Genomic DNA, 40,902 nt, shown 5'->3' with positions numbered 1-40,902 from the left:
ACCTCGGCATCGCTCGCCTCGGGTTTGCCGAAGCGGATGTTCTCGGCAATGGTGCCGGCAAAGATGATGGGCTCCTGCTCGACATAGGCGAAGCGCTGCCGCAAATCGCTGAGGCGGAGATCGCGGATATCGAGGCCATCAACCAGGATGGCGCCGGCGCTGGCGTCGTAGAAGCGCTGCAGCAGCGACAGCGTCGTCGACTTGCCGGAACCCGAGGGCCCCACCAGCGCAACCGTCTCGCCCCGCCCCACGGTGAAATTGAGCCCGCTCAGCACGGGCTCGGACCCGTCATAGGAAAAATCGACATTGTCGAAGGAAACCGTCCCCAGCGCCGGCACCGGCAGCGCCTTGGGGTAGGCGGCCTCGCGGATCGTCGGCTCGGTATCGAGAATTTCGGTCAGGCGCTCGGTCGCGCCGGCCACCGATTGCAGCGTGCCCAGCACTTCGCTGACATTGGTCAGCGCCCCGGAGGCCATCAGCGCATAGACGAGGAACTGCGCCAACTGGCCCGCCGTCACGGTGCCCTCGAACACCGAACGCGCGCCCCACCAGACCAGGAATACCAGCGCCGCCGTGCCGAGGAAAATCACCATGCCCACGAGCACCGAGCGGGCCAGCAGGCGCTTGACCTCAGCGCGATAGCTCGCCTCGCTGCGCTCGTCGTAGTGGGCGGCCTGCATCGGCTCCTGGGTGAAGGATTTGACCGTGCGGGTGGCGCCCAGCATTTCGGTGGCCATGGCGCTGAGATCGGCCAGCGCATCCTGGGTCTTGCGCGACATGCCGCGCAGGCGGCGCGCGAAGGTGATGACCGGGAACAGGATGGCCGGCGCCGCGATGACCACGGCCAGCGTCAGCACCGGGCTGGTCAGCAGCATCATGGTCAGTGCACCGATAATGGTGACCATGGAGCGCAGCGCCAGCGAGAAACTCGACCCCACCGCGCCGCGGATCATCGCCACGTCGCCGTTGAGTCGGCTGGTGAGCTCGCCCACCCGATGGGTATCGAAATAGCGAGCATCGAGTCCCAGCAGATGCGCGAACACCGCCTGGCGCAGATCGGCCAGCACCCGCTCGCCCACCACCGAGATGAAATAGAACCGCGCCCCGCTCGCCACCGCCATGACCGCGGCGACTGCGATGATGATCCAGCCATAGCGGCCGACATTTTCCAGATTCTGCGCGACGAAACCCTGGTCGATGGCACCACCCAGCAGCGCCGGAATGGCCAGCGACGACACGGTCGAGATCAGCATGAAGGCCACGGTGAGCCCCAGCCGCCACGGATAGCGCAGCATGAAGGGCACCAGCTTGCGCAGGGGCTGCAGCTTGCGAGGATTGACCACCGGGGTCAGTGCGATTGTTTCGGGGTCAGCCTCAACCGGGACGGCCTGGTCTGTCATCGCTCGGTTACGCCATTGTGCTTGGGGTCCGCGACGGGGCTGGACCGCGTTGAGGCTTCGATATAGGCACTAGCCGTTGGAGCGGCAACCGCTTTGTCCGGCGTGAAATTGCCGCGCCCTCGCCCTTGCGGAATGGCCGGCCTTTCTGTATGAAGCCGCCAACACCAGTTTAGATGCTCTCCGGGCGCCACGGCGCCCGTTTGATTTGAGGCGACACCGATGAAGGCAGATATCCATCCGGACTACCACATGATCACCGTGGTAATGACCGACGGCACCAAGTACGAGACCCGTTCGACCTACGGCAAGGCCGGCGATACGCTGCAGCTCGACATCGATCCCAACACGCACCCGGCCTGGACCGGCGGCACGGGCCAGCTGCTCGATCGCGGCGGCCGCGTCTCGCGCTTCAAGGAGCGCTTCAAGGGCCTTGGCCTCTAAGCCATTCCCGATCAGAATTCGAAAAACCCGGCCATTGTGCTGGGTTTTTTCTTGTCCGGAGATCGCCATGCTCATCCTGCTGCTGACTTATATCGCCCCGCTCGACCAGGTCGACCAGCATGTCGAGGCGCATATGATCTGGGTGAAGCAAGGTTATGAACGCGGCTGGTTCCTGGCTTCCGGCCGTAAGGATCCGCGCACCGGCGGCGTGATCCTGGCACGGGGCGACCGCTCAGAGATCGAGGCCTATATTGCGACCGATCCATTCATGATCAGCGGCGTGACCCGCTATGACGTCACCGAAGTTGTGTTGAGCCGCGCCGCTCCGGGCCTTGAAGGCCTTTTGCCCTAGGCCCGCCCGAAGGCCGCCTTGAGCCGCGCCAGCTGGTCGGCAATGCCATTGGCCGTGCCCGGATCAAGCTCGGGCATCTTGCCGCGTTCGAGGGTATCGAACTGCATTACCCGCTCGAACAGCCGGTCGCCCTTGTCGATATAGAGGCGCAGTGCCTCGGGGAGTTGGTCATAACCCGGTCCGCCGCGTTCCGACGGCGTGGCCGAGAACTTGACCTTCTCCTTTTCGGAGCGGGCGTTTTCCTTGGTGATCTCGCCTTCATTGACCGCCCGCTGCAGCAGCAGCCAGGAGGCCAGCTGCATCAACCGCGTAGTCAGGCGCATGGATTCGGTCGCGTAGAGAAATGACGCCTCGCGCGACAGGATGCGGCTGTCGGCGCGACCCTCCGCATCGAGATAGGTCGCGACCTCCTCGATCAGCCCCATGCCCTCGCGATAAAGCGTGTCGAAGCCACCCGAGGCCACAATGCGCGGCCCGATGGCGATCGCCGGTCCCGTTTCTTTCACATTGGTCAAGCCACGGCTCCTTTATGCACACCATGGTAGGCGCAAACCGGCAAGGCGTCATCCCTTGGGGTCAATCAAGCTGAAAAGAGCTTTAAGATCAGGGCCATACGATGGCAAGCAGACGCCCAAAAAGAAAAAAGAGCGGTGCGAAACCGCTCTCGAAGTTAACAGGGAGGCGTCAAACAGAGGGAGAAACCACTCTGCAAAATCCAGAACAATCTGAATAATTCAAGGTTACCGCACAGAGATTAATTGCACGTTAACAGGAGGCGATTTCTTAACCCTGCCGGTTGCCGATCCGTTGACTGCATTTGCCGCCAGGTCCACCGCACCGCCTGCGTGAATAGTCCATCGGCGCCTGGTGAATGAAAAATGAATGCCCCGTTCCAATGCCGTGCAGATGCCATGGTGTCTCATCCCTCCATGGCACCATGCCAATCTGGAGAGGGAACGATGACCACACTTTCTGCTGGAGCCGCGGCCGGCCTGCTCGTCGCGCTCATGGTGATATCCACCAGCGACGGCCACGAAGCCGATCCCTTGCCCGTCCCCAAAAAGGCCGCCGGCTTTGTCCATCCGGGCGAGGCCCGCGGCTTCAATCCCCAGCCCGACCCGCCGGTCGAGGCGTCTCAGCTCACTGCCGCGCCGCGCTCCTAGAGCTTGAACGCCGATTCGGCGGCCTTGCGCGTGGCGTCCCGCACTTCGATCGCTGCCTTGAGGCGCGCGATCTCTGCTTCCAGCAAGCCGATGCGCTCGGCCAGTTCCTCCACCGACATGGCGTCGATGGACATGCCCACTTCATGGCCTTTGGGCTTTTTGATTTCCTCGTCAAACATCGAAAGCCTCCTTCGCCAACTTTATGCGGCAGCTTAGCGCCAAAGGCTTGCGGAGCAAATCGGCATCGGCCAGCATGAAGGCATGACCCTGCCCAAAGAGATGAACGCCGTTGTCATCGCCCGCCCCGGCGGCCCCGATGGGCTTGAGCTGCAGCGCCATCCCTTGCCCGCCTGCCGCGACGGCGAAGTGCTGATCCGCATTGCCGCTGCCGGCGTCAATGGACCTGATCTGGCGCAGCGCCGCGGTCACTACGATCCCCCGCCCGATGCCTCGCCCCTGCCCGGGCTGGAAGTGGCCGGTGAAATTGCCGCGCTTGGCCACGGCGTATCCGGCAGGCAGCTGGGCGACCGGGTCATGGCGCTCACCAATGGCGGCGGCTATGCCGAATACGTGGCGGTGCCGGCCGGCCAGGTGCTGCCGGTTCCTGCCAACTGGACGCTCGAGGAAGCGGCCGCCCTGCCGGAAACCTGGTTCACCATCACCCAGACCCTGGTAATGCGCGCCGGGCTCGAACCGGGCATGACGGTGCTGGTGCATGGTGCGGCCGGCGGCATCGGCGGCGCGGCCATCCAGATCGCGACCATCCTGGGCGCCCGGGCCATCGGCGTCGTCTCCTCCCCCGCCAAGGCCGACTACGCCCGTCGCCTCGGCGCCATCGCCACCATCGACTATACCAGCGAGGACATTGCCGTCCGGGCCCTCGAGCTGACTGGCGGCAAAGGCGTGGACCGCGTCGTCGACATCATCGGCGGACCCATGGCCGAGCGCAATATCGCCGCGTGCGCGCGGGGCGGCCACATCGTTCAGGTCTCAACGCTCGACGGCGCTACGGCCAGCATCTCGCTCCGCGCCATCATGGCCAAGCAGCTGACGCTGTCAGGCTCGACCCTGCGGCCACAGACGCCGGCCGTCAAGGCCGCCATCGCCGGGCGCATCCGCGCCGAACTGCTGCCCGGTCTGTCGCAGCCGGGCTTTGTCAAACCGGCCATCACATTCTTTCCGATGGCGGCAGCCGCCGATGCCCATCGAGCCATGGAAGCCCGCAGCCACCTCGGCAAGATCGTGCTGGTGACTGCATTCGGGGCGGCACGATGACGCCTTCTTCACCTCTCCCTTCGGGGGAGAGGTCGGCGCGCAGCGCCGGGTGAGGGGGCCTTTACTGGGTGCAGCGCGCGGGAAAGGCCCCCTCACCCGACCGAAGACGGTCGACCTCTCCCCCAGGGGGAGAGGTAAAGAGCCCCATATTGCCATTGCGGAGCGGCCCTCAAAGCCATATATTACAGACTGTTCCCCCTCAGCATGAAGCAAAGAGGCGGAGCGGCCCGGTGGAAAACCGGCCGCGCCTGCAGGAGAGATTTACCATGACCCAGCCCCTGTTGATGCCCAAGGCGACCGCTGTCTGGCTCGTCGACAACACTGCGCTGTCGTTCGAGCAGATCGCCGCCTTCTGCACGCTGCACCCCCTTGAAGTCCAGGGTATTGCCGACGGCGACGTCGCCGGCGGTATCATGGGCGCCAACCCGATCCAGAACGGGCAATTGACCCGCGAAGAGATCGAAAGGGCCGAGGCCGACCCCGAATACCGCATGAAGCTGAGCGAGCCCAAGGTTCGCGTCGCGGCGGCCAAGCGCAAGGGTCCGCGCTACACCCCCATTTCGCGCCGCAACGAACGCCCCAACGCCATCAAGTGGCTGGTGCGCAACCATCCCGAGCTGAAGGACGCCCAGATCATGCGTCTGGTCGGTACAACCAAGTCGACCATCGATTCGGTGCGAGAATCGACCCATTGGAATTCGGCGAACCTGGCCGCCATGGACCCGGTAACGCTGGGCCTCTGCAGCCAGATCGACCTCGACCTTGAGGTCAAGCGCGCCTCCAAGGGCTCGACCGGCCCCGATGAGGCCGAAGAAGGCACGATGCTGATGACGGCGGCGGAGGCACTGGCCCGCTCTGGTGGTCGTGGCCATGCCGAGGGCGAAGAAAACGAATTCGCCGCCAATGACCACCGCCCCGAGCAGGCGCAGGACGATTTCGACGCCGACTCGGTCTTCGCCAAGCTCAAGTCAGTCAAAAGCGACACCGACAACTAAACACAGCGCCAGCAGGAGCAATCGTTGGAAAACAACCTCCTGCTGGCGATTTTCGTTCTGCTGGCAGCCAGCGTCGCGCTGGTGCCGCTTGCCAAGGCCGCGGGCCTTGGCACCGTGCTGGGCTATCTCGCCGCCGGCGTGCTGATCGGCCCCTATGGGCTGGGCCTGGTTTCCGATAGCGACCTCATCCACCAGATCGCTGATTTCGGCATTGTCATGATGCTGTTTCTCATCGGCCTCGACCTGCAGCCCACCGAACTCTGGCGCATGCGCCACAAGGTGCTGGGTCTGGGCGTAACCCAGATGCTGGCGACCTCGGCCATCATCGCGCTGGCCCTGCTGGCCTCGGGGTTCGCACCTGGAATTGCCGTCATTATCGGCCTGGCCCTGTCCATGTCGTCCACCGCCATCGCCATGCAGTCGGCCCAGCAGCGCGACATCACCCGCACCGATGCGGGGCGCGCCAGCCTGGCGGTGCTGCTGGTGCAGGATGTATCGGTCATCCCGATCCTGGCGGCAGTGCCCCTGCTCGCCATGTCGATCATCGCGCTCGATCTTGAAGTCACCGAGGCCGTCGAGGCCATGGCCAACCCGCTCGACTGGATCACCCCGCTCATCATCATCGGCGCCTTCATCGCGGCCGTCGTCGCGGGCCGTTACCTGGTCCGGCCGTTGCTGAGCTACGTTGCCCGCACCGGCGTGCGCGAGGCCTTTACCGCACTGGGCCTGGCCATGGTCGCCGGGGCCGCCCTGCTGGCCCAGGCGCAAGGCTTCTCGCCCGCTTTGGGCGCCTTCATCGGCGGCGTGCTGCTGGCCGACAGCGAGTACCGGCACGAGATTGAAAGCAATCTGGAGCCTTTCAAGGGCCTGTTGCTGGGGCTGTTCTTCATTTCGGTGGGCATGTCGATCGCCTTCGACGTCCTGTGGTCCGACCCGGTTCGGCTCGTGGCGCTGGTCATTGGCTTCGTCGGCATCAAGATCGCAGTGCTCTTCACCCTGACCAGCTTCTTCCGCATGCATCTTGCCGACCGGCTGCTGGTCGCCATCCTGCTCAGCCAGGCCGGCGAGTTCGCCTTCGTCATCTTCCAGTTCGCCGAGCGCGCCGGCGCCATGACCAGCGAGGATCACGCCCTGCTGGCCGTGGCAGTGGCGCTATCGATGGCGACGACACCACTGCTGCTGCTGGCCTTCGACCGGCTGGTCGCGCCGCGCATCGATGCCCGCAAGCAGGCCGGCCCGCATGACCCCATCGATGAACACCGCAATATCGTGGTGCTCGGCTATGGCCGCTTCGGCCAGATCATCACGCGTATGCTGCGCAGCCAGGGCTTCGAGATGACGCTGATCGACGATGATCCGGCCCAGATCGAACTGGTGCGCAAGTTTGGCGTCAAGGTCTTCTACGGCGACGCATCCCGGTTGGGCCTGCTGCACGCTGCCGGCGTAGCGCGGGCCGACCTGGTGGTCATTGCCGTGGGCGGCCACACCCGCATTCTCGACATTGCCCGCACGCTGCGCCGGCATTTCCCCAATGTCCCGGTTGCCTCTCGCGCCATCGACCGCGGCCATGCCCATGAACTGATGGCGCTGGGCGTCGAGATCTTCGAGCGTGAAACCTTCCTGTCAGCGGTGAGCCTCGGCGCCAAGGTGCTGACCCAGCTCGGCATTGCTCCGATCGACGCCATGCATATGGCCCAGGCCTTCGAGCGCCACGACAACAAGCTGCTCGAGGAGAGTTTTGCCGTGCGCCATGACGACGCGGCCTATCTGGGCATGGTTCGCGAGTCCATGGGGCTGCTCGACGACGCCATGCGGGGCGACCAGCCTACCATTCCAGTTGACATTACAGTCCCGAAGCGTACCGAGTAGTACGACCCTCCGGACTGCCTCATGCCCATTCTCGATCCCTACTTCATCACGGTTGCCGTGATCGCTGTGCTTATCGTCGGCCTCAGCAAGGCCGGCCTGCTCGGCAGCCTCGGCATGGTCGGCGTACCGCTGCTGACCTTGGTCATGCCAGCCCGCGACGCCGCCGGCATGATGCTGCCGGTGCTGCTGGCGATGGATGCCATCGCCATCTATGCCTATCGCAAGGAGGTGAACTGGAAGGTCCTGCGGATCATGCTGCCGGGCGCCGCCATCGGCACCCTTATCGGCTGGGTGCTCTGGGCCTTTGTCTCCGACGATGCCGTGCTGCTGTTCGTCGGCGTGGTGACCCTGCTGTTCATACTCGATGCCCTGCTTCCGCTGCGCAAGAAGCTCGAGGGCCTGCCGCCGTCACGGCCATGGGGCGTGTTCTGGGGCGGTTTTGCCGGTTTCACCAGTTTCATCAGCCACACTGGCGGCCCGCCCTTCCAGATCTATGTGCTGCCCCGGCGATTGCCGCCCGCCATCTATTCGGGCACCTCGGCCTTCTTCTTCGCCATCGTCAACTCGGCCAAGCTGATCCCCTATTTTTTCCTGGGTCAGCTGAGCGTCGCCAATCTGACACTGTCGGCCGCGCTGATCCCGGTCGGCATGCTCGGCGTGCTGATCGGCATCTTCCTCGTCCGCCGCATCTCGATGGCGCTGTTCTACCGCATCGCTTACTGGCTGGTATTCCTGCTGGCTCTCAAGCTGATCTGGGACGGAGCAAGGGGCGTGTTCTGGGGCATCTAGACAATAAAAAAGGGCCGCAGCTCATGCTGTGACCCTTCAATCCCGTTTGGGGAATTCTGCGCCGCTTTTACTGGGTCGTTGTCGTAAATTTGTAGATTTCGTCCTTCACTTCGAGCTTCTTGCGCTTGAGCGCCGCAACCGTAAGATCGTCGTACCGGGAATTCTGCATCTCGGACTGGATCTGGCGGTCCAGCTCCTGATGGCGCCGTTCGAGCGCCGCGATATGCCCTTCAGTCGTCATGACAACTCCTTGAAAGCCTGTGTGGACGACTCTGATCGTCACAAATAATTCACGACTTGTCGACTGCCTTTCCCGACCCTCTGGAAATCGGGTGCAAAACTCCCCGTGATCGGCTAACCAAGGATGACGGCCGGAGCGTGAAAGGTACGCGGGAATAGATGCTTTCGCTCACCAAGGAACAGGAAGCCAGCCTGGGTCTGGAACTGGCCACAAAACGCCAGGAACACAGCGATCTCAACGCCGCGATCGATACGCTGACCGAGTCCCATGTCGCTGACCGCATGCTGATCCAGCGCCTCAAGAAGCGCAAGCTGGCGCTCAAGGATCGCATTGTTCAACTCGAGAATATTCTGCTGCCCGATATCATCGCCTGATGGGGCACGCCACCTTGAGTTGTGGCGAAATCTGGGCTAAATGCGCGCTTTGTGGAGCTTGAGGGAACAAGGCTCTATGCTGACCAAACCGCAAGTCGCCATCGTCATGGGCAGCCAGTCGGACTGGCCCACCATGCGCCTCGCCGCCGAGACGCTCGAAGCGCTCGAAGTCGAATATGAGGCGCGCATCGTCTCCGCCCATCGCACGCCCGAGCGCCTCGTCGAATTCGCCACCAGCGCCCGCGCCGACGGCTTCAAGGTTATTATCGCCGGGGCCGGCGGCGCCGCCCATTTGCCCGGCATGATTGCCGCCATGACCCCGCTGCCGGTCTTCGGCGTGCCGGTCAAATCCAAGGCCCTCAACGGCCAGGACAGCCTGCTCTCCATCGTGCAGATGCCCGGCGGCATTCCCGTCGGCACGCTAGCCATCGGCGAGCCGGGCGCCATCAATGCCGCTCTGATCGCCGCGGCGGTGCTGGCCCTCTCCGACGACGACCTGGCCGACCGGCTCGACGCCTATCGCGCCCGCCAGACCGCCTCCGTCCCGCTTTTTCCCGCAGACACCGAGTAGACCTTGGCTGACGATATCTCTCCGCTGCCTGCCGGCAGCATGATCGGCATTCTCGGTGGTGGCCAGTTGGGCCGCATGCTGTCTCTGGCGGCCAGCAAGCTGGGCATGCGCACCCACATTTACTGTCCCGACCCCGATAGCCCCGCCTTCGAGGTCACCCCGCACAAGACCGTCGCCGCATATGACGATGAAACGACCCTGGCCGCCTTTGCCGCTGCGGTCGACGTCGTCACCTATGAGTTCGAGAACGTGCCGGCCGCCACTGCCGAATTCCTGGCCACCCGCAAGCCGCTGCGCCCCGGCGCCAATGCACTTGCCATCTCGCAGGACCGGCTGGCGGAGAAAAGCTTCCTCGCCTCCAAGAACGTCCCGGTAGCCCCCTACCACGCCGTCGAGACCCTTGCCGATCTCGATGCCGCTATGGACGCGCTCGGCCTGCCCGCCGTGCTCAAGACCACCCGGTTGGGTTATGACGGCAAGGGCCAGCGTGTCATCCGCGAGCGCGCGGACGCGGCCGCTGCCTTTGCCGAGCTATCGCCCAGGCCGCTGGTCCTCGAAGCCTTCATACCCTTCGACAAGGAGATCTCGGTCGTCGTCGCCCGCAATGCCGCCGGCGAGGTACGCGCCTTCGACGCCGCCGAAAACGTACATCGCCACCACATCCTCTTCACCAGCACCGTACCGGCCGATATCGCGCCGGGTTTGGAAAAGCACGCCGCCATGCTGGCCAAGGTCATCGTCGTGGCGCTCGACTATGTCGGCGTGCTCGGCGTCGAATTCTTCGTGGTGCCCGGCGAGCGCCCGACCCTCTTGGTCAACGAGATCGCCCCTCGCGTACATAATTCCGGCCACTGGACGGAAGCGGTCTGCCTCACCGACCAGTTCGAGCAGCACATCCGCGCCGTCCTCGGCTGGCCGCTTGGAGACCCCGCCCGCATGGCCGACGTGGTGATGGAAAATCTCGTGGGCGACGAAATGCTCACGGTCCCGTCCAGCATCGACGGCAACGCCCAGCCCCACCTCTACGGCAAGACGGAAATCCGCGCCGGCCGCAAGATGGGGCATGTTAACCGGATCGTGCGGCGCTAGGGCTGCTCTGGGGGAGAGGTGAAGAGGCTAGCGTCCCAGCCATCCCCGCATCGCCTCAATCACCGCAGACGGATTCTCCATCGTCGGCAGATGCGCGCTGTCGGCAAACTGCACCAGTTCCGCACCCGTTATCCCCGCCGCCAACTCCTCGGCCAACTCTATCGGGGTCAGCTTGTCGCTTTCGCCTATGCCCACTAGGGTCGGCACCTTGATGTCTCCCAGCGTCGGCCGCGAATCGACGCGATTCATGATTGCCGTCTGCTGGCGCATATAGGCCGCCTGCCCCACCCGCTCGGACATGGCTTGCACATCCTCTGCCATCGGCGTTCCCAGATGTTGTGGGGCAATGAGACTGGCCAGCAGCCCGCGCGACACGCCGATGAAGCGCCCCTGCCGCACCATCTCGATGCCCTTGCGCCTTGTTTCCTTGCGCGCCTCATCGTCGGGCCGCGCCGAGGTATCGAACAGCGCCAGATGCGTTACCCGCTCGGGCGCCTGCCGCATGATCTCGAGCGCCACATAGCCTCCCATGGAGAGCCCCGCCAGGCCGAATCGGGCCGGCGCGGCTACCAGCGCACGCTGCGCCATGGCCGCAATCGAGTCGTCCTGCGTCAGATCGGCGACGATCGAGCGGGCATCAAGCCCCGCAATGACGTCGCGCCACAACCGTTCGTCACAGATCAATCCCGGCAGCAGCAGCAGATCGCTTGCCATTTTGGCCCTCCATTGGCAAAATCACTGCGCTCGACTGTTTCGCCTGAGTGCTCGCGCAGCAAGCCCGGACACACCCAATCCGCGGTTTTTCTCGTTGGCACAGTGGACAAGCCCGGATAGCTGGGCTATAGAGCGGCCCACGGTGACTGGCTCTGCTGGTCGGCGATGGGGTCTTTTGGCTCCAGAGCTTGTATCCAAACCCACATGTCTAAGCTTCGAAAGGGCGGTTGACCTTTGCAAGTAGTCGTTCGCGATAATAACGTTGATCAGGCGCTGCGCGCGCTCAAGAAGAAGTTGCAGCGCGAAGGCGTCTTCCGCGAGATGAAGCTGCGCAACTACTACGAGAAGCCCTCTGAGAAGAAGGCTCGTCAGAAGGCCGAGGCCGTTCGTCGTGCCCGCAAGCTGGCCCGCAAGCGCCTGCAGCGCGAAGGCGGCCTGCCCGCCCCAGTCGCTACGGCACGTCCCGGCCAGCCCGGTCGTCCGCCCGCAGCAATGCCGCGCACCTAAGCGCTGGCGCATCAGTTTTGAAAACGCCGTCCTTCGGGGCGGCGTTTTTGTTTGTCGAAGGCTCGCTGGCCGCGCTACTCCGCCATCGCCCGCTCGAAGAACGGCCTGGCATGGCCCCAGATGCCGCGATTCCACAGATCACCATGGCCCGCGCCCGGCTCGATCCATAGCTCATCCTTGTTGGGCGCAATTGCGTGGACTCGCTCGCCATTGCTGACGCCGATGGTCACGTCGCCCGTGCCATGCGCCACCAGTACCGGCTCAGCGACATCAGCGATCCATTCATTGACCGGAAACTGGTCCTGCATCACCCAATAGACCGGCAGATAGGGATAGCGCTCGGCCGCCACCGTCACGGCGGAGAGAAAGGGCGTTTCCAGCAGCAGCGCATTGGCGTCGCGCGTGCTCGCCACATAGGTCGAAGGACCCGACCCCAGCGAACGCCCCCAGATCACCATGGGAAAGCCCTTGGCCGCCGCCCAGTCATAAACGGCGATCGCGTCTTCAAGCATGCCCTGCTGGCTGATCGTGCCTGGCGAGGTCGGAAAGCCGCGATAGTCGAAGGCCACGAAGCCATAGCCATCGGCCACGAACTGCTCGTAGCGGATATGCTCCTCGCTGAAGCTGCCCGAATTGCCCTTGTAGTAGACGATGAGCGGCCTGCCCGCCCGCGGCGCTCGGTACCAGCCATGGACCGCGCCATCCCCCACCGGAACGGCAATCTCTTCGGCGCCGCCCAACACCGTGTCGGCCAGTGCCGTAATTGGCCCCTCGGCGTCATACTGCAAGCCGCGCTGGTTGACATACATGTAGCCCACCACGCCGGCATAGCCGACGGCGAGCAGGAGGACGACACTGACAAGGACGCGGCGCAGCAGCTTCACGGCAAAGACCTCAGGAAAGATTCGGCCCGAAGCCTACACCAGTCCGCGGGCTGAGGCAGCGTCACTTCTCCCTTAGGGGACACTACAACTCGCCGATGGTCTGCCGCAGCGCCCGCTCGAACACTTCGTCGGGCTGCGCACCGGACAGCGCATATTTCTCGCCGAACACGAAGAAGGGCACGCCGCGAATGCCCTGCGTCGCCGCGTCGTTGGCCAGCTGCTCGGTGATAGCCAGCTCGTTCTCGTCATTCATGGCGTCGAGTGCATCGCCGCGATCGAAGCCATATTCGACCGCGATGTCCGCCAGCACATTGTCATCGTTGATCTGCCGCTGCTGGAGGAAATAGGCATTGGCGATGGCATTGGCCAGCTCATGCTGGACGCCCATCGGCTTGGCCAGCCGGGTAATGGTGTGGACCTTCTTGGTGGGAAACATGCGCGGCTGCTGGCTGAGATCGAGATCGATGCCGGCCTTTTTGGCCTCGCTCTCGACCCGCTCCCACATCTCCTTGGGCTCCCTGCCATACTTCTCGCGCAGCATGTCGGCGACCACCACGCCTTCGGCGGGCGTATTGGGATCGAGATAGAAGGGGTGGTTTTCGACGACGACGTCGACATTGTCCGGCAGCGCTGCGATTGCCTTGTCCAGACGCGCCGAGCCGACCAGGCACCAGGGGCACACCACGTCGGTGAACACGTCGATCTTGAGCAGTTTGGTCATGGGACAAATCCTCTTTGTCCCCCCACATGGCTTGGATAGGCTCACTCTGCAAGAACGCACCCGCAGGTAACTAAGCCGCAGCCTGACTATTGGTTACCGCGAAAGGCGGCGACCAGCCGGCGGCAAAGCTCAGGCCGACAAAGGCGCTGAACCCCATCCAGGCGAGGCCCGGCACCATCACCAGGGCCGCCCTGGCATCCACCGCGGCGACACGCACCATGGTGCCCAGGCCGACAGCCAGCAGCCCGAACGCAACCAGCGCCAAGATCAGCGAATCCAGCGGCGTAGCCAGGAAAGGAAACGCGATGGTGCCGGCTATCAGGCCTACCACCCACCAGCCGGCGCGCCGTCCGGCCGGGCCGTGCGCCGCAACCATCCACCGAGCAATGCCGAACAGCGGCAGCGCGCCCAGATGCAAAGCCGCACCGAACCAGCCCGGCAGACCCAGCGGCGAGAAGAACAGGGGCAGGAAGCCGTTGAGTTCGGCAATGCCATTGGCAATGACGAACACCGCAAGTGGCAGAGCAGCGCTCAGGACCAGACCAAGAGCATTGTGCCGGTCCGCATCGAGAACCGAAAGATATCGCTTCGAAACTGTATTGCTGGTCGCCATTTTCGGCTCCCGCTATTGCCATCGACTGACAAATCAATGGCGTGGGCGGCAAAGGGTTCCGTTAACGTCAAGGGCCGGCATCTGGGCGAAGCCGTCATACTGCGCTAGAACCGCGCCAACTCGCCGGAGCGCGCCCATGACCGACCTTGCCGAACGCCTCGAAGCCCTGGAGATGCGCATCGCCTTTCAGGACCAGACCATCGAGGAATTGAACGCCACCATCACCGCGCAATGGCGGCAGATCGACCTGCTCACCCGCAAGCTCGAAACGGTGGAGCAGCAGGTGCGCAGCGGTGTGCATATCGCGGACCCGAGCACGGAACCACCACCGCCGCACTACTGAAACAAAAAAGGCCCGCCGAGGCGGGCCTTTCCAATTCTTGCGGAGCGTTAGTGGCCCAGCGCCTTGACGATTTCCTCGGTCATCTTCTTGGCGTCGCCGAACAGCATCATGGTGTTGTCGCGGTAGAACAGTTCGTTCTGCACCCCGGCATAACCGGCGGCCATGCCGCGCTTGATGAACAGCACCGTACCTGCATCTTCGACATTGAGCACCGGCATGCCGTAGATCGGCGATGTCTTGTCGGTCTTAGCCGAGGGGTTGGTCACGTCATTGGCGCCGATGACGAAGGCAACGTCGGACTGGGCAAACTCGGAATTGATGTCTTCCAGTTCGAACACTTCGTCATAGGGCACACTGGCTTCCGCCAAGAGCACATTCATGTGCCCCGGCATACGACCCGCCACGGGATGAATGGCGTATTTGACAGTGACACCTTCGGCCTTGAGCAGGTCGGCCATTTCGCGCAAGGCGTGCTGGGCCTGTGCCACCGCCATGCCGTAACCCGGCACAATGATGACCTTGCTCGCATTCTTCATGAGGAAAGCCGCATCGTCCGCCGCACCCTGCTTGACCGGACGCTCGTCCTCGCCTGCCCCGGCGGCAGCGGCGCTATCGCCGCCAAAGCCGCCCAGGATCACCGAGATGAAGCTGCGATTCATCGCCCTGCACATGATGTAGGAGAGGATCGCACCCGACGAGCCCACCAGCGCGCCGGTGATGATCAGCGCCGTATTGCCCAGCGTGAAGCCGATGCCTGCCGCCGCCCAGCCCGAATAGGAGTTGAGCATGGAAACGACCACCGGCATGTCGGCGCCGCCGATCGGGATGATCATCAGCCCGCCCAGCGCCAGCGCCAGCAGGGTTATGGCCCAGAACAGCCAAGGATCGGCGGAGACGGTGAAAGCCCAGACCAGCAGCACGATGGCCACGCCCATCACGATATGGATGGCATGCCGCGCCGGCAGCAGGATCGGCTTGCCGCTCATATTGCCGTTGAGCTTTGCAAAGGCGATGACCGAGCCGGTGAAGGTGAAGGCCCCGATGGCCGCGCCGATCGACATTTCGATCAGTGCCTGTGCATGGATGTGGCCTGGCGTGCCGATATGGAAAGCCTCAGGCGCATACAGCGCAGCCGCAGCCACGAACACCGCCGCCAGACCCACCAGCGAGTGGAACGCCGCAACGAGCTGGGGCATGTCGGTCATCTTGACCGTGCGGGCCATATAGGCGCCGATGCCGCCACCAATGCCGATGCCGCCGATGATCAGCACCCAGCTGACCCAGTCCGATGGCGCCGCCACGGCCAGCGTGGTGACGATGGCAATGCCCATGCCCACCATGCCGAACGTATTGCCCTGGCGGGAGGATTTGGGGCTGGAAAGGCCGCGCAGGGCGAGGATGAACAGTACGCCCGAGACGAGATAGAGAAGGGCTGCAATATCTGCAGAGATCATCGGCTCAACCCTTCTTCTTGTACATTGCCAGCATGCGCTGGGTGACGAGGAACCCGCCAAAGATGTTCACGCTGGCAAAGACCAATGCGATGAAACCGAAGGCCTTGGAAACCCAGTTGCCATCAGCGGCCAGTTGCACGCCCACGGCCAGCAGCGCACCCACCACGATCACCGAAGAGATCGCATTGGTGACGCTCATCAGCGGGGTATGCAGCGCCGGGGTCACCGACCACACCACGAAATAGCCCACAAAGATCGCCAGCACGAAAATGGCGAGACGGAAGGTGAAGGGGTCGATCGCTTCCATTTACTTGGCTCCCTTGGGTGCTGCGGGCCTTTTGGCGGCCGCAGGCTTCTTGGCTGCTGCCGGTTTGCTGGCGGCAGGCTTGGCTTCTGCCGCTGTCTTGGTCTTGGCAGGCTTGGGCTTGGCCGTTGCTGCCGGCTTGGAGGCAGCGGGCTTCTTCGCCGCCGCAGGCTTCTTGGCCGGGGTGGATGCGGCCTTGGCCGCCGTGTCGATCACGGCTGCTGCCTTCTTGGTCGCGGCGCGCTTGGCTGGCGTCGCCGGGGGCTCGGCGGCAACCGGAATGGATTGCTCGACGCCGGGTGCTGCCTTGTGGGGCGTATCGGCCATGGCGGCAACCACGGCCTTCTTTGCAGCGGGCTTCTTGACGGGTACGGGCACTGCGGTGCTCGCGCCGGTCTTGACTGGAGCCGCCATGGCGACAACGGTTTTTGCTGGTGGCTTGGGTGCAGGCTTGGCGACGGCCGCGGGCTTGGTGTCCGCCGGAGCCGGTGCAGGAGCGGCAAAGCTCGGATGCACGACCTTGCCGTCACGCGTCAGCACGGTCGCCTTGACCAGCTCGTCATCCCAGTTGATGGCGAGCTTTTTTTCCTTGGCATCGATCAGCGTCGTCACGAAGGCGAGCAGGTTGCGCGCATAGAGCTGGCTGGCCGTGGTCGGGATGCGACCCTGCACATTGGTGTAGCCGACGATCTTGACCCCGTTGTGCTCGATCACCTTGCCGGGCACCGTCAGCTCGACATTGCCGCCGCGTTCGGCGGCCAGATCGACGATCACCGAACCGGGCGCCATCGACTCGACCATCGCCTTGGTGATCAGGCGGGGCGCCGGGCGACCCGGGATCAGCGCGGTGGTGATGACGATATCCTGCTTGGCAATGTGCGTCGCGGTGAGCGCGGCCTGCTTGGCCTGGTATTCGGCGCTCATCTGCTTGGCATAGCCGCCGGCGGTTTCCGCCTGCTTGAACTCGTCGTCCTCGACGGCGATGAACTTGCCGCCCAGCGACTCGACCTGCTCCTTGGCGGCGGGCCGCACGTCGGTCGCCGACACCACTGCGCCGAGACGCTTGGCCGTGGCAATGGCCTGCAGGCCCGCAACGCCCGCACCCATGACGAAGGCCTTGGCCGGACGAACCGTGCCGGCCGCCGTCATCATCATCGGAAGTGCGCGGTCGAATTCAGCCGCCGCCTCGATGACGCCCTGATAGCCGGCGAGATTGGCCTGCGAGGACAGGATATCCATCACCTGCGCACGAGTGATGCGCGGCATGAATTCCATGCTGACTGCGGTGACGCCGGCCTTGGCCAGGGCCGCCACATCCTTGTCATTGCCATAGGGATCCAGCGCACCGATCACCAGCGCGCCCTTGGCGACGCCGCCGAGCGAAGCCGCCGTCGGCCGCCGCACGGTCAGCACCACCTCGGCGCCCTTGAGCGCCGCATCGGCGCTGGCCGCGATGGTGGCGCCGGCCGCCGTATATTCCTTGTCGAGGATGCGCGAGCCGAGCCCTGCGCCTTTTTCCACCGAAACGCTGGCGCCAAGCGCAATCAGCTTGCCGACCGTTTCGGGGGTAGCCGCGACGCGGTTTTCTCCCTCGAGGCGTTCGCGGACGATCGCAATTTTCATGAATGTCTCCTGCCCGCCTGCCCGACGGACAGGCTCGGTTCAAATGCCTGTATGCGCTGGATGATCAGGGATTGACGACGAAATAGAGGATTATCGCGGTAACGGCCAATCCCAGAACGCTCCACTTCAGAAAGGTCAGGAAGCCGTTATAGGTGGCTTCGTGCTGGGCATAATCCATCGGTGATTCAACCTGCAGCTCGGCGTGGTGTTCGGGGCGGTGCTTAGTGGCCATGTCGTCCTCTTTAGTCCAGTCGTCACAAAGTCTGAGAGCCGAAAGTCGCCCCTCAGGGTGAAGTCGCTTCCAGCTCGTCGATCAGCCCCTCGATCATGGAAAGGCCAAGCGACCAGAATTGGGGGTCCTTGGCGTCCAGTCCGAACGGCGCCAACAGCTCGGAATGATGCTTGCTACCCCCAGCCTTGAGCAGCTCGAAATAGCGCTCCGCAAAGCCCTCATTGGCTTTCTCATACTGTGCGTAGAGCGAGTTCACAAGACAGTCGCCGAAGGCATAGGCATAGACGTAGAACGGCGAGTGGATGAAGTGCGGGATATAGGCCCAGAAGATGTCGTAGCCTTCATTGGCGATGATCGCGTCGCCGAGCGATTCCTGCTGCACACCGAGCCAGATCTGGTTGATCTCTTCGGTCTTGAGTTCGCCCTGCCGCCGCGCCGTGTGGACCCGCCGCTCGAAGGTGTAGAAGGCGATCTGCCGCACTACGGTATTGAGCATGTCCTCGACCTTGCTCGACAGCAAGGCGAAGCGCTGCTTGGGGTCGGTCGTGTTGTTGAGCAGGTGCCGGAAGGTCAGCATCTCGCCGAAAACCGATGCCGTCTCGGCCAGGGTCAGCGGCGTATTGCTGAGGATCGGCCCCTGCGCCGCCGCCAGCCGCTGATGCACGCCATGGCCAAGTTCATGGGCCAGCGTCATGATATCGCGCGAGCGCCCGAGATAGTTGAGCATCAGATAGGGATGCGCGCTCGGCACCGTGGGATGCGCGAAGGCGCCTGACAACTTGCCGTCGCCGGTCGGCGCGTCGATCCAGCCGCCGTCGAAGAAGGGCGCGGCCACTTCCGCCAGCTGCGGCGAGAATTTGCCATAGGCCTCCATCACTGTCGACTTGGCGCTCTCCCAGTCCCAGGTCCGCTCGTCGCTGGTGGGCAGCGGGGCATTGCGGTCCCAGGCATTCAGCTTGTCCTTGCCGAACCACTTGGCCTTCATCTTGTAGTAGCGATGGCTGAGCCGCGGATAGGCTTCCTGCACCGCCTCCTGCAGCGCATCGACCACTTCCCGCTCGACCGAATTGGCCATGTGGCGGCTATCGGCAATGTCCTCGTAACCGCGCCAGCGGTCCGAGATTTCCTTGTCCTTGGCCAGCACGTTGGTGATGTGGGTGAAGAGGCGACTATTGGCCTTCAGCGTCTTGCCCAGCGCCTTGAACGCGGCCTCGCGCTTCGTCTCGTCCTTCTCGGACAGCAGATGCAGCGTCGATTCCATGTTGAGCATCTCGCCATCAACCTCGAATTCGAGGCTGGACAGCGTCTCATCGAACAGCCGGTTCCAGGCCGAATAGGCCGTGGTCGACTTGTCGTGGAACAGCTCTTCGAGCTTGTCGTCGAGCTGGTAGGGCTTGGCCTTGCGCAGCTCGGCAAACCAGGTGCGGTATCGTGCCAGTTCCGCATCCGCGGCGAAGGCCGCTTCGAGATCGGCATCCTCGATCCGGTTCAGTTCCAGTTCGAAGAACAGCGTCTTGGTCGAGAGATTGGTCAGCGCCTCATTGGTGTCGCCCATGAACTTGGCGCGATCAGGATCGGTCGATTTCTGCGCATATTGCAGGAAGGCGAACGAGCCGATCCTGCCGCTGAGGTCGCCCAGGGCTTCACTGTCCTTGATCGCCGCAATGAGCTTGCCGACCTTGGTCAGCTCGACCAGCTTGCCCTTGTAGGTGGCCTCGAACGTCACTGCGTCCGCCTTGGCCTTCTCGAGGTCCGCCTTGAATTCGGCACTGTCGCGTCCCGGATAAAGGTCGGAGAGGTCCCAGACCGGCAGGGCGCCGAGCTGGTTGTGGCCTTTCTGGGCGGCGGCGGTCATGGCTGTTCTCCGGGCTGGTCCAATTGCGGGCGGACCTTAGCCAGCGGGACCCGCGCTGTGAAGGGCGGGTCCGTCCAAAATCAGCAGTGCTCCTGCAGATCAGCGCGCAGTCCTCGCTACTGTGTCGGCATTTCTGCCACCGGCGTCTGGTTTGCCGCCGGCGTGACCGATCCCACGCGCGCGCTGCCCATCATCACCAGCGCGCCCAGGGTCAAGGCGCCGATGATCCACAGGGCGCCCGCCAGCAGCGAAAAGCCCTCCATGAAGTCCAGCCCCGTATAACCGCGATGTTCCATAGCGTCCTCCTGCCACAGCAACACCAGACCGGACACTTCGGTTGCCTGAGCACCGCGGCTGCCGGCAAGTTCCTCATGATTAATCCCCTCTTAAGGCCCCCGGCCCATCTTGTTCCCAAAACGGCACACGATTCGATGCCGCATCAAGAAGACCGGAGTTCGGATGACGCGTGTTCTCGTAGTTGATGATGATCCTGTTCAGCTGCGCCTCACCGCCGAGGTCGCCAACCGGGCCGGCTTCAAGCCGCTGACCGCGACCGGCGGCGAGCAGGCGCTCGCCATCCTGCGCGACGACCGCAATATCGGCGCCATGATTCTCGACCTCGTTATGCCCGACCTCGACGGCATGGGCGTCATGGATGCGATGCGCCGCGAGGGGCTGACCACGCCCGTCATCATCCAGACGGCCAATGCCTCGCTCGAAACCGTCATCTCCGCCATGCGCAATGGCGCCGCCGACTATTTCGTCAAGCCAGTGGCGCCCGAGCGGCTGATCATCTCGCTGCGCAACGCCATGAAGCTAGACGCCCTCGAGGCCGCCATCCGCTCCGAACGTGCCCGCAAGGCCGGCACCTTCACCAGCGCCAACATGATCGCCAAGGCACCGCCCATGGCGCGCGTCCTGACCCTCTGCGCCAAGGCCGGCAAGTCCAACATCCCCGTGCTGATCGAAGGGGAGACCGGCGTCGGCAAGGAGCTGATCGCCCGCATCATCCAGGGCAGCGGCGACCGTGCCGGCAAGCCCTTCGTCACCATCAATTGTGGCGCCATTCCACCCAATCTGGTCGAGTCGGTGCTGTTCGGTCACAAGAAGGGTGCCTTTACCGGCGCCGTGACCGACCAACAGGGCAAGTTCGCCGATGCCCATGGCGGCACGCTCTTTCTCGACGAGGTCGGCGAGCTGCCGCTCGACACCCAGGTCAAGCTGCTGCGCGTGCTGCAGGAAGGCGAGATCGAGCCCATCGGCGCGACCCGTCCGGAGCGCGTCAATGTCCGCGTCATTTCCGCGACCAACCGGCGTCTGCTGAACCTGGCCAAATCCGGCGAGTTCCGCGAAGACCTCTACTATCGCCTCAACGTCTTCCCCATCTATGTACCGCCCTTACGGGAGCGCATGGAGGATGTCACGGCGCTGGTCGCCATGTTCATTGCCCGTTTCAGCGCCGAAGCCGGCAAGCGGGTATTGGGCATTTCCCCACCCGCCCTTGACCTGCTGCTGTCCTATGATTGGCCGGGCAATATCCGCCAGCTGGAAAACGCGGTCTATCGCGCCATCGTGCTGACCGACGGCGCCTTCCTCGAAACCGTCGATTTCCCGCAGATCTTCTCCCAGACTTCCGGCCGCGACCTGGCCGTCAAGGCCATCGAAGCCGTTCCGGTTCCTGCGACCCCGACCCATATCGACATCGCCTCCGCCCGCCAGCGCGCCATCTTCGACATGCCGGCCCCGGCGCCCGATCGCTTCCTCGCGCCGACCGGGGAAATCGCGGCCCTGTCCGAAATCGAACGCGCCGCCATCGTCTTTGCCATCGAGCATCATGGCGGCCGCATGTCGCGCGTTGCCCGTGCGCTCAAGATCGGCCGCTCCACCCTCTACCGCAAGCTGCACGAATATGGCCTCGCCGAAGAACTGATCAACGACGCCGCCTGACACAGCGTCATCCATCCGACGGCGCCGGAGAATCGGTTAGTGTTCCCCTCCAGGGGGACGCGACATGACAGCGCTGATCGAGGCACGGGGCGTTGGCAAACGCTTCCGGCAGCACAAGAGATTTCCCGGTCTGCTGGGCGCCTTCAAGACGCTGGTGACCACCGAATATACCGAAATCGCCGCCGTCTCCGATGTCAGCTTCGACATCGCGGCCGGTGAGGCGGTTGGCTATCTCGGCCCCAACGGCGCCGGCAAATCCACCATGATCAAGATGATGACCGGCATCCTGGTGCCCAGCGCCGGGACACTCTCGGTACTGGGTCGCACGCCTCATCTCGAGCGCATGGACAATGCCCGCCAGATCGGCGTTGTCTTCGGCCAGCGCAGCCAGCTCTGGTGGGACCTGCCGGTGATCGACAGCTTCACCCTGCACCAGCGCATCTACGACATTCCCGAGGCGCGCTACGGCGATAACCTCAAGCGCTTCAGCGACCTGCTCGACCTGACGCCGTTTCTGGATCGCGCCGTGCGCCAGCTCAGCCTGGGCCAGCGCATGCGCGCCGAAATCGTCATGTCGCTGCTGCACGATCCGAAAATTCTGTTTCTCGACGAACCCACCATCGGGCTGGACGTGGTCGCCAAGGATGCGGTGCGGCGCTTCCTCGCGGAGATCAACCGCGAACGCGGCGTCACCATCATCCTCACCACCCATGACCTGCAGGACATCGAGACCATCTGTCCGCGCCTCATCATGGTCGATCACAGCAAGCTGATCTTCGATGGCGAACTGAAAAGGCTGCGCGCCGCGCTCGGCTCGGCCCGCCGCCTGACACTGGAATTCGGCACCGACCCCGGCCCCTTGCCGCTCGCCTCGGCCACGCTGACCAGCGACGAGGGCATGCGCAAGCACTACCTGCTGGAAAGCGAGGAAATCTCGCTGGTGCGCATCCTGGCCGAAGTCGGCAGCGACCGCGACCTCACGGATGTCGCGCTGCACGAACCCGACATCGAAGAGGTCATCCGCACCTTCTACCAGGGCCGCAATGCCGCGGCGCTCGCCTCATGAGTGCCTATGCCGCCTTCGCCCGCAGTTCGTTCCAGACCCAGCTCGCCTATCGCAATGAGGTCTGGGCCAACATCTTCGGCAAGCTGGTACAGGTCTTCGCCCGCGTCGCCATCTGGCTGGCCGTCTATGCCAGCGTCGGCGCCACCATCGTCGATGGCGTATCGCTGGAGCAGATGGTGACCTATGCCCTGCTCGGCGGCGCCGTGATGGGCGCCACTCGGCCCGAGCAGATCATTGGCGCCATCGGCCGCTCGCTCAAGACCGGCGATGTCGCCGTCTGGCTGCTCAAGCCCCTGTCCTACCCGCTCTATCTCTTCGCCAATGAATGCGGCAGCTTCTCCTATCGCCTGCTCACCCAGGTCATCCCCACCGTCGCCTTCACCGCGCTGTTCTACGGCATGCTGCCCCCCGCCAGCCTGTTTCACGCCATGATGTTCGTCGCCTTCTGGGCCATGTCCTTCGGGCTGCTGTTCCTGATGTCGGCACTATTCGGCCTCGTCGCCTTCTGGCTGATGACCAGTTTTTCGCTCGACTGGATCCTGGGCGCCTTCCTGCATCTGTTCTCGGGCATCATGGTGCCGTTCTGGTTTTTCCCCGAACCGCTGGCCACCCTTGCCCGTCACCTGCCGTTTGCCTGGATCGTCTATTATCCAAACGCCGTCTATCTCGGCCGCCTTTCGGTACCCGAGACCTGGCTCTATCTGGGCATCGGCCTGATCTGGACCGCGCTGTTCCTCGCCGGTGTGCTTTGGCTCTGGCGCCGCGCCTCCACTCGCATCACCGTGCAGGGAGGCTGAACCATGCTCCGCCACCTGCGCATCATCCCGCTGCTGGTCCAGATGCATATCCGCTCGCAGATGGAATATCGCGGCGCCTTCTGGCTCGACCGCTTTGCCCAGATCCTGTCCTATGGCAGCGTCTTTGCCAGCATCGGCATCCTGCTCGCCCGCTTCGACACGCTGGGCGGCTGGACCTGGCCGGAACTGGCCTTGCTGTTCAGTTTTCAGCTGCTGGCCTATTCGCTCGGCGCCGCCATGAGCTTCGTGCAGCTGCGCGACCTCGAGGAACTGGTGCGCCTGGGCACCTTTGATACGCTGCTGGTCAAGCCGTTCAGCCCCTGGACCTATCTGGTCTTTTCAGGCCTCAATATCGGCTATGCCGGCCATGTCATCCTGGCGGTGGCCCTGATGGGCTGGGCCGTGCTCGCCGTCGGCTTTGACTGGAGCCTCTGGTCGGTGCTGTTCTTCCTGGGCACGCTGGTCAGCTCGACCCTGCTCACCGCCGCCCTCATCACCATGATCGGGGCCACGGCGCTGATCTGGGTGCGCTCCAACCACCTCTTCGCCATCTTTTTCGGCTTCTGGGAATTGACGCGCTACCCGCTCAACATCTTCCCGGGCGGCATACAGATCATCCTCATCACCGCCGTACCGCTGGCGCTGACCAGCTCCGTGCCCGTCGGTGCCCTGCTCGGCAAGGACATCCCCATGCTCGGCGACTTTGCCGGCCCCGTGGCGCTGCTGGCAGGGCCCCTTTGGGTGCTGATCGCCATTGCCCATTGGCGCTACGCCACCGGCAAATACCAGGGCGCCGGCGGCTGACCGACAAATCCACGGAGACTTCCGGTTTCCTAAGATTTCATATCCGCCACTTGCCCGCCTCCGGGCCGCCAACTAGCCTTCCCGTTGGAGGAGACGACGCATGACCCGACAATCCCATTTCGTGGTCGTCGGCGGGGGCACCGCTGGCTGGATCGCGGCTTTCATCATTCAGGATTCGGCGCGCCGCAAGGGCATCAACGCCCGCATCAGCGTCATCGAGCCCTCCAGCATCCCCACGGTCGGCGTCGGCGAGGCCACCACCGCCGCCTTTCGCGTGCTGCTCAAGCATTTCGGCATCGATGAGTTCGAATTCTTCCGCAAGACCGGCGCCACCTTCAAGCTCGGCATCCGCCACGAGGACTGGCGCCGCAAGGGCTATACCTATTACGGCCCGATCGATGATCCGCATCAGGTCATCCAGCCGCCGCCCGGCGCGCCGTCGGATTATCTCAACGTCTATGCCGTCGCCGCCGGCCGGCCGATCACCGACATGCACCTGTTCGGGCCGCTGCTCGAACAGAAAAAGGCGCCCTATGCCCGCAAAGCCGACGGCTCGCTGATCCCGCTCGGCCCCTTCCACCATGCCTACCATTTCGATCAGGCGCTGGTCGGCAAGTTCTTCGCTAGCAAGTCCCGCGGCGTCGATATTATCGACGCCGTCGTCTCAGGCGTGCATCGCAGCCCCGAAACCGGCGACATCACCGCGCTCGAGCTCGACAACGGCCAGCAGCTGCAAGCCGATTTTTTCATCGACGCTACCGGCTTTCGCAAGCAGCTCATCGTCAAGGAAATGCAGGCGCCCTGGATTTCCTATGCCCATGAACTGCCGGTCAACCGCGCTCTGCCCTTCTGGCTCGATATCAAGCCGGGCGAGGAAATCGCCAACTACACCCGCGCCTGGGCCCAGGATGCCGGCTGGATGTGGCAGATCCCGACCCAGACCCGCTATGGCTGCGGCTATGTCTATTCAGACGAATTCAGCACACCCGAACAGGCCAAGGCCGAGGTCGAGCGCGTGCTCGGCCGCGAGATCGAAGTCCGCGGCGACATCCGCTTCCAGATCGGCCGGCTGGAAAATGCCTGGGTTGGCAATGTGCTGGCGGTAGGCCTGAGCTCAAGCTTCCTCGAACCGCTGGAATCCACATCAATCCATGGCACCATCGTACAGATGATGCTGTTCGCCGACCGCCATCTCAAGCACCCCGCCGACATGACGCCCGCCGACCGCGACGATTACAACACCCGCGTCGGCCGCCAGGTCGACGACTTCCGCACCTTCGTCAACACCCATTATATGGTCGAACGCGACGACACCCCGTTCTGGCGCGAGGTCCGCACCAACCGCATCCATCACGAGACCAGAGAACGCCTGGCTCACTGGAAAGCCCACATGCCCCGGCACGAGCATTTCCCCGATACGCTCTTCGGCCTGCCGCATATCCAGACCCAGCTGCACTACCCCGTGCTGGCCGGCCTCGGCCTGCTCGACCCGGCTCTAGCCCGCAAGGAAATGGACGCCGACCCCAAACTGCGCCAATTCGCCCGCGAGGCCTATGACAGCCTCGTCCGCGAATATCGGGCAGCGGCCCAGCAGGCCCTGGGCCACGCGGAGTTCCTGGAGACGGTCCGCGCCATGGCTTGACGCTGGCGAGGCCGCCAAGGCCGAAGGCGAAGCTGGCGGCCGCAATGCACTGTTCAGCTCGGCGGCAATTGATAGCCGGGTGTCGAGCGCGACAGCGCCAGCTCCTCGGCATCCATCTCCGCCTCGATCGCCTCGAATAGTGGCGTCGTCATGTAGCGCTCCCCGGTATCGGGCAGCATGCAGAGGATAACTGAACCTGGCGCGGCACGCTCCGCCACCTGATGGGCCGCCGCGAAAGTGGCGCCACCGGAAATGCCGGTGAGTATTCCCTCCTTCTGCGCCAGCAACCGCGCCCATTGTATGCCATCCGGCCCTGCAACCGGTAGCAGTTCGTCATAACCCTTGGTGTCGACTGCCTCCTGCAGCACCAGCGGAATGAAGTCCGGCGTCCAGCCCTGGATGGGGTGTGGCGTGAAGGCGGGATGGGAGACTGCCGGCGCGCCGCGATCCCCGCGCTGCTGGGGCTGTCCGCTCCCCAGCAATGGCGCATTGGCCGGCTCGCTCAACACGATACGCGTTTCCGGACGTTCCTTGCGCAATATGCGCGCCAGGCCAGTCACGGTTCCCCCGGTGCCATAGCCCGTGACCACATAATCAAGCCGCGAGCCGGCAAAGTCGTTGATGATTTCGCGTGCCGTGGTGGCCTCGTGGATATCGGCATTTGCGCTGGTCTCGAACTGGCTGGCCAGAAACCAGCCATTGGCCTCCGCCAACTCGACGGCCTTCCTGTACATGCCCAACCCCTTTTCAGCACGGGGCGTCAGCACCACCTTGGCGCCAAACAAGCGCATCAGCCTGCGGCGCTCGATGGAAAAACTGTCCGCCATGGTAACGACCAGTGGATAGCCCTTTTGCGCACAGACCATCGCCAGCCCGATGCCGGTATTGCCGCTGGTGGCTTCCACCACGGTCTGGCCCGGCTTGAGCGTACCGTCGCGTTCGGCCGCCTCGATGATATTGAGGGCCAGCCGATCCTTCACCGATCCCGCCGGATTGAAGAACTCGGCCTTCACATAGAGCGTGACGCCGGACACGCCCAGATTGTTGATGTGGATCGCCGGCGTGTCGCCGACCGTCTCCAATATGCTGTCGAACAGCCTGCCGCGTCCATTGGTGGTTCGTGTCGTTGAGCCTTGCATGACCTGTCTCCCGTTCCTGCGGCCGGGCTGGCCTGCAGCACCTCGCCGATCCAATCCTATAGCAAAATTGAACCGACCAGCATGGGAGAAAAACCGCAATCAGCTCGGCCGCGGGGAAGTGAGGGGCAGGAAGATCTCGAACAGGGCGCCGCCCCCAGGGGCATCGCCGACGGTGATCTGGCCATTGTGCCGGACCACGATATCCCTGACCAGGTTCAGTCCCAGGCCGGCGCCCTGATCGAGCGGCACGATGCGGTTGAAGGGCTCGAAGATCGCCTGGCGATTCTGCTCGGCAATTCCAGGCCCGGTATCGGCCACACGGAGCGAACCATCGCGCCCGACGGCGACATGGATCGCGGTCTTGCGGCCGCCGTGAATCACCGCGTTCTGAATGAGGTTGACGATGGCGCGCGAGAGCGAGGCGGGGTCGCCGGCGACGGTAACGGTGTCCACCTCGGCATCGAACGATATTTCATCGCCGGCCGAGATCGCCAGAGGCGCCATGTCGGCGGTGACCTGGGCTGCCAGATCGACAAGGTTGACCGGCTGAAACACCGTCAGGTCCGCATCAAGGCGTTGCAGGTCGAGCAACTGGTTCGCCAGATTGGCCAGCCGGGCCACGTCGAGCATCAGCCGGCTGCGCTGCTCGTCGTCAGGCAGCAGCTCGATGCGGGTCTGGAGAATGGCGATGGGGGTGCGTAACTCGTGCGCAGCGTCGGCGAGAAAGCGCTGTCGCCGCTCGATGCCATCGTCGAGCCGCTGCAGTGCGGCGTTAACGGCCGCCACCAGGGAATGCAGTTCATCGGGCACATGCTCGGATGACAGGCGAATTCCGCGCTTGTCGACGTCGATCGTATCCGCCTCGGCCGCAACATGGTCGACGCCCCGCAACTGGTGCCTGACGATCAGCGGAATGACCAGAAAGGAGACGATGGTCAGCAGGGACAACAGGCCAAGAAAGATCGGATTGGCGATGGCGCCAAAGATGGCCTTGAAGCGTATCTCGGGACCGCCGCCGGTGATGATCCAGAGCTGCCCGGCAGCGCTGTCGTGGCGCCGCGCGAGAGCGGCAGGCGCCTCGGCCGGCCCGATATCGGCGATGTTGGCCGAGTTCAGCCGCGGCAGATAGTCGAGCAGGTCATCGGCGCGCTCGGGTATATTGCCCATCTGCACCCCATTGCCGTCGATATCCGTGGCGTAGAACCACAGGTCCGGATATTCCGCCGCTTTCTCGAGCATGTCGTCGTCGGGCACAAGCGCCAGCCCGCCAGCGGGGTCGCGCTGGATCGATTCGGCGATGTCCTCGATGACCCCGTCATCGAGCCCCTGCTCCTCGCTGATCAGCTTGAGGATGGGGATGGCGGCCACGCTGGTGAACGCCAACAGTACCAGCGCCTGCATCACCACCATGCGCCAGGTCAGCCTTGTCCGCAGCGATGTCGCGAGCCACGGCCTCATGATGCGGTCCGCAGCAGATAGCCCAGGCCACGAATGGCATGGATCTCGACGCCCGCCGCACTGAGCTTGCGCCGCAGCCGCGAGATGTGCGCATCCAGCGAATTGGACGCGATCTCGTCGTCATAGCCATAGACCGCCTCTTCCAGCGCACTGCGCGACACAGTCCGGCCGGCGCGGCGCACCAGGATTTCCAGTGCCAGCAATTCGCGGCGCGTCAGATCCAGCGGTTCGCCAGCCACGTCGGCCTGGCGCTCGGTCAGGTTGAACCGCAATTGGCCGACATTGACCGTGCTCTCGCCAATCTGTGCCGGGCGGCGCATGACCGCGCGCAACCGCGCCAGCAGTTCGTCTGTCGAAAATGGCTTGGCCAGATAGTCGTCGGCGCCATGGTCGAGCCCGGCGACACGATGGTCGGGGGATCCGAGCGCCGACAGCACGATGATGGGCAGGCCAGGCTGCTCCCGCCGCAGGAGCGGGATCAGCGACAGTCCCTCGCCGTCCGGCAACTTGCGATCGAGCAGCACGGCGTCATGCACCCCACTGCGGCAGGCCTCCTCCGCAATCTCGAGCGTGCGGGCATGATCCACCACGATGTCGTGGCGGCTGAGTGCGGCGGTCAGGGCCGCGGCCATGTTCATCTCGTCTTCGACCAGCAAAATACGCATGCACTAATCCTATCCGACTTTCTGCCAGTCTAGCGACAGACATTGCGGCTGCATTGCGCGGCGCAACGTTGGCGCAATCCAGAACGGTCATTGGATGGGTTCACAGGCCGGTGCTCGGCCCCCTCAGCCATGCGAGGCCGCAATGAACCCGTCCGATCAACCCGCCAACACTGCCACCCGCGCTCCTGCCCGCCGCGGCGGGCGATGGTTCTGGCCGGCCGTCATCCTGACCCTGGCAACCGGTGGCGCCACAGTGCTGCTGGCCAATCAGCTGCCGGCTACGCCGGTCGCCGCGACGATCACCGCACCGGCAACGCCTCGCGTCATGCAACTGCATCCCTTGGAAATCGTAACAGTGCAGCCGCAGCGCATCGAGGACCTTGTGAAGGTGACGGGCACGATCCATCCGGTGCAGGAAGCCGCCATCGCCGCCCAGGTCAGCGGCCTGGCCGAAACGGTAGCGGTGCGCCCGGGCGATCATGTCGAGGCCGGCCAGTTGCTGGTCGAGGTCGGCACCACCGACCTGCGCCTGCAACTGGACCAGCAGCGCAGCACGATGGCGTCAACCATGGTGCAACTGCGTGCCGCCGAGACGACGCTGGAGCGCACCATGCTCTTGTCCGACAAGGGGCTGGCGGCGCAAACCACGCTCGACACGGCGCAGGCGCAGGTCGATCAACTGACGGCAGCGATCGCTACCCAACAGAGCCAGGTCGCCCTGGCAGAGGCCAACCTGCTGCGGGCCCGCGTCGTCGCGCCCTTTGCCGGCACTGTCGCCACCCGTGCCATCGAGCCCGGCCAGATCGTCAGCCCCGGCACCACCATGCTGACCATCGTCGACCTGTCCACGGTCCGCGTCGAAGTCGTGGCATCGCTCGGCCATTCGGCGCGTATTCAGGCCGGTCAATCGGTGCGGCTGACCGTCCAGGGCATGCCCGCAGACGCGTTCACCGGCACTGTGGATCGGGTCAGCCCCGTCGCAGAAGCGGGCACGCGCTCGATCAAGGTCTATCTCACGCTCGATAATCCCGATGGATTGCTGCGCGGCGGCATGTTCGTCACCGGCAATATCGTGGTGCAGCAGGATGACGATGTGCTGGCCGTACCGGCCGCCGCCATCCAGACTCGCGACGAGGCCAGCTATGTGCTGGCGGTTGTGGATGGAGTGCTGCAAGAGCGCTCGATCCAAACCGGCGCCGAATGGCAGACTAGGGCGCTGACCGAGGTCAGCTCGGGCCTTGCGGCCGGCGATGTGATCGTCGGCACCGCGTTGTCCGGGCTGTCCAACGGCGCCCCCGTCGTCATTGAGGAAAACTAGGCCATGTTCCTCACCTCCATCAGCGTTCGCCACCCGGTCTTTGCCACCATGATCATGGTGGCCATTCTGGTCTTCGGCATCTCGGCCTATCGCGGCCTGCCCATCGAACAGTATCCCGATGTCGATTTTCCCATCGTCGCCGTGCTGACGCCCTATACCGGCGCGTCGCCGGAAGCCGTCGAGACCGAGATCACCCAGCCCATCGAGGATGCCGTCAATACCCTGGGCGGTATCGAATCGGTCACCTCCACCTCCAGCGCCGGCCATTCGACGGTCGTGCTGCAATTCACCCTCGAGACCGACGCCGCCGTCGCAGCGCAGGATGTCCGGGACCGGCTGGCTGCGATCGCCGATCAATTGCCGGACGCGGCCGACACGACCCAGGTGCTGCGCTACAATCCCACGGCCAGTCCCATGCTGTCCCTCGCCCTCAGCAGCCCAACCCAATCGGTGCTGGAGCTGACATCGCTGGCTGACGACATCGTCACGCCCGCCCTGACCGCCATTTCCGGCGTGGGCAGTGCCACCGTCGTCGGGGGCCTCGACAACCAGGTCCGTATCGCGGTCGATCCGGACCTGCTCAACGCCTTCGGCATCGGTATTGGCGACGTTGTCTCGGCCCTCCAGCAGGACAACCAGACACTGCCCACCGGCTCGATCGTCGAGGGCCTGCTGGTACAGACGGTGCAGATCAACGCCGAGGTCGCCACGGTCGAAGGCTTCCGCGACATCATCGTTGCCAGCAATGGCGGCGAGACCATTACCGTTGGCGATGTCGCGACGGTGACCCAAGGCCCGTCCGATACCGATGGCCTGGCGTTCCGTGATGGTGAGCAGGCGCTGGCTATCGACGTGGTCAAGATCGAAGGCGGCAATACCGTAGCCATCGCCCATGCCGTCGAGGCGGCGGTCGCCGCGCTGAACGAAAATGGCAGCCTGCCCGAGGACGTTGTCATCGATGTGCTGCAGAACTCGGCCGAACCGATCGAGCAGAATTTCGAGACCGTTCAGGCCACCCTGATCGAGGGCGCCGTGCTCGCCGTGGTGATCGTCTTCCTGTTCCTCAATTCCTGGCGGTCGACCATCATTACCGGCCTCACCTTGCCGATTTCGATCGTGGGAACCCTGACCGTGGTGAGCCTGCTCGGCTTTACCCTCAACATGATGACCATGCTGGCACTGACCCTGTCGGTTGGCATCCTCATCGACGACGCCATCGTCGTGCGTGAAAACATCACCCGGCACTTGCATATGGGCAAATCCCATATCCAGGCGGCGCTCGATGGCACCAAGGAGATCGGGCTGGCCGTGCTGGCCACGACGCTCTCCATCGTCGCAGTGTTTCTGCCGCTCGCCTTCATGGACGGGATTGTCGGCCGGTTCTTCATGCAGTTCGGCGTCACCGTTTCGGTAGCAGTGCTGATTTCGCTTTTCGTCAGCTTCACCCTCGATCCGATGCTGTCGAGCGTCTGGTACGATCCGGACTCCCAGCCCGATGCCAAGCACGGCCCCATCGGCCGGCTGATCGGCCTGTTCGACAAGGGCTTCGAAAAACTCGCCCACTTCTATCGCGGCGTGCTGGGATGGTCGCTGCGCCACCGCATCATCACCATGCTGGTCGCACTGATGTCCTTCGGCAGCAGTTTCCTGCTCTTTCCCATGGTCGGCGTCGAATTCATGCCGCCAGCCGACAACAGCCAGATCCAGATCGATCTCGAGACCCCCGCCGGCTCCTCCACGGAATATACCGCCGTCAAGGCGCATCAGGTCGAGGCCCTGCTGGCGGCCATGCCGGAGGTCGAGAGCACCTATACCAGCGTCAACGCCGGCACGGCCTCCGGCGAGAACCGCGCCAGCATCGCCGTCGCCCTGGTCGATCCCGGTGAACGGACCAGCTCGTCGCTGGAAATGACGGTCCCGATCCGCGATGCGCTGCGCTCCATTCCCGGAGCTGGCTTCGTGGTGACCGCCGGTGGCGGCCTGGGGGGCGGCGACAGCCCCATCCAGGTCAAGCTGCTCGGGGAAAACCTCGACGGCCTGGCCACGGCCGCGGCGCAGTTGAGCGAGGCCATGCTGGCCATTCCCGGCATTGTCGATGTCGAACTGAGCCTGCAGCAGGCCCAGCCCATGCTCGACATCGTCATGGACCGGCAGGCCGCGAGCGACATGGGCATTGGCCTGCAGGCCACGGGTTCGGCCCTGCGCGCCATGCTGGGCGGCGAAACCGCCTCGGAATGGACCAATGCGGCCGGCGACCAGCTCGACGTCGTCGTGCGTCTGCCCGAAGCCATGCGGCAGAGCGTCGACGCCATTGGCGACCTGCCCATCGCCCAGAGCCAGACCGACACCCCGGTCGCCATCCGGCTCGACCAGATCGCCGAGGTCAGGCCCACCCTTGGCCCCAGCGAGATCCACCGCGAAGACCTGACTCGCCAGGTCACCATCAGCGCCAATATCGAAGGCGGCGTGCTGGGCGATGTCACGACCCAGATCGATGCCGCGGTGGCCGCGCTCGATCTTCCCGCCGGCGTCAGCATCGCCCAGGGCGGCGATGGCGAAATGCTTACCGATACGGTGGGCAGCATGGTCTCGGCGCTGCTGCTGGCCGTGATCTTTATCTACCTGGTGCTGGCCAGTCAGTTCGGCAGCTTCCTGCAGCCCCTGGCGATCATGATGGCTTTGCCACTGTCACTGGTCGGGGTCATGCTGGGCCTACTGGTCGGCGGCTCGACGCTGAACATGTATTCCATGATCGGCTTCGTCATGCTGATGGGCCTCGTGGTCAAGAATGCCATCCTGCTCGTCGACAATGCCAATCAGCACCGGCGAGAGGGCGCGACCCTGGTTGATGCCCTGATCGAGGCCGGCGGCACACGCTTCCGCCCCATCATCATGACCACGCTGGCCATGATCTTCGGCATGCTGCCGCTGGCCCTCGCCATTCACGAGGGGAGCGACCAGAGCGCACCGATGGCCCATGCGGTGATCGGGGGCCTCATCAGCTCGACCCTGCTGACGCTGGTCGTGGTGCCGGTGATGCTGACCTATGTCGATGCGCTGTCGCGTTTCGTCACCCGCTTCCTGCCGCGGGCGCCGGACCATCACGAACCGCAAACCGAACCCATGCTTCCGGCTGTCTGACGCCGCACCTCCACGGCGTCACACGCGCACGGCACCCCGCTTTCCGGCGGGGTGCCGCTGCCGTTTGAATTGTCATAACTATTTGAAAATAAACGATCTATGCAATGTTCAGGCAATGCGCGCGACGGAAAGTGAGGGTGTTCAAACAGAAAGAAACATCGAAATGAAAACCCTCTCCATCACCACGCTGGTCGCTATCGCCGGATTTACCGCCCTTCCCACACTGGCCATGGCTGACACGACAATCCACGGCCGCGACGAATTCGCACTCGAAGCAGCCCTGCTCGACCGCGGCGTCGCGACCGAACGCCTGGAAGAATGGGGCGGCTATGTCCGCGCCTGGGTTCCCAATGGCGCCGGCGGCACCTCCATGCAGTTCTTCGATCCCGACACCCTGCAGCAGGTCGAGCCGTATCGCGGCTGACCGGTCACATCGGCGGGCGGCTACGGCCGCCTGCAGCTGCGCCGATCGCCTCGGCCGCAGGGCGTTGCGGTTCTGCCTGTTTGGGAGGTCCTCCTTCCGCTTCAGGTCAACGCGACATGTTGCTTGACGTACCGAACGTATCGACAACCTCTGGATGGGCCCTGGTGCCGCGAAAACCACGGCTGTCGCGTGATGTCGGGGGAACGTCACCCCAAACCCAAGCCGCCTGTTCAGGCCACGGACGTCTGCAAGACGCCAGCATCGCGCCGCAGGGCCACGATCAGTAGGATGGAGAACAGGACCGCGTTGAACATCGGGAAGGCCGACGCGGTCAATGGCAGGACTCCAGAGGCCGTGTAGTAGAGGCCGGCCGCCAAATCCACGAACTGGATGACCACCATGCTCTGCAACCAGAGGGGATCGACGCTCTTGCGACCAGCCAGGACGACCAGCACAATTCCGAATGCCAGAAATCGGGCTGCGAGCATGCCGACGATGTAGAAGGTATCGGTCGGCGGCATCGACAGGCCCATCGCACTGAAGAAGAGGGCCGGCGCGAAAAGGGTCAAGGCGCCAAGGACGATTTGCGAAATGGCGATAAGCCAGAGGACGATGCGCAGGTATGTCATGGATTGAGGCTCCAAAGGTTTCTGGTTGCCGCAATCTAGGAGACTCGCTATACAAAAGTAAGTAATTACAAAAAGTATAGCGATGCTTTTAGTAGATGATGTGGTGCCCTGCGAACCCGCCTGCCCAGTTTCCCGGGCCGCCAAGGTACTGGATGGCAAGTGGACCACCTTGATCTTCCGGGAGTTGCTCCGCGGAACCAGGCGCTATAGCCAGCTTCAGCGGAGCCTTGAGGGAATCAGCCCGCGCATGCTGGCGCTTCGGCTTGCAGCGCTCGAGGCCGAAGGACTGATCAGCAAAACCATCTATCCGACCGTGCCGCCCAAGACGGAATACGCCCTCACCGCGCAAGGGCGAAGGGTCGAACCGGTCATTGCCGCGATGGCGACATTCGGCGAACACCTTGCCTAGGCTCCACGCACGGCCTGTCGCGTACAAAAACCCTGGATTTGTCTCCGGCCAGACCACGGGCCGGAGATAATCCGTCACTGGCCCGGCGCCAATTATGGCAAGGACCTCTTAGGTCGTCCCGAGCTTCCGGCTCGGCTCTGCGCTCAATATCTCCTCGCGATCAGTGGCGCAGATTGCGATGCCAAGGCGGGCAGGTCTGCTCGTGCGCCTCCTTCTGGCGAACAAAAGCGCAGCCTAATCCGCCGGAGCGGGGCGTCCTCGCGTCTCATAGTATGACGCCTTGTTTTGACCGGGTGGAGCTTCGGCCGGAGTGAAGCAGTCGTGCACCGGAGCCCAGGCCGTGGCCCGGCGCTGCCGCGATGGCTCGGGCGATGAAGTGCTTGGCCTGGGTGATCGATTCGATAAGCGTACACCCCCCGGCCAGGCCAGCCGCGATCGCGGAGGAAAAGATGCATCCCCCGCCGTGAAATTCGCCGATGTCCAGGCGCTCAGCGTCAAAGCGCGTGACGCCGCTGGCATCGACGAGCAAATCAGTACTCTGCCGCCCCGCGCCGTGTCCCCCCTTGATCAGCACCGCCTGGGTTCCCATCGCCAGCAACGCCCTGGCCTGGGTGATCATCGCAGCCTCGTTCATGGCAATTGGCGAGTTGGTCAAGGCGGCCGCCTCGGGCAGGTTAGGCGTGAGCAGGTGGGTCCTCGGCAGCAGCAGGGTTACCAGCGCGTTCAGGGCCTCCTCTGGCAACAAGCGCGCACCGCTGGTTGCGACCAGCACGGGATCAAGGACAATCCCGCTGGCGCCATGCCGAGCCAGACTCTTGGCGACCGCGGCGATGACATCGGCACTTCCGAGCATACCGATTTTGACCGATGCTACCGGCAGATCGGCGAATACGGCATCGATCTGGGCTGCCACCATTTCAGCGGGTATCAAGTGGACGGCGCTCACGCGCATGCTGTTCTGCGCTGTCACCGCAGTGATGGCGCTGGCTCCAAACACGCCAAACGCCGAAAACGTCTTGAGGTCTGCCTGGATCCCGGCGCCGCCGCCCGAATCCGAGCCGGCAATGGTCAACGCAACAGGAGTCACGACGGATCTCCAAGTGCCACGAGCGCCAGGTTGAGCCTGCCCATGGCCTGCAGCCGCCCCGCGGCCCGCAGCGCCCGCTGCCCGCTGCGGCAGCACAGCACGATGCGTGCTCCACCGTCGGCTGACGCCAATAGGTCGACATCCGCTGGCGCTACGCGAAGCGCGTCTGAACGCGGCAGTATGGGGGCTTCGGCCACACCGCGCAGGTCGACGACAATGTCCTCCGGCTCAAGGTCCGCCAGCCCGATGAATTGAGCGGCATGCTGAGGCTCCGGACAATCGGCAAAACCGAAACCGCCAAACTGCAGACTATGGCCATCGAAGCTGACCACGCGGCCCAGCACGCTGGGCCTGAAGTCGAGCAGCACATGGAGTGCCAAATGGGCTTGCAGACTTCCCAGGATCGCTACAGCCGATCCCAGCACGCCAATGCTGGCGCAACTACCTGCGGCTTCCGGTACATCGGGGAAAACCGCGCGATAGCTGGGCGCACCGCCGCAATAGGCCCCGACATAGCCGGACAGACCCAGCACCGACGCACTGATCAGTGGCTTGCCAACGGCCAGGCATCGGTCGGACAGCATATAGGTCACGGCAAAATTGTCGGCGGCGTCGATGACGATGTTTGCCTTTTCAATCAGCTCAGTGGCATTGGCCGGCGTCAGACGCTCCGATTTGGCCGTCGTGACTATGTCGGGATTGGAACGGAGCACGGCGTCACGCGCCGCTTCTGCCTTGAGAACACCTATATCGCTCATGTCGTAAAGCGGCTGACGATGCAGATTGCTGATGTCGACATGGTCGTGGTCGACGATGACAATCTCGCCGACCCCAGCGCCAGCCAGGATTTGCAGAACCGAGGAGCCCAGTCCCCCCGCCCCCACCACCAGCACCGTGGCGGCGGCCAGCCTGGTTTGACCTGCCGCCCCGATTTCGCTCAGCGTTGTCTGGCGGATGTAGCGATCGGTCATCTCAAGGCCTCGTTGCTGCCAGCCAGGCTCCGGTCTGGCGGGAGGGGTCGGGATGGCGCATGATGTCGCCCACCACCGCGACGCAATCGGCCCCGGCGCCAAGGCAGAGGTCGGCTCGCGCCACAGTCAGCCCGCCAATGGCCACCAGAGGGCGTGCACCCACGAGACGTTTCCATTCTCCAATCCGCGCCAACCCCTGCGGCGCCCAGGGCATCTGCTTGAGCTGAGTGGGATAGATGGGACCCAGGGCCACATAGTCGGGCGCTTCGGCCAGGGCTCGGTCGAGTTCGGCATGGTCATGGGTGCTGATGCCGATGCGTATCCCGGCCCGTCGCAGCGCGCCCATATCGGCCCCGGCCAGATCCTCCTGGCCCAAATGAACGAAATCGCAGCCGGTATCGAGCGCCAGTTGCCAATGATCATTGACCACCAATTGCGCGCCCGCGGCGGCGCATGCGCCTTTGGCCCGCTCGATCTGGGCCCGCAGCGCGGGCTCGGGACAATCCTTGATCCGCAACTGGATCAGCCTTGCCCCCCAGGCAAGCAGCCGCTCGACCCAGTCCGCATCGGGCACCACCGGATAGAAGCGGTCGAGCGTCATGCCAGGTGCGCCTTGCCCACGACCGGGGTCGAGGGTGCCGCCATGTCGCGCGGCTCCATTGGCGAGGCGGCATAGGCCATGTGCCCCGCTTCGACGGCCAGGGCGAACGCCTCGGCCATGCGCACCGGGTCGCCCGCCTCGGCGACGGCGGTATTGAGCAGCACCGCGTCATATCCCAATTCCATCGCCGCCGCCGCATGCGAGGGCACGCCGAGGCCGGCATCGATCACCAGGGGCACATCAGGGAAGTGGGCCCGCAGGGCCCGAAGTCCAAAGAGATTATTGAGCCCCCGCGCCGATCCAATCGGGGCCCCCCAGGGCATCAATACCCGGCAGCCGGCCGCGATCAGCCGTTCGGCCACCACCAGATCTTCGGTGGTGTAGGGAAAAATCTCGAACCCGTCCTCGGCCAGGATCCGGGCGGCCTCCACCAGCCCGAACACGTCGGGCTGTAGCGTATCGGCCTCTCCGATCACTTCGAGCTTGATCCAGGTCGTGCCGAACAGCTCGCGCGCCATATGGGCGGTGGTCACCGCCTCCTTGACCGAGTGGCAGCCGGCAGTATTGGGTAGGATGCGGACGCCCAGCTCACCAATGAACGACCAGAACGCCTGACCAGCCCGCTGTTCGCCGCCTTCGCGCCGCAGCGAGACGGTGACGATTTCGGCGCGAGAAGCGCGGATCGCCGCTTCGAGGATATTGGGTGAAGGGTAGCGGGCGGTGCCCAGCAGCAGCCGGGAGGAAAGCTCGACGCCATAGAAGTCCATTCCTCAGCCCCCCTGCATGGGGGCGAGCACTTCGAGATGGTCGCCATCGGCAAGGGGCGTGGCCGCGCGTCGCGCCGTGGGCACGAACCGCCCGTTGACGGCGGTGGCGACGATGGCGCCCTTGTAGCCCAGCGCTTCGAGCGCTTCGTCAAGGCGGTTCGTCGCCAGCCTTTGCTCGGTTCCGTTAAGCAAAATTCGCATGAGCAAGCTCCGTATCGAAATGGGGATCAAGGGCCGTGCCGGCGGCGATCTGGGCCAGAACCGGAGCGAGCAGAAAACCGTGGCGGAAGAGGCCGTTGACCCGGATCACGCGACCGGCCCGCTCCACCCGGGGAAGATTGTCAGGAAGCGCGGGGCGCAGATCTGCCCCCAATTCGAGAATTTCAGCCTCGCCCAGCGCGGGATGGAGCGCAAAGGCAGCACCCAGCAATTCGAGCATGGAGCGCACGCTGACCGCCCCCCGCGCTTCACTTTCGAGCATGGTCGCGCCCAGCATGAAGACGCCTTGGCCGCGCGGGACCACGTAGAGCGGCAAGCGCGGATGGAGCAAACGCACCGGTCGGGACAGCGCGAAACTGCGCGAGCGGATCACCGCCATTTCCCCACGTACGCCGCGCAAGGCCGGCATGTCGTTTCGGCCGCTGAGGCCGCGGCAATCAAAGACCAGATCGCCAGCGGCCGCCTCGGGCAGGACGTCGGTTTCAAATCGGATCGCCACGCCCAGAGACGTCAGCCGTGCCACCAGTGCCGCCAAGGCGAGGCGCGGATCGAGATGGGCTTCGTCGGGGAAATAGAGCCCCTTGCGGAAGCGATCGGCCAGATCAGGTTCGAGTGCTGCAATGCCGGCCTCGTCCAGCCAGTGATAGCGTTCGGTGCGCCGGGCGAAGCGGCTGAGTTCGACAAGGTCGCGTGCAGGGGCGACCACCAACGTGCCTTCCGACACCGTGCCGGGAAAGCGCTCGCGCCACCAGGCGATGGACTGGACACCCAGCCGGCCGACAATGGCCTCGGTCGAGGCCATCTCGCACCAGGGCGCTAGCATCCCGCCAGCATGCCAGGAGCAGCTGCCGGGGCCGAGCCCGGCATTGCGTTCGAGCACTTCCACCGCAAGGCCTCGTTCGGCCAGAGCCAGGGCGGTGGTCAAACCCGCCACCCCGGCCCCGATCACTGTTGCCCGCAGCGGAGCGCTACTGCTCGAGCGGGACATAGACCTTGGCGCCCTGGTCGATGAACTCGCGCGACTTCTCAGCCATGCCATCCTCACGGGCCGCCATGTCGCGAATATCCTGCGTGATTTTCATCGAGCAGAATTTTGGCCCGCACATCGAACAGAAATGGGCGGTCTTGTGGGCGTCCTTGGGCAGGGTCTCGTCGTGGAAGCTGCGCGCCGTATCCGGGTCGAGCGAGAGGTTGAACTGGTCCTCCCAGCGGAACTCGAACCGGGCTTTTGAGAGTGCATCGTCGCGCAACTGTGCTGCCGGATGCCCCTTGGCCAGATCGGCCGCATGCGCTGCGATCTTGTAGGTGATGACGCCGGTCTTGACGTCGTCGCGATTGGGCAGGCCCAGATGCTCCTTGGGGGTGACGTAGCAGAGCATTGCCGTGCCGAACCAGCCGATCATACCCGCACCGATAGCGGAGGTAATGTGGTCGTAGCCCGGCGCGATGTCGGTGGTCAGCGGTCCCAGCGTATAGAACGGGGCCTCGCCGCATTCGCGCAACTGCTTGTCCATGTTCTCCTTGATCTTGTGCATCGGGACGTGCCCAGGGCCTTCGATCATCACCTGGCAGCCTTTATCCCAGGCGACCTTGGTCAACTCGCCCAGCGTTTCCAGCTCGGCAAACTGAGCTGCGTCATTAGCATCGGCAATCGAGCCGGGGCGCAGGCCATCGCCCAGGGAGAACGACACATCGTACTTGGCCATAATGTCGCAGATGTCGCCGAAGCGCTCGTAAAGGAAGCTCTCCCTGTGATGAGCGAGGCACCAGCCGGCCATGATCGAGCCGCCGCGCGAGACGATGCCGGTGACGCGCTTGGCGGTCAGCGGGACATAGGCGAGGCGCACGCCGGCATGGATGGTGAAATAATCCACGCCCTGCTCGCACTGTTCGATCAGCGTGTCCGAGAACACTTCCCAGTCGAGCTTGGAGGGATCGCCATTGACCTTTTCGAGCGCCTGGTAGATCGGCACCGTGCCGATGGGAACGGGCGAATTGCGGATGATCCA

45 protein-coding genes and 1 pseudogene are annotated in these 40,902 nt (G+C 64.1%); 21 read left to right on the top strand and 25 right to left on the bottom strand.

What is annotated here, in order from left to right:
- Window positions 1–1,400 (bottom strand): ABC transporter transmembrane domain-containing protein (locus V6M52_RS15560; RefSeq protein WP_332701664.1); only part of this gene is annotated, 1,400 nt, incomplete at its 3' end.
- A 219-nt stretch (window positions 1,401–1,619) separates the two neighbouring features.
- On the opposite strand from V6M52_RS15560, the gene rpmE reads away from it, so the two are divergent.
- Together rpmE and V6M52_RS15550 are read left to right on the top strand one after the other, a co-directional pair.
- The gene (rpmE, locus tag V6M52_RS15555) at window positions 1,620–1,841 is read left to right on the top strand and encodes a 50S ribosomal protein L31 (RefSeq protein ID WP_332686523.1); all 222 of its coding nucleotides are present in this window, start codon (window positions 1,620–1,622) and stop codon (window positions 1,839–1,841) included.
- Window positions 1,842–1,908: 67 nt separating this feature from the next.
- Window positions 1,909–2,193: a YciI family protein gene (locus V6M52_RS15550; protein ID WP_332701663.1), complete on the top strand. Its 285-nt coding sequence runs from the start codon at window positions 1,909–1,911 to the stop codon at window positions 2,191–2,193.
- Here V6M52_RS15550 and rcdA read toward each other — a convergent pair.
- A complete protein-coding gene (gene rcdA, locus V6M52_RS15545; RefSeq protein WP_332686590.1) occupies window positions 2,190–2,699 on the bottom strand; it encodes a protease adaptor protein RcdA in 510 nt (169 codons plus the stop codon). The two genes, V6M52_RS15550 and rcdA, sit on opposite strands and share 4 nt — an antisense overlap.
- Before the next feature lie 453 nt (window positions 2,700–3,152).
- On the opposite strand from rcdA, the gene V6M52_RS15540 reads away from it, so the two are divergent.
- Window positions 3,153–3,356, top strand: coding sequence for a hypothetical protein (locus V6M52_RS15540; protein WP_332701662.1), 204 nt, complete (start codon window positions 3,153–3,155; stop codon window positions 3,354–3,356).
- On the opposite strand, the gene V6M52_RS15535 is transcribed toward V6M52_RS15540, so the two are convergent.
- Complete coding sequence (locus V6M52_RS15535) at window positions 3,353–3,535, bottom strand: DUF1192 domain-containing protein (protein ID WP_332686529.1); 183 nt, start codon at window positions 3,533–3,535, stop codon at window positions 3,353–3,355. The two genes, V6M52_RS15540 and V6M52_RS15535, sit on opposite strands and share 4 nt — an antisense overlap.
- An 82-nt stretch (window positions 3,536–3,617) precedes the next feature.
- Here V6M52_RS15535 and V6M52_RS15530 point away from each other — a divergent pair, with 82 nt between their 5' ends.
- The 4 genes from V6M52_RS15530 to V6M52_RS15515 all read left to right on the top strand — a co-directional run bounded on the left by V6M52_RS15530 (window position 3,618) and on the right by V6M52_RS15515 (window position 8,284).
- On the top strand, window positions 3,618–4,631 hold the full coding sequence (locus V6M52_RS15530) for an NAD(P)H-quinone oxidoreductase (RefSeq protein ID WP_332701661.1): 1,014 nt from the start codon (window positions 3,618–3,620) through the stop codon (window positions 4,629–4,631).
- A 266-nt stretch (window positions 4,632–4,897) separates the two neighbouring features.
- Window positions 4,898–5,626, top strand: coding sequence for a DUF1013 domain-containing protein (locus tag V6M52_RS15525; protein WP_332701660.1), 729 nt, complete (start codon window positions 4,898–4,900; stop codon window positions 5,624–5,626).
- Window positions 5,627–5,650: 24 nt separating this feature from the next.
- Window positions 5,651–7,495 (top strand): monovalent cation:proton antiporter-2 (CPA2) family protein, encoded by a 1,845-nt coding sequence (locus tag V6M52_RS15520; protein WP_332701659.1) that lies wholly within the window; start codon window positions 5,651–5,653, stop codon window positions 7,493–7,495.
- Window positions 7,496–7,516: 21 nt separating this feature from the next.
- Window positions 7,517–8,284: a sulfite exporter TauE/SafE family protein gene (locus V6M52_RS15515; protein WP_332701658.1), complete on the top strand. Its 768-nt coding sequence runs from the start codon at window positions 7,517–7,519 to the stop codon at window positions 8,282–8,284.
- Between the two features lie 67 nt (window positions 8,285–8,351).
- Here V6M52_RS15515 and V6M52_RS15510 read toward each other — a convergent pair whose 3' ends face one another.
- Window positions 8,352–8,525, bottom strand: coding sequence for a YdcH family protein (locus V6M52_RS15510; RefSeq protein ID WP_332686539.1), 174 nt, complete (start codon window positions 8,523–8,525; stop codon window positions 8,352–8,354).
- A gap of 158 nt (window positions 8,526–8,683) precedes the next feature.
- Here V6M52_RS15510 and V6M52_RS15505 point away from each other — a divergent pair, with 158 nt between their 5' ends.
- The 3 genes from V6M52_RS15505 (at window position 8,684) to V6M52_RS15495 (ending at window position 10,559) form a co-directional block, all read left to right on the top strand.
- Window positions 8,684–8,899 (top strand): YdcH family protein, encoded by a 216-nt coding sequence (locus V6M52_RS15505; protein WP_295886717.1) that lies wholly within the window; start codon window positions 8,684–8,686, stop codon window positions 8,897–8,899.
- 76 nt (window positions 8,900–8,975) lie between these two features.
- Window positions 8,976–9,470, top strand: a complete 495-nt coding sequence (gene purE / locus V6M52_RS15500) for a 5-(carboxyamino)imidazole ribonucleotide mutase (RefSeq protein ID WP_332686544.1) — start codon at window positions 8,976–8,978, stop codon at window positions 9,468–9,470.
- A 3-nt stretch (window positions 9,471–9,473) separates the two neighbouring features.
- On the top strand, window positions 9,474–10,559 hold the full coding sequence (locus V6M52_RS15495; protein ID WP_332701657.1) for a 5-(carboxyamino)imidazole ribonucleotide synthase: 1,086 nt from the start codon (window positions 9,474–9,476) through the stop codon (window positions 10,557–10,559).
- Window positions 10,560–10,586: 27 nt separating this feature from the next.
- Here the strand turns inward: V6M52_RS15495 and V6M52_RS15490 are convergent, their stop codons facing one another.
- On the bottom strand, window positions 10,587–11,273 hold the full coding sequence (locus V6M52_RS15490; protein WP_332701656.1) for an alpha/beta fold hydrolase: 687 nt from the start codon (window positions 11,271–11,273) through the stop codon (window positions 10,587–10,589).
- A gap of 234 nt (window positions 11,274–11,507) precedes the next feature.
- Here V6M52_RS15490 and rpsU point away from each other — a divergent pair, with 234 nt between their 5' ends.
- The gene (gene rpsU / locus V6M52_RS15485; protein WP_332686549.1) at window positions 11,508–11,780 is read left to right on the top strand and encodes a 30S ribosomal protein S21; all 273 of its coding nucleotides are present in this window, start codon (window positions 11,508–11,510) and stop codon (window positions 11,778–11,780) included.
- Between the two features lie 74 nt (window positions 11,781–11,854).
- On the opposite strand, the gene V6M52_RS15480 is transcribed toward rpsU, so the two are convergent.
- From V6M52_RS15480 to V6M52_RS15470, 3 genes are all read right to left on the bottom strand, one after another.
- Window positions 11,855–12,664, bottom strand: a complete 810-nt coding sequence (locus V6M52_RS15480; protein WP_332701655.1) for an alpha/beta hydrolase — start codon at window positions 12,662–12,664, stop codon at window positions 11,855–11,857.
- A gap of 82 nt (window positions 12,665–12,746) precedes the next feature.
- Entirely contained in the window at window positions 12,747–13,385 is a 639-nt protein-coding gene (locus V6M52_RS15475; protein WP_332701654.1) for a DsbA family oxidoreductase, read from the bottom strand.
- Window positions 13,386–13,455: 70 nt separating this feature from the next.
- Window positions 13,456–13,998, bottom strand: coding sequence for a tryptophan-rich sensory protein (locus tag V6M52_RS15470; RefSeq protein ID WP_332686555.1), 543 nt, complete (start codon window positions 13,996–13,998; stop codon window positions 13,456–13,458).
- A gap of 136 nt (window positions 13,999–14,134) precedes the next feature.
- On the opposite strand from V6M52_RS15470, the gene V6M52_RS15465 reads away from it, so the two are divergent.
- Entirely contained in the window at window positions 14,135–14,341 is a 207-nt protein-coding gene (locus V6M52_RS15465; protein ID WP_332701653.1) for a SlyX family protein, read from the top strand.
- Between the two features lie 47 nt (window positions 14,342–14,388).
- On the opposite strand, the gene V6M52_RS15460 is transcribed toward V6M52_RS15465, so the two are convergent.
- The 6 genes and pseudogenes from V6M52_RS15460 to V6M52_RS15435 form a co-directional block, all read right to left on the bottom strand.
- The gene (locus V6M52_RS15460) at window positions 14,389–15,795 is read right to left on the bottom strand and encodes an NAD(P)(+) transhydrogenase (Re/Si-specific) subunit beta (RefSeq protein WP_442881874.1); all 1,407 of its coding nucleotides are present in this window, start codon (window positions 15,793–15,795) and stop codon (window positions 14,389–14,391) included.
- Between the two features lie 4 nt (window positions 15,796–15,799).
- Window positions 15,800–16,102 carry a proton-translocating transhydrogenase family protein gene (locus V6M52_RS15455; RefSeq protein WP_299722266.1) on the bottom strand — a complete coding sequence of 101 codons (303 nt, stop codon included), beginning with the start codon at window positions 16,100–16,102 and terminating at the stop codon, window positions 15,800–15,802.
- A gap of 330 nt (window positions 16,103–16,432) precedes the next feature.
- Window positions 16,433–17,722 (bottom strand): annotated as a pseudogene (locus tag V6M52_RS15450) (Re/Si-specific NAD(P)(+) transhydrogenase subunit alpha); the annotation flags it as partial.
- 64 nt (window positions 17,723–17,786) lie between these two features.
- Window positions 17,787–17,954, bottom strand: a complete 168-nt coding sequence (locus tag V6M52_RS15445; protein WP_332686564.1) for an aa3-type cytochrome c oxidase subunit IV — start codon at window positions 17,952–17,954, stop codon at window positions 17,787–17,789.
- A 52-nt stretch (window positions 17,955–18,006) separates the two neighbouring features.
- Window positions 18,007–19,809 (bottom strand): M3 family oligoendopeptidase, encoded by a 1,803-nt coding sequence (locus tag V6M52_RS15440; protein ID WP_332701651.1) that lies wholly within the window; start codon window positions 19,807–19,809, stop codon window positions 18,007–18,009.
- 116 nt (window positions 19,810–19,925) lie between these two features.
- Entirely contained in the window at window positions 19,926–20,105 is a 180-nt protein-coding gene (locus tag V6M52_RS15435; RefSeq protein ID WP_332686568.1) for a hypothetical protein, read from the bottom strand.
- 163 nt (window positions 20,106–20,268) lie between these two features.
- On the opposite strand from V6M52_RS15435, the gene V6M52_RS15430 reads away from it, so the two are divergent.
- The 5 genes from V6M52_RS15430 to V6M52_RS15410 all read left to right on the top strand — a co-directional run bounded on the left by V6M52_RS15430 (window position 20,269) and on the right by V6M52_RS15410 (window position 26,065).
- Window positions 20,269–21,756, top strand: a complete 1,488-nt coding sequence (locus tag V6M52_RS15430) for a sigma-54-dependent transcriptional regulator (RefSeq protein WP_332701650.1) — start codon at window positions 20,269–20,271, stop codon at window positions 21,754–21,756.
- 64 nt (window positions 21,757–21,820) lie between these two features.
- A complete protein-coding gene (locus V6M52_RS15425; RefSeq protein ID WP_332701649.1) occupies window positions 21,821–22,822 on the top strand; it encodes an ABC transporter ATP-binding protein in 1,002 nt (333 codons plus the stop codon).
- The gene (locus tag V6M52_RS15420; RefSeq protein ID WP_332701648.1) at window positions 22,819–23,619 is read left to right on the top strand and encodes an ABC transporter permease; all 801 of its coding nucleotides are present in this window, start codon (window positions 22,819–22,821) and stop codon (window positions 23,617–23,619) included. Before V6M52_RS15425 ends, V6M52_RS15420 begins: the two co-directional genes overlap by 4 nt.
- A gap of 3 nt (window positions 23,620–23,622) precedes the next feature.
- A complete protein-coding gene (locus V6M52_RS15415) occupies window positions 23,623–24,423 on the top strand; it encodes an ABC transporter permease (RefSeq protein WP_332686576.1) in 801 nt (266 codons plus the stop codon).
- A gap of 100 nt (window positions 24,424–24,523) precedes the next feature.
- Window positions 24,524–26,065 carry a tryptophan halogenase family protein gene (locus V6M52_RS15410; RefSeq protein WP_332701647.1) on the top strand — a complete coding sequence of 514 codons (1,542 nt, stop codon included), beginning with the start codon at window positions 24,524–24,526 and terminating at the stop codon, window positions 26,063–26,065.
- 53 nt (window positions 26,066–26,118) lie between these two features.
- On the opposite strand, the gene V6M52_RS15405 is transcribed toward V6M52_RS15410, so the two are convergent.
- The 3 genes from V6M52_RS15405 to V6M52_RS15395 all read right to left on the bottom strand — a co-directional run bounded on the left by V6M52_RS15405 (window position 26,119) and on the right by V6M52_RS15395 (window position 29,327).
- On the bottom strand, window positions 26,119–27,204 hold the full coding sequence (locus V6M52_RS15405; RefSeq protein WP_332701646.1) for a PLP-dependent cysteine synthase family protein: 1,086 nt from the start codon (window positions 27,202–27,204) through the stop codon (window positions 26,119–26,121).
- A 99-nt stretch (window positions 27,205–27,303) separates the two neighbouring features.
- Complete coding sequence (locus V6M52_RS15400) at window positions 27,304–28,662, bottom strand: sensor histidine kinase (RefSeq protein WP_332701645.1); 1,359 nt, start codon at window positions 28,660–28,662, stop codon at window positions 27,304–27,306.
- The gene (locus tag V6M52_RS15395; protein ID WP_332701644.1) at window positions 28,659–29,327 is read right to left on the bottom strand and encodes a response regulator transcription factor; all 669 of its coding nucleotides are present in this window, start codon (window positions 29,325–29,327) and stop codon (window positions 28,659–28,661) included. The genes V6M52_RS15400 and V6M52_RS15395 overlap by 4 nt, the downstream gene beginning before the upstream one ends.
- A gap of 142 nt (window positions 29,328–29,469) precedes the next feature.
- On the opposite strand from V6M52_RS15395, the gene V6M52_RS15390 reads away from it, so the two are divergent.
- From V6M52_RS15390 to V6M52_RS15380, 3 genes are all read left to right on the top strand, one after another.
- Entirely contained in the window at window positions 29,470–30,645 is a 1,176-nt protein-coding gene (locus tag V6M52_RS15390; RefSeq protein WP_332701643.1) for an efflux RND transporter periplasmic adaptor subunit, read from the top strand.
- Window positions 30,646–30,648: 3 nt separating this feature from the next.
- Entirely contained in the window at window positions 30,649–33,786 is a 3,138-nt protein-coding gene (locus V6M52_RS15385; protein WP_332701642.1) for an efflux RND transporter permease subunit, read from the top strand.
- Window positions 33,787–33,949: 163 nt separating this feature from the next.
- Window positions 33,950–34,210 (top strand): hypothetical protein, encoded by a 261-nt coding sequence (locus V6M52_RS15380; protein WP_332692951.1) that lies wholly within the window; start codon window positions 33,950–33,952, stop codon window positions 34,208–34,210.
- Window positions 34,211–34,440: 230 nt separating this feature from the next.
- Here the strand turns inward: V6M52_RS15380 and V6M52_RS15375 are convergent, their stop codons facing one another.
- On the bottom strand, window positions 34,441–34,839 hold the full coding sequence (locus V6M52_RS15375) for a hypothetical protein (protein ID WP_332692948.1): 399 nt from the start codon (window positions 34,837–34,839) through the stop codon (window positions 34,441–34,443).
- Window positions 34,840–34,921: 82 nt separating this feature from the next.
- Here V6M52_RS15375 and V6M52_RS15370 point away from each other — a divergent pair, with 82 nt between their 5' ends.
- Complete coding sequence (locus V6M52_RS15370) at window positions 34,922–35,248, top strand: winged helix-turn-helix transcriptional regulator (RefSeq protein WP_332692945.1); 327 nt, start codon at window positions 34,922–34,924, stop codon at window positions 35,246–35,248.
- A gap of 265 nt (window positions 35,249–35,513) precedes the next feature.
- Here the strand turns inward: V6M52_RS15370 and thiD are convergent, their stop codons facing one another.
- The 7 genes from thiD to thiC form a co-directional block, all read right to left on the bottom strand.
- Window positions 35,514–36,335 (bottom strand): bifunctional hydroxymethylpyrimidine kinase/phosphomethylpyrimidine kinase, encoded by an 822-nt coding sequence (gene thiD / locus V6M52_RS15365; RefSeq protein WP_332701641.1) that lies wholly within the window; start codon window positions 36,333–36,335, stop codon window positions 35,514–35,516.
- Complete coding sequence (locus tag V6M52_RS15360; protein ID WP_332701640.1) at window positions 36,332–37,306, bottom strand: HesA/MoeB/ThiF family protein; 975 nt, start codon at window positions 37,304–37,306, stop codon at window positions 36,332–36,334. Before V6M52_RS15360 ends, thiD begins: the two co-directional genes overlap by 4 nt.
- A 1-nt stretch (window position 37,307) precedes the next feature.
- Complete coding sequence (locus tag V6M52_RS15355) at window positions 37,308–37,907, bottom strand: thiamine phosphate synthase (protein WP_332701639.1); 600 nt, start codon at window positions 37,905–37,907, stop codon at window positions 37,308–37,310.
- Complete coding sequence (locus V6M52_RS15350) at window positions 37,904–38,674, bottom strand: thiazole synthase (protein WP_332701638.1); 771 nt, start codon at window positions 38,672–38,674, stop codon at window positions 37,904–37,906. The genes V6M52_RS15355 and V6M52_RS15350 overlap by 4 nt, the downstream gene beginning before the upstream one ends.
- Window positions 38,675–38,677: 3 nt before the next feature.
- Window positions 38,678–38,875 (bottom strand): sulfur carrier protein ThiS, encoded by a 198-nt coding sequence (gene thiS / locus V6M52_RS15345; RefSeq protein WP_332701637.1) that lies wholly within the window; start codon window positions 38,873–38,875, stop codon window positions 38,678–38,680.
- Entirely contained in the window at window positions 38,859–39,854 is a 996-nt protein-coding gene (locus tag V6M52_RS15340) for an FAD-dependent oxidoreductase (RefSeq protein WP_332701665.1), read from the bottom strand. Before V6M52_RS15340 ends, thiS begins: the two co-directional genes overlap by 17 nt.
- A gap of 7 nt (window positions 39,855–39,861) precedes the next feature.
- A partial coding sequence (thiC, locus tag V6M52_RS15335) for a phosphomethylpyrimidine synthase ThiC (RefSeq protein WP_332701636.1) occupies window positions 39,862–40,902 on the bottom strand: 1,041 nt, incomplete at its 5' end.

Source organism: Devosia sp. (genome assembly GCF_036676215.1).
Lineage (GTDB): Bacteria > Pseudomonadota > Alphaproteobacteria > Rhizobiales > Devosiaceae > Devosia.
Note: the sequence above shows the minus strand (reverse complement) of the source record. Positions and strands in the feature narration are given on the sequence as shown.

What these genes read in the sequence shown, in the direction of transcription:
- V6M52_RS15525 (WP_332701660.1), top strand. Translation starts at nt 4,898, where the DNA reads ATGACCCAGCCCCTGTTGATGCCCAAGGCGACCGCTGTCTGGCTCGTC.
- V6M52_RS15435 (WP_332686568.1), bottom strand. Translation starts at nt 20,105, where the DNA reads ATGGAACATCGCGGTTATACGGGGCTGGACTTCATGGAGGGCTTTTCG.
- V6M52_RS15470 (WP_332686555.1), bottom strand. Translation starts at nt 13,998, where the DNA reads ATGGCGACCAGCAATACAGTTTCGAAGCGATATCTTTCGGTTCTCGAT.
- V6M52_RS15460 (WP_442881874.1), bottom strand. Translation starts at nt 15,795, where the DNA reads ATGATCTCTGCAGATATTGCAGCCCTTCTCTATCTCGTCTCGGGCGTA.
- V6M52_RS15530 (WP_332701661.1), top strand. Translation starts at nt 3,618, where the DNA reads ATGACCCTGCCCAAAGAGATGAACGCCGTTGTCATCGCCCGCCCCGGC.
- V6M52_RS15465 (WP_332701653.1), top strand. Translation starts at nt 14,135, where the DNA reads ATGACCGACCTTGCCGAACGCCTCGAAGCCCTGGAGATGCGCATCGCC.
- V6M52_RS15430 (WP_332701650.1), top strand. Translation starts at nt 20,269, where the DNA reads ATGACGCGTGTTCTCGTAGTTGATGATGATCCTGTTCAGCTGCGCCTC.
- V6M52_RS15400 (WP_332701645.1), bottom strand. Translation starts at nt 28,662, where the DNA reads ATGAGGCCGTGGCTCGCGACATCGCTGCGGACAAGGCTGACCTGGCGC.
- V6M52_RS15420 (WP_332701648.1), top strand. Translation starts at nt 22,819, where the DNA reads ATGAGTGCCTATGCCGCCTTCGCCCGCAGTTCGTTCCAGACCCAGCTC.
- V6M52_RS15415 (WP_332686576.1), top strand. Translation starts at nt 23,623, where the DNA reads ATGCTCCGCCACCTGCGCATCATCCCGCTGCTGGTCCAGATGCATATC.
- V6M52_RS15375 (WP_332692948.1), bottom strand. Translation starts at nt 34,839, where the DNA reads ATGACATACCTGCGCATCGTCCTCTGGCTTATCGCCATTTCGCAAATC.
- V6M52_RS15380 (WP_332692951.1), top strand. Translation starts at nt 33,950, where the DNA reads ATGAAAACCCTCTCCATCACCACGCTGGTCGCTATCGCCGGATTTACC.
- V6M52_RS15395 (WP_332701644.1), bottom strand. Translation starts at nt 29,327, where the DNA reads ATGCGTATTTTGCTGGTCGAAGACGAGATGAACATGGCCGCGGCCCTG.
- V6M52_RS15490 (WP_332701656.1), bottom strand. Translation starts at nt 11,273, where the DNA reads ATGGCAAGCGATCTGCTGCTGCTGCCGGGATTGATCTGTGACGAACGG.
- V6M52_RS15550 (WP_332701663.1), top strand. Translation starts at nt 1,909, where the DNA reads ATGCTCATCCTGCTGCTGACTTATATCGCCCCGCTCGACCAGGTCGAC.
- V6M52_RS15410 (WP_332701647.1), top strand. Translation starts at nt 24,524, where the DNA reads ATGACCCGACAATCCCATTTCGTGGTCGTCGGCGGGGGCACCGCTGGC.
- V6M52_RS15360 (WP_332701640.1), bottom strand. Translation starts at nt 37,306, where the DNA reads ATGACCGATCGCTACATCCGCCAGACAACGCTGAGCGAAATCGGGGCG.
- V6M52_RS15475 (WP_332701654.1), bottom strand. Translation starts at nt 13,385, where the DNA reads ATGACCAAACTGCTCAAGATCGACGTGTTCACCGACGTGGTGTGCCCC.
- V6M52_RS15515 (WP_332701658.1), top strand. Translation starts at nt 7,517, where the DNA reads ATGCCCATTCTCGATCCCTACTTCATCACGGTTGCCGTGATCGCTGTG.
- thiS (WP_332701637.1), bottom strand. Translation starts at nt 38,875, where the DNA reads ATGCGAATTTTGCTTAACGGAACCGAGCAAAGGCTGGCGACGAACCGC.
- V6M52_RS15370 (WP_332692945.1), top strand. Translation starts at nt 34,922, where the DNA reads ATGCTTTTAGTAGATGATGTGGTGCCCTGCGAACCCGCCTGCCCAGTT.
- V6M52_RS15440 (WP_332701651.1), bottom strand. Translation starts at nt 19,809, where the DNA reads ATGACCGCCGCCGCCCAGAAAGGCCACAACCAGCTCGGCGCCCTGCCG.
- V6M52_RS15350 (WP_332701638.1), bottom strand. Translation starts at nt 38,674, where the DNA reads ATGGACTTCTATGGCGTCGAGCTTTCCTCCCGGCTGCTGCTGGGCACC.
- V6M52_RS15455 (WP_299722266.1), bottom strand. Translation starts at nt 16,102, where the DNA reads ATGGAAGCGATCGACCCCTTCACCTTCCGTCTCGCCATTTTCGTGCTG.
- V6M52_RS15510 (WP_332686539.1), bottom strand. Translation starts at nt 8,525, where the DNA reads ATGACGACTGAAGGGCATATCGCGGCGCTCGAACGGCGCCATCAGGAG.
- purE (WP_332686544.1), top strand. Translation starts at nt 8,976, where the DNA reads ATGCTGACCAAACCGCAAGTCGCCATCGTCATGGGCAGCCAGTCGGAC.
- V6M52_RS15355 (WP_332701639.1), bottom strand. Translation starts at nt 37,907, where the DNA reads ATGACGCTCGACCGCTTCTATCCGGTGGTGCCCGATGCGGACTGGGTC.
- V6M52_RS15425 (WP_332701649.1), top strand. Translation starts at nt 21,821, where the DNA reads ATGACAGCGCTGATCGAGGCACGGGGCGTTGGCAAACGCTTCCGGCAG.
- V6M52_RS15535 (WP_332686529.1), bottom strand. Translation starts at nt 3,535, where the DNA reads ATGTTTGACGAGGAAATCAAAAAGCCCAAAGGCCATGAAGTGGGCATG.
- V6M52_RS15390 (WP_332701643.1), top strand. Translation starts at nt 29,470, where the DNA reads ATGAACCCGTCCGATCAACCCGCCAACACTGCCACCCGCGCTCCTGCC.
- V6M52_RS15445 (WP_332686564.1), bottom strand. Translation starts at nt 17,954, where the DNA reads ATGGCCACTAAGCACCGCCCCGAACACCACGCCGAGCTGCAGGTTGAA.
- V6M52_RS15505 (WP_295886717.1), top strand. Translation starts at nt 8,684, where the DNA reads ATGCTTTCGCTCACCAAGGAACAGGAAGCCAGCCTGGGTCTGGAACTG.
- rpmE (WP_332686523.1), top strand. Translation starts at nt 1,620, where the DNA reads ATGAAGGCAGATATCCATCCGGACTACCACATGATCACCGTGGTAATG.
- V6M52_RS15405 (WP_332701646.1), bottom strand. Translation starts at nt 27,204, where the DNA reads ATGCAAGGCTCAACGACACGAACCACCAATGGACGCGGCAGGCTGTTC.
- V6M52_RS15540 (WP_332701662.1), top strand. Translation starts at nt 3,153, where the DNA reads ATGACCACACTTTCTGCTGGAGCCGCGGCCGGCCTGCTCGTCGCGCTC.
- V6M52_RS15385 (WP_332701642.1), top strand. Translation starts at nt 30,649, where the DNA reads ATGTTCCTCACCTCCATCAGCGTTCGCCACCCGGTCTTTGCCACCATG.